49 protein-coding genes and 5 tRNA genes (2 of these 54 only partly in view) are annotated in these 57671 nt (G+C 63.2%); 43 read left to right on the forward strand and 11 right to left on the reverse strand.

Annotated features, from left to right (window positions below):
• The 13 genes from AWB68_RS02155 to nagZ all read left to right on the forward strand — a co-directional run.
• On the forward strand, window positions 1-440 hold the 3' portion of the coding sequence (locus AWB68_RS02155; RefSeq protein ID WP_374729548.1) for a sigma-E factor negative regulatory protein. It extends 190 nt beyond the left edge of the window; the window shows 440 of its 630 coding nt (coding positions 191-630); the start codon falls outside the window, past its left edge; its stop codon occupies window positions 438-440.
• Between the two features lie 4 nt (window positions 441-444).
• A complete protein-coding gene (locus AWB68_RS02160) occupies window positions 445-1488 on the forward strand; it encodes a MucB/RseB family sigma factor regulatory protein (protein ID WP_087642721.1) in 1044 nt (347 codons plus the stop codon).
• A 16-nt stretch (window positions 1489-1504) separates the two neighbouring features.
• The gene (locus AWB68_RS02165) at window positions 1505-3052 is read left to right on the forward strand and encodes a DegQ family serine endoprotease (RefSeq protein ID WP_087642722.1); all 1548 of its coding nucleotides are present in this window, start codon (window positions 1505-1507) and stop codon (window positions 3050-3052) included.
• A 9-nt stretch (window positions 3053-3061) separates the two neighbouring features.
• Entirely contained in the window at window positions 3062-3313 is a 252-nt protein-coding gene (locus tag AWB68_RS02170; protein ID WP_087642723.1) for a glutaredoxin family protein, read from the forward strand.
• Between the two features lie 1098 nt (window positions 3314-4411).
• Window positions 4412-6112 carry a group II intron reverse transcriptase/maturase gene (gene ltrA / locus AWB68_RS02175; protein WP_087642724.1) on the forward strand — a complete coding sequence of 567 codons (1701 nt, stop codon included), beginning with the start codon at window positions 4412-4414 and terminating at the stop codon, window positions 6110-6112.
• Window positions 6113-6275: 163 nt separating this feature from the next.
• The gene (lepA, locus tag AWB68_RS02180; protein WP_087642725.1) at window positions 6276-8066 is read left to right on the forward strand and encodes a translation elongation factor 4; all 1791 of its coding nucleotides are present in this window, start codon (window positions 6276-6278) and stop codon (window positions 8064-8066) included.
• A gap of 78 nt (window positions 8067-8144) precedes the next feature.
• Window positions 8145-9038, forward strand: a complete 894-nt coding sequence (lepB, locus tag AWB68_RS02185; RefSeq protein WP_087642726.1) for a signal peptidase I — start codon at window positions 8145-8147, stop codon at window positions 9036-9038.
• Window positions 9039-9215: 177 nt separating this feature from the next.
• A complete protein-coding gene (gene rnc, locus AWB68_RS02190) occupies window positions 9216-10286 on the forward strand; it encodes a ribonuclease III (RefSeq protein ID WP_087642727.1) in 1071 nt (356 codons plus the stop codon).
• A 57-nt stretch (window positions 10287-10343) separates the two neighbouring features.
• On the forward strand, window positions 10344-11243 hold the full coding sequence (gene era / locus AWB68_RS02195) for a GTPase Era (RefSeq protein ID WP_087642728.1): 900 nt from the start codon (window positions 10344-10346) through the stop codon (window positions 11241-11243).
• Window positions 11230-12108 (forward strand): DNA repair protein RecO, encoded by an 879-nt coding sequence (gene recO / locus AWB68_RS02200; RefSeq protein ID WP_087642729.1) that lies wholly within the window; start codon window positions 11230-11232, stop codon window positions 12106-12108. The genes era and recO overlap by 14 nt, the downstream gene beginning before the upstream one ends.
• Window positions 12105-12872, forward strand: coding sequence for a pyridoxine 5'-phosphate synthase (gene pdxJ / locus AWB68_RS02205; protein ID WP_087642730.1), 768 nt, complete (start codon window positions 12105-12107; stop codon window positions 12870-12872). The genes recO and pdxJ overlap by 4 nt, the downstream gene beginning before the upstream one ends.
• A gap of 12 nt (window positions 12873-12884) precedes the next feature.
• A complete protein-coding gene (acpS, locus tag AWB68_RS02210; protein ID WP_087642731.1) occupies window positions 12885-13289 on the forward strand; it encodes a holo-ACP synthase in 405 nt (134 codons plus the stop codon).
• A gap of 19 nt (window positions 13290-13308) precedes the next feature.
• On the forward strand, window positions 13309-14337 hold the full coding sequence (gene nagZ, locus AWB68_RS02215) for a beta-N-acetylhexosaminidase (protein ID WP_087642803.1): 1029 nt from the start codon (window positions 13309-13311) through the stop codon (window positions 14335-14337).
• Between the two features lie 79 nt (window positions 14338-14416).
• Here nagZ and AWB68_RS02220 read toward each other — a convergent pair whose 3' ends face one another.
• The 4 genes from AWB68_RS02220 to earP all read right to left on the reverse strand — a co-directional run bounded on the left by AWB68_RS02220 (window position 14417) and on the right by earP (window position 18475).
• Window positions 14417-15805 (reverse strand): sigma-54-dependent transcriptional regulator, encoded by a 1389-nt coding sequence (locus AWB68_RS02220; protein WP_087642732.1) that lies wholly within the window; start codon window positions 15803-15805, stop codon window positions 14417-14419.
• Between the two features lie 173 nt (window positions 15806-15978).
• Window positions 15979-16314, reverse strand: coding sequence for a BON domain-containing protein (locus AWB68_RS02225; protein WP_087642733.1), 336 nt, complete (start codon window positions 16312-16314; stop codon window positions 15979-15981).
• Window positions 16315-16579: 265 nt separating this feature from the next.
• Window positions 16580-17137, reverse strand: coding sequence for an elongation factor P (efp, locus tag AWB68_RS02230; RefSeq protein WP_087642734.1), 558 nt, complete (start codon window positions 17135-17137; stop codon window positions 16580-16582).
• 159 nt (window positions 17138-17296) lie between these two features.
• Window positions 17297-18475, reverse strand: coding sequence for an elongation factor P maturation arginine rhamnosyltransferase EarP (earP, locus tag AWB68_RS02235; protein ID WP_087642735.1), 1179 nt, complete (start codon window positions 18473-18475; stop codon window positions 17297-17299).
• Between the two features lie 137 nt (window positions 18476-18612).
• On the opposite strand from earP, the gene uvrC reads away from it, so the two are divergent.
• The 9 genes from uvrC to otsA all read left to right on the forward strand — a co-directional run bounded on the left by uvrC (window position 18613) and on the right by otsA (window position 24970).
• Window positions 18613-20757, forward strand: a complete 2145-nt coding sequence (uvrC, locus tag AWB68_RS02240) for an excinuclease ABC subunit UvrC (protein WP_087642736.1) — start codon at window positions 18613-18615, stop codon at window positions 20755-20757.
• Between the two features lie 96 nt (window positions 20758-20853).
• Complete coding sequence (gene pgsA, locus AWB68_RS02245) at window positions 20854-21450, forward strand: CDP-diacylglycerol--glycerol-3-phosphate 3-phosphatidyltransferase (protein WP_087642737.1); 597 nt, start codon at window positions 20854-20856, stop codon at window positions 21448-21450.
• A 150-nt stretch (window positions 21451-21600) separates the two neighbouring features.
• A tRNA-Gly gene (locus AWB68_RS02250) sits at window positions 21601-21676 on the forward strand.
• A 59-nt stretch (window positions 21677-21735) separates the two neighbouring features.
• Window positions 21736-21811: transfer RNA gene (locus AWB68_RS02255), tRNA-Gly, on the forward strand.
• Between the two features lie 59 nt (window positions 21812-21870).
• Window positions 21871-21946, forward strand: a tRNA-Gly gene (locus AWB68_RS02260).
• A gap of 85 nt (window positions 21947-22031) precedes the next feature.
• A tRNA-Cys gene (locus tag AWB68_RS02265) sits at window positions 22032-22105 on the forward strand.
• A gap of 156 nt (window positions 22106-22261) precedes the next feature.
• A complete protein-coding gene (locus AWB68_RS02270) occupies window positions 22262-22744 on the forward strand; it encodes a GNAT family N-acetyltransferase (protein ID WP_087642738.1) in 483 nt (160 codons plus the stop codon).
• 97 nt (window positions 22745-22841) lie between these two features.
• Entirely contained in the window at window positions 22842-23594 is a 753-nt protein-coding gene (gene otsB / locus AWB68_RS02275) for a trehalose-phosphatase (protein ID WP_087642739.1), read from the forward strand.
• Window positions 23591-24970, forward strand: coding sequence for an alpha,alpha-trehalose-phosphate synthase (UDP-forming) (gene otsA / locus AWB68_RS02280; protein ID WP_087642740.1), 1380 nt, complete (start codon window positions 23591-23593; stop codon window positions 24968-24970). The genes otsB and otsA overlap by 4 nt, the downstream gene beginning before the upstream one ends.
• Before the next feature lie 37 nt (window positions 24971-25007).
• Here the strand turns inward: otsA and AWB68_RS02285 are convergent, their stop codons facing one another.
• Window positions 25008-26828: an ABC transporter ATP-binding protein gene (locus AWB68_RS02285; RefSeq protein ID WP_087642741.1), complete on the reverse strand. Its 1821-nt coding sequence runs from the start codon at window positions 26826-26828 to the stop codon at window positions 25008-25010.
• Window positions 26829-27650: 822 nt separating this feature from the next.
• Here AWB68_RS02285 and AWB68_RS02290 point away from each other — a divergent pair.
• The 3 genes from AWB68_RS02290 to AWB68_RS02300 all read left to right on the forward strand — a co-directional run bounded on the left by AWB68_RS02290 (window position 27651) and on the right by AWB68_RS02300 (window position 30332).
• Complete coding sequence (locus AWB68_RS02290) at window positions 27651-28715, forward strand: glycosyltransferase family 4 protein (protein ID WP_087642742.1); 1065 nt, start codon at window positions 27651-27653, stop codon at window positions 28713-28715.
• 219 nt (window positions 28716-28934) lie between these two features.
• Window positions 28935-29750 carry a hypothetical protein gene (locus tag AWB68_RS02295; RefSeq protein WP_087642743.1) on the forward strand — a complete coding sequence of 272 codons (816 nt, stop codon included), beginning with the start codon at window positions 28935-28937 and terminating at the stop codon, window positions 29748-29750.
• A 108-nt stretch (window positions 29751-29858) separates the two neighbouring features.
• A complete protein-coding gene (locus AWB68_RS02300) occupies window positions 29859-30332 on the forward strand; it encodes a DUF2214 family protein (protein ID WP_200828608.1) in 474 nt (157 codons plus the stop codon).
• Window positions 30333-30449: 117 nt separating this feature from the next.
• On the opposite strand, the gene AWB68_RS02305 is transcribed toward AWB68_RS02300, so the two are convergent.
• The 4 genes from AWB68_RS02305 to AWB68_RS02320 all read right to left on the reverse strand — a co-directional run bounded on the left by AWB68_RS02305 (window position 30450) and on the right by AWB68_RS02320 (window position 32647).
• A tRNA-Val gene (locus AWB68_RS02305) sits at window positions 30450-30524 on the reverse strand.
• Between the two features lie 66 nt (window positions 30525-30590).
• A complete protein-coding gene (dnaQ, locus tag AWB68_RS02310) occupies window positions 30591-31328 on the reverse strand; it encodes a DNA polymerase III subunit epsilon (protein ID WP_087642744.1) in 738 nt (245 codons plus the stop codon).
• A gap of 24 nt (window positions 31329-31352) precedes the next feature.
• A complete protein-coding gene (gene rnhA, locus AWB68_RS02315; RefSeq protein ID WP_087642745.1) occupies window positions 31353-31811 on the reverse strand; it encodes a ribonuclease HI in 459 nt (152 codons plus the stop codon).
• Window positions 31811-32647 carry a class I SAM-dependent methyltransferase gene (locus AWB68_RS02320; protein WP_087642805.1) on the reverse strand — a complete coding sequence of 279 codons (837 nt, stop codon included), beginning with the start codon at window positions 32645-32647 and terminating at the stop codon, window positions 31811-31813. The genes rnhA and AWB68_RS02320 overlap by 1 nt, the downstream gene beginning before the upstream one ends.
• Before the next feature lie 30 nt (window positions 32648-32677).
• On the opposite strand from AWB68_RS02320, the gene gloB reads away from it, so the two are divergent.
• From gloB to AWB68_RS02355, 7 genes are all read left to right on the forward strand, one after another.
• Window positions 32678-33490 carry a hydroxyacylglutathione hydrolase gene (gene gloB, locus AWB68_RS02325; RefSeq protein WP_087642746.1) on the forward strand — a complete coding sequence of 271 codons (813 nt, stop codon included), beginning with the start codon at window positions 32678-32680 and terminating at the stop codon, window positions 33488-33490.
• 158 nt (window positions 33491-33648) lie between these two features.
• Window positions 33649-35283, forward strand: coding sequence for a transglycosylase SLT domain-containing protein (locus tag AWB68_RS02330; protein ID WP_087642747.1), 1635 nt, complete (start codon window positions 33649-33651; stop codon window positions 35281-35283).
• A 102-nt stretch (window positions 35284-35385) separates the two neighbouring features.
• Window positions 35386-36618 (forward strand): MFS transporter, encoded by a 1233-nt coding sequence (locus AWB68_RS02335; RefSeq protein WP_087642748.1) that lies wholly within the window; start codon window positions 35386-35388, stop codon window positions 36616-36618.
• 374 nt (window positions 36619-36992) lie between these two features.
• The gene (gene carA / locus AWB68_RS02340) at window positions 36993-38132 is read left to right on the forward strand and encodes a glutamine-hydrolyzing carbamoyl-phosphate synthase small subunit (RefSeq protein WP_087642749.1); all 1140 of its coding nucleotides are present in this window, start codon (window positions 36993-36995) and stop codon (window positions 38130-38132) included.
• Window positions 38133-38181: 49 nt separating this feature from the next.
• On the forward strand, window positions 38182-41436 hold the full coding sequence (carB, locus tag AWB68_RS02345) for a carbamoyl-phosphate synthase large subunit (RefSeq protein ID WP_087642750.1): 3255 nt from the start codon (window positions 38182-38184) through the stop codon (window positions 41434-41436).
• 120 nt (window positions 41437-41556) lie between these two features.
• A complete protein-coding gene (gene greA / locus AWB68_RS02350) occupies window positions 41557-42033 on the forward strand; it encodes a transcription elongation factor GreA (RefSeq protein WP_087642751.1) in 477 nt (158 codons plus the stop codon).
• A gap of 1 nt (window position 42034) precedes the next feature.
• Window positions 42035-42553, forward strand: coding sequence for a DUF4149 domain-containing protein (locus AWB68_RS02355; protein ID WP_087642752.1), 519 nt, complete (start codon window positions 42035-42037; stop codon window positions 42551-42553).
• A gap of 66 nt (window positions 42554-42619) precedes the next feature.
• Here the strand turns inward: AWB68_RS02355 and AWB68_RS02360 are convergent, their stop codons facing one another.
• On the reverse strand, window positions 42620-43153 hold the full coding sequence (locus AWB68_RS02360) for a YhbY family RNA-binding protein (protein ID WP_087642753.1): 534 nt from the start codon (window positions 43151-43153) through the stop codon (window positions 42620-42622).
• Window positions 43154-43539: 386 nt separating this feature from the next.
• On the opposite strand from AWB68_RS02360, the gene AWB68_RS02365 reads away from it, so the two are divergent.
• The 11 genes from AWB68_RS02365 to phoR all read left to right on the forward strand — a co-directional run bounded on the left by AWB68_RS02365 (window position 43540) and on the right by phoR (window position 55703).
• Window positions 43540-44202 (forward strand): RlmE family RNA methyltransferase, encoded by a 663-nt coding sequence (locus AWB68_RS02365; RefSeq protein WP_087642754.1) that lies wholly within the window; start codon window positions 43540-43542, stop codon window positions 44200-44202.
• Window positions 44203-44386: 184 nt separating this feature from the next.
• A complete protein-coding gene (ftsH, locus tag AWB68_RS02370) occupies window positions 44387-46273 on the forward strand; it encodes an ATP-dependent zinc metalloprotease FtsH (protein ID WP_087642755.1) in 1887 nt (628 codons plus the stop codon).
• A 117-nt stretch (window positions 46274-46390) separates the two neighbouring features.
• Window positions 46391-47275, forward strand: coding sequence for a dihydropteroate synthase (folP, locus tag AWB68_RS02375; RefSeq protein ID WP_235028167.1), 885 nt, complete (start codon window positions 46391-46393; stop codon window positions 47273-47275).
• 113 nt (window positions 47276-47388) lie between these two features.
• On the forward strand, window positions 47389-48747 hold the full coding sequence (gene glmM / locus AWB68_RS02380) for a phosphoglucosamine mutase (RefSeq protein ID WP_087642756.1): 1359 nt from the start codon (window positions 47389-47391) through the stop codon (window positions 48745-48747).
• Window positions 48748-48953: 206 nt separating this feature from the next.
• Complete coding sequence (gene pstS / locus AWB68_RS02385) at window positions 48954-49985, forward strand: phosphate ABC transporter substrate-binding protein PstS (RefSeq protein WP_087642757.1); 1032 nt, start codon at window positions 48954-48956, stop codon at window positions 49983-49985.
• A gap of 122 nt (window positions 49986-50107) precedes the next feature.
• Window positions 50108-51091, forward strand: a complete 984-nt coding sequence (gene pstC / locus AWB68_RS02390) for a phosphate ABC transporter permease PstC (protein WP_087642758.1) — start codon at window positions 50108-50110, stop codon at window positions 51089-51091.
• Complete coding sequence (gene pstA / locus AWB68_RS02395; protein WP_087642759.1) at window positions 51088-51969, forward strand: phosphate ABC transporter permease PstA; 882 nt, start codon at window positions 51088-51090, stop codon at window positions 51967-51969. The genes pstC and pstA overlap by 4 nt, the downstream gene beginning before the upstream one ends.
• Window positions 51970-52121: 152 nt before the next feature.
• Window positions 52122-52877 (forward strand): phosphate ABC transporter ATP-binding protein PstB, encoded by a 756-nt coding sequence (gene pstB, locus AWB68_RS02400; protein ID WP_200828614.1) that lies wholly within the window; start codon window positions 52122-52124, stop codon window positions 52875-52877.
• A gap of 36 nt (window positions 52878-52913) precedes the next feature.
• Window positions 52914-53618 (forward strand): phosphate signaling complex protein PhoU, encoded by a 705-nt coding sequence (gene phoU / locus AWB68_RS02405; RefSeq protein WP_087642760.1) that lies wholly within the window; start codon window positions 52914-52916, stop codon window positions 53616-53618.
• A gap of 34 nt (window positions 53619-53652) precedes the next feature.
• Window positions 53653-54354, forward strand: coding sequence for a phosphate regulon transcriptional regulator PhoB (phoB, locus tag AWB68_RS02410; RefSeq protein WP_087642761.1), 702 nt, complete (start codon window positions 53653-53655; stop codon window positions 54352-54354).
• A 35-nt stretch (window positions 54355-54389) separates the two neighbouring features.
• Window positions 54390-55703, forward strand: coding sequence for a phosphate regulon sensor histidine kinase PhoR (gene phoR, locus AWB68_RS02415; protein ID WP_087642762.1), 1314 nt, complete (start codon window positions 54390-54392; stop codon window positions 55701-55703).
• A 781-nt stretch (window positions 55704-56484) separates the two neighbouring features.
• On the opposite strand, the gene ppk1 is transcribed toward phoR, so the two are convergent.
• Window positions 56485-57671 carry the 3' portion of a polyphosphate kinase 1 gene (gene ppk1 / locus AWB68_RS02425; protein WP_200828609.1) on the reverse strand. 877 nt of this gene lie beyond the right edge of the window, so only the last 1187 of its 2064 coding nucleotides appear in the window; its start codon lies beyond the right edge, outside the window — the gene reads right to left on this strand; its stop codon occupies window positions 56485-56487.

Below are 57671 nucleotides of genomic sequence, written 5' to 3' on the forward strand. Positions count from 1 at the left end.
TCAGTCCCGCAACCAGTAGTGCGTTCATGGCGGCGTTCTCGCAGCGCTTCGAAGCAGAGGCGCACGTGTTCGCGCCCGCCGCGCTTCCGGCGCTGGCTCAAAAAGCGCGCTCCGGCATGCTGCGCCGGCGCGTCATGCCGGCATTCGCCGTTGCCGCGGCGGCCGCCACGCTGACGTGGATCGTCGTGCCGCAACTGCAGGGCGTCGATAGCCGTCTGGGGGGCGCGCAGGTGGCGAGCATTGCGCCGGCGGATTCCATGCAGCGTGTGGCGATGGCGTCGCTCCCGGCTGTCACGGCGCGTCCCGCCGTGGTCGAGGCGAACATCATCCGCGATGCCAGTCTCGACCAGTATCTCGAAGCGCATCAGCAGTTCTCGCAACAGCCGGTGCCCGGCGCGATGCCCCTGATTCGCGCAGCCGTCACCACGCAAGGCCAATAAACTGATGCAAGGATTGCGGTTGAACAAAACGACATATTGGGGGCGGCTGCTGGCATTGATGTTCTGTGCAGCCGCATTGTTTGCCGCAGCATCAGGTGCTTTCGCGCAAGGCGACGATCCCGCCGCCACGCGCCGTGCCGCCGCCGAATTGCTCAACCGGATTCACGAGGCGGCTCAGCAGCAGAATTACGAAGGCACGTTCGTCTACCAGCGCGGGGCGTTGGTTCAATCGTCGCGGATCACACACGCGGCCGCGCGCGGCGACGGCGAGTACGAATCGCTCGAAAGCCTCGATGGCAAGCCGCGCAAGATGCTTCGCCACGACGACGACATGTTCACCTTCGTGCCCGAACGCCATTTATGCGTGGTCGAGAAACGGCAGAACAAGGATTCGTTCCCCGCGCTGCTCGCAACGAGCGGCGATCAGGTGCTCTCGGTGTACGACCCGAAAATGCTCGGCACCGACCGCGTGGCGGGCGTCGACAGCCAGGTCATCGAACTCGATCCCAAAGATTCCTATCGTTTCGCCTACAAGCTCTGGGCCGATGCCAGGACGGGGCTGTTGCTGCGTGCGCAGACGCTCGACCCGGACGGCCAGGTGCTGGAGCAGCTTTCGTTTTCGCAAGTGCGCATCGGCGGTCCGGTCGACAAGGCGGCGATTGCGAATGGCATCCGCAATACGGCGGGCTGGACGATCGTGCGTCCGCCGGTGGAACCGGTCGACATGGAAGCGCAAGGCTGGCAATTGACGCCGAATGTCGCCGGCTTCCGCAAGATTCGCGAACTGCGCCGTCCGATGGCGTCGCGTGAGGAAGGCCAGCCGCCGATCCCGGTCGATCAGGCCGTGTTCTCGGACGGCCTTGCCGCGATCTCGATTTTCGTCGAGCCGGTGGAAAAGAATTCCCGCAAGGAAGGTGCGGGAAATACCGGCGCGACGCACGTGCTCGTCAAGCGCCGCGGGGATTTCTGGATTACTTTACTTGGGGAAGTGCCGCAGGCCACGTTGCAGCAATTTGCTTCTACCATAGAATACAAGCCTTCCAAGTAATCCCTCGGCCCTCGATATGAGCATCTCCTCGCTGCGCAAGTTTTTCGCGGCCGCGGCGCTTGCCGTGTGCCTGCCGTTTGTTTCGTGCGCGGCAGCCTCGGCAACCCCGACAGTGACCTTGCCCGATTTCACGACCCTCGTCGACAAGGTGGGGCCGTCGGTCGTCAATATCCGGACGACTTCGCGCGTCGGGACGAGTAGCGATCTGCGCGGACTTCCTCCGGGCATGGACGAAGGCGACATGTCCGACTTCTTCCGGCGCTTCTTCGGCATTCCGATGCCCGGGCAACCGGGCGCGCCGCGCGGCGGCGGTGGGGGAGGCGGCGGTGGCGGTGGTGGAAGCGACGGCGGCAAAGGCGGCGGCGGCCGGGGCGCGCTCCCCGACGACAGCCAGGACAACTCCGAGCAAAGCAGCGGCGTCGGCTCCGGTTTCATCCTCTCGACGGACGGCTACGTGATGACAAACGCCCACGTTGTGGACGACGCCGACACCATCTACGTCACGCTCACCGACAAACGCGAGTTCAAGGCGCGTCTCGTCGGCGTCGACGAACGCACGGACGTCGCAGTCGTGAAGATCAGCGCCACGAACCTGCCGGCGATCACCATCGGCGACTCGAACAAGGTGAGGGTCGGCGAATGGGTGCTCGCGATCGGCTCGCCGTTCGGTCTCGACAACACGGTGACGGCCGGCATCGTCAGCGCGAAGGGGCGCGACACGGGCGACTACCTGCCGTTCATCCAGACCGACGTCGCGGTGAATCCGGGCAACTCGGGCGGCCCGCTCATCAACATGGCGGGCGAGGTGATCGGCATCAATTCGCAGATCTACAGCCGGACCGGCGGCTTCATGGGCATCTCGTTCGCGATTCCGATCGACGAAGCGATGCGCGTCGCGGATCAACTGAAGACGGTCGGCAAGGTCGTGCGCGGCCGGATCGCGGTGGCGATCGGCGAGGTGACGAAGGACGTCGCCGATTCGCTCGGGTTGCCGAAGGCGCAGGGCGCGCTCGTCTCCAGCGTCGAGGCGGGCGGTCCGGCCGACAAGGCGGGCATCCAGCCGGGCGACATCATCCTGAAATACAACGGCCACAACGTCGAGACGGCGACGGACCTGCCGCGCATGGTCGGCGACACCAAGCCGGGCTCGAAGGCGACCATCACCGTGTGGCGGAAAGGCCAGACGCGCGACCTGCCGATCACCATTGCCGAAATGCAGCCGGACAAGGTAGCGAAGGCCGAGCAGAAGAAAACGCCGGTGCCGAAGGAGCGCGCGAGCAATTCGCTCGGCATGGCCGTCAGCGACATTCCCGCCGACCAGAAGAAGGCGTTGCAACTGACGAACGGTGTGCTGGTCGATGCGGTGGAAGGGCCGGCCGCGCGCGCGGGCTTCCAGAAGGGCGACATCATCCTGCGCATCGGCGATACGGACATCACGAGCGCGAAGCAGTTCGAAGCCGTCGCGCAAAACGTCGATCCGGGCAAGATGGTCGCCGTCCTCGTGCGTCGCGGCGACAATACGCAGTTCGTGCCGTTGCGCCCACGCGCGCAGGCGCAGAAATAAGCGGCGGCGATGGCATCATTCACGCTCTACGGGCGCGCATGGTGCCATCTGTGCGATGATCTGCGCGCCGGACTCGAACCGATAGCGTCGGAGTTCGGCGTAGGCATCGAGTGGATCGACATCGACACCGATCCCGCGCTCGAAGCGCGTTATGACGAACGCGTTCCCGTGCTGGTCCTGGATGGCGTCGAATTGTGCCACTACCATCTCGACGCATCACGCGTGCGCGCGGCGCTCGAAGCACGCGGCGCGTCATCCTGAAAAGCTTGTCCGCACTGGCCCCAGCCGCAAAAAACGCCGGCCGAACCCCGTTTCGGCTAAAATGCTGGGGTTTGTGCGACACGCACGCTCGTGTCCGTCAGCCCTCGTTACGGGCATCGACCTCGTCGGCGAAAGCTGACCATTGGTTGGCACCTTGTGGCCAACAACTTGTAGAGAAGCGAAACCCGGTTGGGCATATTGGGTTTCGCCACAGGCGAAACTTCGGTATGTCGTTCAGTGCCGAGAATCGCATTGTAATTACCTGATTACCGTCAGGTACCGCCCAGTCAGCGGCTTCATCCCCGCCGACTAGGCGGATTGATGTTTGCAAGTCCCGCGCGTCATGCAACGGATTCGCTACGCGATACGAGCGAAAGCTCGGTGTGTCATTGTTCGACCCGCTCCTGCTGTCTGGGCGCGGATAGTGAACCTGCTATGCGACTAGCAGTAGCCTAGGAGGACATGCGTCACTGGTAACGGTGGGGTGTGAAGCTCTTCTGACAATGTAGCCCCCGGAAGGTCGGGTGGACGAGAATCGTGAGGTTTTCGTCCAGCGGTCCCTAGTAGCGTGGGACCTAGGCGCTAGGCTGGCTGATATGGTTAATGTAAGTGAACTGCTGATAAACATCGTTAGCATTGTAGTGCCAAAGCTACTGGGCACTGACCAAAATGGTAAGCGGCCGGTTCTCCCGTTGGACCCTCGGGACACGTCGTCGAAGCGCCGCCGGTGAAAAGGCAGAACCTAAGTCAGTCATGTGACATGCTGGGAACGTGGTAAGCCCGTATTTTCGCCGGTGCTGATTGGCTGGCAGGCGGACCGTAAGGAACGCTGTTGATTGTGCGGGTATGGGACGACGGAAAAAGCGAACGCCGGGCGTTAATGGTCCGGATAGGGGTTGGGACATCACCCCACGCGAAAGCGGGCAGACTTCCGTCTGGTCTACCGTCGCAAGATGGCTGACTGACCCTTGGTAACTTGGTGAGGTACGGATGCATGCGTCCGTACTGAGTGCAATTGTTGTTCCCCAGCGGGGCGTATCTGCCCCGCTGGGGGAGATGCGTCTTCTGCTTGGGGACTTTTCCAAGTAGGAGAGCAGCATGAAAGTATCTGGTCGAAAGACTGGATCTGCGCTTTCCCACGCGCCGGAAAACTGGTACGCCGTCGATTGGCGTCGGGTTGAACGGAACGTGAGGGGAATGCAGATTCGAATTGCGAAGGCGACGCGAGAAGGCAAATGGCGCAGGGTGAAAGCCCTGCAACGGATGTTGACTCGCACGTTGTCCGCCAAGCTGTACGCGGTACGACGTGTTACACAGAACCAGGGTGCGCGAACGGCGGGAGTCGATCGCGAGCTATGGGATTCGCCTGAGAGCCGACGGCTTGCCGTCGGCAGGTTGAAGCGGCGCGGATACAAGCCTTTGCCTTTACGGAGGGTTTTTATCCCCAAGGCCAATGGAAAGGAACGCCCGCTGGGCATTCCGACCATGTTGGACAGGGCGATGCAAGCTCTGTACTTGCTGGCCTTGGAGCCCGTGGCAGAGTCGGCGAGCGATCCGAACTCCTATGGATTCAGACAAAACCGCTCGACGGCCGATGCCATGGCCCAGATACGCGTTTGCATGTCCCAAAAGGATTCGTCCCAATGGGTGCTGGAAGCGGATATCAAAGGCTGCTTCGATTACCTCAGCCACACTTGGATGGAACGCAATGTCCCGATGGACACGGTGATCCTCCGGAAATGGCTAAAAGCTGGCCTGATTTACAAAGGCGAGCTGCAGGCGACCGAGGCCGGAGCGCCGCAAGGGGGCATCATTTCCCCGACGCTGGCAAATGTGACGCTGAACGGGCTGGAACGAGAACTGGAGAAGCACCTCGGTGCCAAATTCGGGATCGTGAAGGCCAAGAAGTTGAAAGTCAATGTGGTGCGATACGCGGACGACTTTGTGATCACGGGCGTCTCGAAAGAGGTCCTAGAGAACGAGGTCCGACCTTGGGTTGAAGCATTCCTTGCAGTCCGGGGATTGCAGCTATCGGAGGAGAAAACGCACATAACCCACATTGACCAAGGCTTTGACTTCCTTGGGTGGAATTTCCGGAAGTACTCGGGAAAGATGCTCATGAAACCGAGCAAGAAGAGCGTGAAAACGTTCTATCGCAAGGTGGCGGAAGCGATTAGCGGGAACAAGACGGTGAAGCAGGAGGACCTGATCCGTCTGCTGAATCCGATGTTACGTGGGTGGGCGGAGTATCATCACCGCGTATCTGCCAAGCGGACGTTCAGCCGATTGGAGCATCTAGTTCATCAGAGGCTCTGGCGGTGGGCCAAGCGCCGGCACCCGCAGAAGGGCGCGGACTGGGTTCGAAAGAAGTATTTTCACTCGGTTGGCGAACGGAATTGGGTGTTCGGTGTTCCCGTAGTCAACGAAGATGGCAGTCGGCGGCTGCTTGAGCTGTACTCGCTCAGCGGGACGGCAATCAAGTATCCGACGAAGATTAAAGGGGAATACAACCCCTTTGACCCGCAGTGGGAGCAGTATGGTGAACAATTGCGACAGAAGCGCATGTGGGAACGCGTGCGCCATCGGAAGCAGTTGGGCAAGTTGTTCATGTCGCAGAGCGGACTTTGTGCCTTTTGCGGCTGCGCTCTGACCTTGGAAACAGGTTGGCACGACCACCATCTGGTGTACCGGATGCATGGCGGTACCGACGCGCTGTCCAACAGAGTGTTGCTCCATCCGTACTGTCACCAGCAAGTGCACGCTGGGAATCTGGTGGTAACTAAGCCGGTCCCCGGGTAGGCGGGGCTTAGATGTAGGCTTGAGCTGTATGCGGGGAAACTCGCACGTACAGTTCTTAGGGGGCCCTTCTTCCGCAAGGAAGAGGGGCTACCCTACTCCCCCTATTTTCAAGGCGTGCTCCGCGTTTAGTCAGGGCGCGCCTTTTTCGCTTGATCGGCACTGAATGAATCATATTCGCAACTTTTCGATCATTGCGCACATCGACCACGGCAAATCGACGCTGGCCGACCGCATCATCCAGTTGTGCGGCGGCTTGTCCGACCGTGAAATGGAAGCGCAGGTTCTCGACTCGATGGATCTGGAGCGCGAGCGCGGCATCACGATCAAGGCGCAGACCGCTGCGCTCACCTACAAGGCCCGCGACGGCCAGATCTACAACCTCAATCTCATCGATACCCCGGGCCACGTCGACTTTTCCTACGAAGTCAGCCGCTCGCTGTCGGCGTGCGAAGGCGCGCTGCTCGTCGTCGATGCCAGCCAGGGTGTCGAGGCGCAGACCGTCGCCAACTGCTATACCGCGATCGAACTTGGCGTGGAAGTCGTGCCGGTGCTGAACAAGATCGACCTGCCGGCGGCGAACCCCGAAAACGCGATCGAGGAAATCGAGGACGTGATCGGCATCCATGCCAGCGATGCCGTGCATTGCAGCGCCAAGACGGGCCTCGGCGTCGAAGACGTGCTCGAAGCGCTGATCGCCAAGGTGCCGCCGCCGAAGGGCGACCCGGAAGCGCCCCTGCAGGCGCTCATCATCGATTCGTGGTTCGACAACTACGTCGGCGTCGTGATGCTCGTGCGCATCAAGAACGGCACGCTGCGCCCGAAGGACAAGATCAAGATGATGGCGACCGGCGCGCAATATCCGGTCGAAAGCTTGGGCGTGTTCGCGCCGAAGGCGACCAACCTCGCGTCGCTGTCGGCGGGGCAGGTGGGCTTCATCATCGCGGGCATCAAGGAACTGACGGCGGCGAAGGTCGGCGATACGGTCACGCTCACCGCGCGGCCCGCGTCGGAACCGCTGCCGGGCTTCAAGGAAGTGAAGCCGCAGGTGTTCGCGGGGCTCTATCCGATCGAAGCGAATCAGTACGACGCGCTGCGCGAATCGCTCGAAAAGCTGAAGCTGAACGACTCGTCGCTGCAGTACGAGCCGGAAGTGTCGCAGGCGCTCGGCTTCGGCTTCCGTTGCGGCTTCCTCGGGCTCTTGCATATGGAAATCGTGCAGGAGCGGCTGGAACGCGAATTCGACATGGACCTCATCACGACCGCGCCGACCGTGGTCTACGAGGTCGTGCAGCGCGACGGCACGGTGATCCAGGTCGAAAACCCGGCGAAGATGCCGGAGCCGCCGAAGATCGAGGAAGTGCGCGAGCCGATCGTCACCGTGAACCTGTACATGCCGCAAGAGTATGTCGGCTCGGTCATCACGCTGTGCACGAACAAGCGCGGCCAGCAGATCAACATGCAGTATCACGGGCGCCAGGTGCAACTCACCTACGAAATCCCGATGGCGGAAATCGTGCTCGACTTCTTCGACCGCCTGAAGTCCACGTCGCGCGGCTATGCGTCGATGGACTACGAGTTCAAGGAATACCGCGCCGCCGACGTCGTCAAGGTCGACATGCTGATCAACGGCGACAAGGTCGATGCGCTGTCGGTGATCGTGCACCGCTCGCAGAGCCAGCATCGCGGACGCGAAGTGGCGTCGAAGATGCGCGAGCTGATTCCGCGCCAGATGTACGACGTCGCGATCCAGGCGACCATCGGCGCGAACATCATCGCGCGCGAGAACATCAAGGCGCTGCGCAAGAACGTGCTCGCCAAGTGCTACGGCGGCGACATCACGCGCAAGAAGAAGCTGCTCGAGAAGCAGAAGGCGGGCAAGAAGCGGATGAAGCAGGTCGGCTCGGTCGAGATTCCGCAGGAGGCGTTCCTTGCCATTCTGCGCGTCGATGACTGACGGCACGCCAGACACTGCCGTCAGCCAGACAAAGAGAACAACCGCGATAACAATCGCGATAACAACTGGAAACGATTGATGAATTTTGCGTTGATTCTTTTGATCCTCGTCATCTTGACGGGTATTGCATGGGTGCTGGACAAGCTGGTGTTTCAGCCACAACGGCGGCGCGCCGCGGATGCCGCGGTCGCCGAATTCGACCGGCAGCAGGAGCGCATCGGCGAGCGTTTCGCCGATGAAAACGCGGCGCAAACGCGCGCGCGCCTGCGTGACGACAAGCTGCGCCAGCCGTGGTGGCTCGAATACACGGCGAGCTTCTTCCCGGTCATTCTCGTGGTCTTCGTCGTGCGCTCGTTCGTGGTCGAGCCGTTCAAGATTCCGTCCGGGTCGATGGTGCCCACGTTGCTCGTCGGCGACTTCATCCTCGTCAACAAATACGAATACGGGCTTCGCCTGCCGATCAGCAACACCAAGCTGACCGACGGCAAACCGCTCTCGCGCGGCGACGTGGTCGTGTTCCGCTATCCGAAGGACGAGTCGGTCGACTACATCAAGCGCGTGATCGGCCTGCCGGGCGACACGGTCGCCTATGAGAACAAGCAACTGACGATCAACGGCAAGCCCGTGCCCGAGACGCCGCAGCCCGATTACTTCGACGACGAACGCATCGGCTATGCGAAGCAGTTCATCGAAGACCTCGACGGCCGCAAGAACGCGATCCTGAACAATCCGCAAGTGCCGCCGTTCGTCATCGGCGCCGACGACTTCCCGTTCCGCGACAATTGCGTCTACAACGCGCAGGGCGTGACGTGCAAGGTGCCGTCGGGCCATTACTTCATGATGGGCGACAACCGCGACAACAGCGCCGACAGCCGCTACTGGGGCTTCGTGCCGGACAACAACATCGTCGGTCGCGCGTTCTTCATCTGGATGAACTTCAGCAGCCTGAAGCGCATCGGTTCGTTCCATTGATGCGCACGGTCCTCCTCTGATTCGCGCGGACACGTCGCGCAACTCGCGGCGTGTCCGTTCGAATGTCTCCTTGCTTCGAAACGGCGTGAAGAAGCGCGGCTAACGCCGCTTCACCACGCGTTTTCCTGGTTTCCCGGCCGGATTCGCCCCTCCCGGCGCCCGCGTTATACTCTGTCCATGCCCTCAACTCCGTTGGAAAGCCGGCTGCGGTATGAATTTCGCAATGCGGAATTGCTGCGCCAGGCAATGACCCACCGCAGTCACAGTGCCACGCACAACGAACGGCTCGAATTTCTTGGCGATTCCGTTCTAAATTGCGTGGTGGCTGCGCTTTTGTTCCAACGATTCGGAAAACTCGACGAAGGCGATCTTTCCCGCGTTCGCGCCAATCTCGTCAAACAGCAGTCGCTGTACGAGATCGCCCAGGCCCTGAACGTGTCGGAAGCGCTCCGGCTGGGCGAAGGCGAACTGCGCAGCGGAGGTTTTCGCCGTCCATCGATACTCGCAGACACGCTCGAAGCCATCCTTGGCGCGGTCTTTCTCGACGGCGGCTTCGATGCGGCGCACACGGTCATCAAGCGTCTCTATACGCCGATCCTCGACCACATCGATCCGCGCACCATCGGCAAGGACGCGAAGACGCTGCTCCAGGAATACCTGCAAGGCCACAAGATCGCGCTGCCGACTTATACGGTCGTCGCCACGCATGGCGCCGCGCACAATCAGCAATTCGAAGTGGAATGCACGGTGCCCAAGCTCGACGTGAAGGTGTCCGGCTCCGGCGCGAGCCGGCGCGCGGCCGAGCAGGCGGCGGCGAAGAAGGCGCTCGACGATGTGATGGCTGCCGCGCCCGCGCTGGCCGTGAAGCCGAAGCGCAAGGGCGCGCGCTCGACGAAGCATGCCGAGCCGGAAGTCGTGCCCGGTGTGACCGGCGTGCAGACGGCGCTCGATTTGCGCTCGCCCGACAAGAAGGAGCGCGAGCGGCTGCGTGCCGCCGACGCGGCGCCGGTCGCCGTGATTCGCGCGGCGCATGTCGAGCCTTCGGCGGGATCGTTCGCAGGGGCTGAGAAGCCCGAGCGACATGTGATGCATCGGTCGGAGAAGGGCGCTGACGCACCCGCTTCACCGCCGAATGCGGAAAAACTCGCGCCCGATGCCGCCGAAGCACAGCCGAGCGACGAGAATCAAGAAAGCCACCAGAGCCACGAGTTGCAGCAGGTCGCGCGCGCCGCCGATGCCGGCCGCTGACGCGCCATCCCAAGTCCCGGCGCCCGAGCGCGCCTCACGAATTTGCCGCACACACTTATGAACGCTTCCACTCCCACTGGTTTTCGCTGCGGCATGGTCGCGATCGTCGGCAGGCCGAATGTCGGCAAGTCGACGCTGATGAACGCGCTCGTCGGCCAGAAGGTCAGCATCACGTCGCGCAAGGCGCAGACCACGCGCCATCGCATTACCGGCATTCATACGCTCGAGGACGCGCAGTACATCTTCGTCGATACGCCCGGCTTCCAGACCAAGCACAGCGGCGCGCTGAACCGGTCGTTGAACCGCGCGGTGACGTCCACGCTGAGTTCGGTCGACGCGATCCTGTTCGTGATCGAAGCCGGCCGCTTCGGCCCCGACGACCAGAAGGTGCTCGATCTCGTTCCAAAAGGCACGCCGACACTCCTGATCGCGAACAAGCTCGACCACGTCAAGGACAAGGACACACTGTTCCCCTTCATGCAGAAGATGAGCGCGCTGCATGAGTTCCGCGAGATCGTGCCGATGTCGGCGAAAAATCCCGACGACATCAAGCGCCTGATGGACGTCGTGAAGCCGTACCTGCCGGAAGGCGCGCCGATCTACGGTGAGGACGACCTGACCGATCGCAGTGAACGCTTTCTCGCCGCCGAAATCCTGCGCGAGAAGGTGTTCCGCTGGACCGGCGATGAACTGCCGTACACGAGCACGGTGCTCATCGACAAGTTCGAGACCGAAGGCCGTCTGCGCCGCATTTTCGCGACGATCCTCGTCGAACGCGATACCCACAAGGCGATGATCATCGGCCAGAAGGGCGCGAAGCTGAAGCAGATCAGCACCGAAGCACGGCTCGACATGGAGCGGCTCTTCGACGGCCCCATCTATCTGGAGACCTTCATCAAGGTGAAGAGCGGCTGGGCGGACAACGAGGCAGGACTGCGCGCCTATGGGTACGAATGACGCGTGGATGACCCGCAACCCGCAAGCCGATTCCGACGAATCCTTCGACGCCGAGCCCGGCCCCGCTCCCGCTCCGAAGAAGCGCCGTGCGTCGTCGACAGCGGGTGAGATGGCGCCTGCCGTCAAGCGATCGCGCGCCGCGCCGCGCTCCGATTTCCGCATCGCCGAGCAGCCCGGCTTCGTGCTTCACAGCTATCCGTATCGCGAGACGAGTCTCGTCATCGACGTGTTTTCGCGTGACTACGGCCGCGTGGCGCTGGTGGCGAAGGGCGCGAAGCGTCCGCATTCCGCGCTGCGCGGCGTGCTGCAGACGTTCCAGCCGCTCGGGCTTTCGTGGTCCGGCAGGGGCGAAGTCCGCACCCTGACCACAGCCGAATGGGTCGGCGGCATGTTGCCGCTCGGTGGCGATGCGCTCCTCTGCGGGTTCTACGTCAACGAACTGCTGGTCAAGTTCTGTGCGCGTGAAGATGCGCATCCCGCGCTCTTCAACCACTACGTGCTGACGCTGTCGCGCCTCGCCCACGACGAACCGCCCGTGCAGGTGTTGCGTTCGTTCGAGCGCGTGCTGCTGCGCGAAACCGGCTACGCGATGGCGTTGAACCGCACCATCACGCGCCAGCCGGTCGTCGCCGACCGGAAGTACGTCTTCGATCCCGAGCGCGGCGTGCGCGAGGCGTCGGATGAACTGCCGTCGCAATGGCCGGTGGTTTCCGGCCAGACGCTCCTCGACATGGAGCAGGACGACTACAGCCGCCCGCAAACGGCGGCGCAAAGCAAGACGCTGATGCGCTTTTTGCTCAACGTCTACCTGGGCGGTACGCCGCTCGCCACTCGCCAGATCCTGATCGACCTGCAAAACCTATGAGCTTCTTTCTGTCGTCCTCGTCGAATGTGATCGACCTCGGCGTGAATATCGATCACGTCGCCACGCTGCGCAATGCGCGCGGCACGCAGTATCCCGACCCGATCCGCGCAGCGCTTCTCGCCGAGGAAGCCGGTGCCGACGTCATCACGCTGCATTTGCGCGAGGACCGCCGCCATATCGTCGATGCGGACGTGCGCACGCTGCGGCCGCTCCTCAAAACGCGCATGAACCTGGAGTGCGCGGTCACGAAGGAAATGCTCGACATCGCATGCGAGATCAAGCCGCACGACGTCTGCCTTGTGCCCGAAAAGCGCCAGGAGCTGACGACCGAAGGCGGGCTCGACGTCGCCGGCCAGTTCGAAGCGGTGAAGGCGGCCTGCCGGCAACTCGCCGATGCGGGCGCGCGGGTGTCGCTGTTCATCGACGCCGACGAAACGCAGATCCGTGCCGCACACGAAGCGGGCGCGCCGGTCATCGAGCTGCACACCGGACGCTATGCCGAAGCGCACGACCAAGCCGAACAGCAGCGCGAACTCGAGCGCGTGACGAAGGGCGTCGATTTCGGCAACTCGCTCGGTCTCAAGGTCAACGCCGGCCACGGCCTGCACTACACGAACGTGCAGCCGATCGCGGCGCTCGAGGGCATCGTCGAACTGAACATCGGCCATGCGATCGTTGCGCACGCCATCTTCGCCGGCTGGGAAAATGCCGTGCGCGAGATGAAGGCGATCATGGTCGCCTCGCGTCTCGCCGCCGCACGCTGACCGGACGACGCCATGGCGATCTATGGAATCGGCACGGACCTCGTGCAAGTGAGCCGCGTCGCGGCCGTCATGGAGCGCACGAAAGGGCGCTTCGCCGAAAAAGTGCTCGGCGCCGACGAACTGCGCATCTATCACGCGCGCCGCGCGCGCTCGGAAGTGCGCGGCCTCGCGTTCCTCGCGACGCGTTTCTCCGCGAAGGAAGCGTTCTCGAAAGCGATCGGACTCGGCATGCGCTGGCCGATGACCTGGCGCGCGCTGCAGACGCTCAACGAGCCGAGCGGCAAGCCGATGGTCGTCGCATCGGGCGAACTGGCCGCATGGCTCGACGCGCGCGGCATCACGGCGAAAGTCACCGTCACCGACGAGCGCGACTACGCGGTGTCGTTCGTGATCGCGGAAATCCCCGACCCCTCTTGAAACCCTGCCTGTGAACTCACTGAAACGCACTCCCGGACCCGTCATGCTCGACGTGGTCGGCACGACGCTGACCGACGCGGACATTCGCCGCATCGCCCATCCGATGACGGGCGGCATCATCCTGTTCGCGCGCCACTTCACGGACCGCGCGCAGCTTGTCGCGCTGACTGACGCGATCCGCGACGTTCGCGACGACATCCTGATTGCCGTCGATCATGAAGGCGGACGCGTGCAACGCTTTCGTACCGACGGCTTCACCGTGCTGCCCGCGCCGGGCAAGCTCGGCGAACTGTGGGACAGCGACGTGCTGCTCGCGACGAAAACTGCCACCGCCTTCGGCTACGTGCTCGCCGCCGAACTGCGCGCGTGCGGCATCGACATGAGTTTCACGCCGGTGCTGGACCTGAACTACGGCCAGTCGAAGGTGATCGGCGACCGCGCGTTGCACAGCGATCCGCGCGTCGTCGCGATGCTGGCGAAGAGCCTGAATCACGGGCTGCTGCTCGCCGGCATGGCGAATTGCGGCAAGCACTTCCCGGGGCACGGCTTTGCGTCGGCGGATTCGCACGTGTCGCTGCCGACCGACGACCGTCCGCTCGAAGACATCCTCGCCGCCGATGTGAAGCCTTACGACTGGCTCGGGATGTCGCTGGCGTCGGTCATTCCGGCGCATGTGATCTACACGCAGGTCGACGAGAAGCCCGCCGGGTTCTCGCGCGTGTGGCTGCAGGAGATTCTGCGCGGCAGGCTGGGCTTCAACGGCGCGATCTTCAGTGACGATCTCTCGATGGAAGCAGCGCGCGCAGGCGGTACGCTGACAGAAGCCGCGCTGGCCGCGCTGACGGCGGGCTGCGATATGGTGCTGATCTGCAATCAGCCCGAGGAAGCGGAAAAAGTGCTGGAGCAACTGCGCTTCACGCCGTCGAAGGGTTCGCTTCAGCGTCTGAAGCAGATGCGCCCGCGCGGCAAGGCGTTGCATTGGGCCAAGCTCCAGTCGCACGTGGACTATCAGCAGGCGAAGTCGCTGCTCAAAAGCGCGCTCGGCTGAGCCGGGCGATCTCCGAAGCAAAAACGCCACGGCAGCGATGCCGTGGCGTTTTTGCTTTGAGACCTGTGACGCTGAAGCGTTACGGCTCCAGCTTCATCCGCTGCAACTTGTTGTAGAGCGTCTTCGGGCTGATGCCGAGCAGCGTCGCCGCCCGGTGCCGCGTGCCGCCGACCGCGTCGAGCGTCGCGCGGATCAGCATGTCCTCGACGTCCGCGAGCGCCGTGCCGACCGTCACCTGCACGCTGCTGCCGTTCAGTCCGCGTCCGCCCGAGCCGCCTTGCTCGTCGGCGCGCAGCGTCTCGATGACATCGCCCGACGCGTGATACGCGCGCCGCACGCGCTCGCGCAATTCCCGCACGTTGCCCGGCCATTCGTTCGCGAGACACTCGCGGATGAACGCCGGACTGATGCGCTTCGGCGACCCGCTCGTCAGCCCGGCAACGTGGTTCTCGCGATTGAGTTCGTCGACGAAATGTTCGGCGAAGAGCGCGATGTCGTCGTCGCGGTCGCGCAGCGGGGGCAGCGCGATCGACGACGCGTTCAGCCGCAGGTACAGGTCCTCGCGCAGCGCGCCATCGGTGACGGCTTCTCTCACGGGCGTGCGGGTGGCGGCGATCAGCCGGAAGTCGGTCATGATCCGGTTGCTGCCGCCGACGCGCATGAAGGTCTGCGAGTCGAGCGCGCGCAAGAGCGCTTCCTGCTGTGCGTTGGGCAGCGCGTCGATCTGCTCGAGGAAGAGCGTTCCGCCGCCCGCCTGTTCGAGCAGGCCGGGTTCGCGGTTCTCCGCCCCCGCGAACGCACCGCGCTCGTGGCCGAACATCAGGCTGTCCATCGAACGGTGGCTGGGTTCTTTTCCGGCGGCGGCGCAATCGAACGCCACGAACGGACCCTTGCGACGCCGGCTCAGTTCGTGAAGCGTGTGCGCGGCAATCTTCTTGCCCGTGCCCGGTGCCCCGCAGATCAGCACGGCGGCTTCGGTCGGCGCGGTTTGCTCGATCAGGTCGTAGACATGCTGGATCGTGCCGCTCCTGCCAAGCATCGCGCCGAAATGGCCGAGGTCACGCAGCGTGGCGCGCAGCGCCTGCACTTCCTCGGTCAGTTCATAAGGCCGAGGAATGCGGGCGAGCAGGCTGCGCAGACGCGGAATGTTGACGGGTTTCAGCAAATAATCCCAGATGCCGTGCCGCAATCCTTCGATCGCGCTTTCGACCGTTGCGTTGCCCGTCATCACGATCACCGGCAACGCGCCGTCGGGCGGTTGCGCGGGCAGGCTCGGCAGCAGGTCGAGCCCGCTGCCATCGGGCAGGTTCAGGTCGATCAGCACGACATCGGGAATGAAACGGGTGAGCGCCGCGCGGGCTTCGGCGAGCGTCGTCGCGGTGTCGACGGAAAAGCCGTCCGCCGACAGGATCGCGGACAGGCCGGACAGGCTATTGGGATCGTCTTCGACAATCAGGGCGTGTGGCATGGCGGACACAACGGTTGAAAATGGTCTGTAATTCGCTCGAGGCCGGGCGTCCGCATAACGGGCGAGCTGGCTGCCTGCGTGCCGTGGCCGGATGGTACTGCGCCAGTCCGGCTGCGGGCGCGCGGCGCCGCTTCGGTCTTCTGCGTCCTGCGCTTCTCCTTCCGTTCGAACCGTTACTGCGGTTTTACGTGCAGGTCGTTGTTCACCGATTGCACGCCCGAGACGCTTCGAGTAACGGCGACTGCCTTCTGAATCTGTACATCCGAGTTCACGAATCCCGACAACAGCACGGCTCCCCGATAGGTCTCGACGCTGACCGACAGCGACTTGAGTCCCGGATCGGCAAGCAAGGCGGCCTTCACGCGTGCGGTGATCGCGGAATCGGAGGTGTACTCGCCGGCGGATTCACTCGTCGGCGTCGATGAGCACCCGGCGGTGAACGCGAGCGCGGGCGCGGCAAGCGCGGCGGCGATCAGGAGCCGGACGGTAATCGTATTGTGAAGTGGCATGGTTCATTGTCGAGTGATGACCCACTCGTACAGCAGTAATCATGCCAACGCGAGCTTCCTTTAGACAGGACGCGCTGCGCGTTGAAAGCAGGAAGACTCAAGCGACCTATTTCGAGACAGGCCGGTAAAGTTTGCCTGAAGACGGCAAAAATTTCACGCAAAAGAAAAGCGCCCCTCGGGGCGCTTTTCTTTTGGATGCGTCGGAACGGTGTCCGCGACGCCCCGGCGGCACGAACCTCGCGCCTGCCCGGAAGACTTGCTGCGCTTACGCGCGACTGCGGTACTCGTTGGTACGCGTATCGATTTCGATCTTGTCGCCGATATTGCAGAAGAGCGGCACCTGCAATTCGAGGCCGGTGTTGATCTTGGCGGTCTTGAGAACCTTGCCCGAAGACGTGTCGCCCTTCACCGCCGGTTCCGTATAGATGATTTCGCGCACGAGCGTGGTCGGCATCTCGACCGAAATGGCCTTGTCGTTGTAGAACACGACTTCGCACGGCATGCCGTCTTCGAGGTAGTGCAACGCGTCGCCCATCATTTCAGCTTCGACTTCGTACTGGTTGTAGTCGGCGTCCATGAACACGTACATCGGGTCGGCGAAGTACGAGTAGCTCACTTCCTTGCGGTCGAGCATGACGACGTCGAACTTGTCATCGGCCTTGTACACCGATTCCATGTTCGCGGCCGACAGCAGGTTGCGGAACTTCATCTTCACGACGGCCGAGTTGCGGCCCGATTTGTTGTATTCGGCCTTCTGCACGACCATGGCATCGCTGCCGATCATCACGACGTTGCCAACGCGGAGTTCTTGTGCGGTCTTCATGTCTAAAACTGTCCTGTACGTTTCAATCCTGCGAACACCCGCGGAAGTGGCGGGAGCAGAAAAATCTGGAGGTCACGAACGGCGTTGTCTGGCATCGTCGGGTCTGGCACCTTGATGATCGTGCCGGAATTCGGAAGCTGCGAGCCGTTGCATAACCGCTTATTTTAACTGAGTTTTTAGGATTTCGGCTACATGGCGAACCAGATTTCCGGCCAGGTCGCCGACGGAGGCGAGCTCCGTCGCCCAGTCGGCGGCGCGCTGGTTCAAGAGCGGCCGATGGCGCCAGAAATCCGCCCAGTCGGGCGTTCCGGCCCCGTTCCAGGCGTGCCAGAAGCGCGCGACGGAGTCGCGCGCTGCGTCGGGAAGACCGTTCGCGTAGTGCGCGAGGGCGGCGTCGAGCTTGGGCAGGTGCGCGTCGTCGGATTGCGGATAGATGTGCCAGACGAACGGTTTTTGCGCCCACTGCGCGCGCACGAATGAATCCTCGCCGCGCACGAAGTTGACGTCGGAGGCCCAGAGCAGCGCGTCGAAACGCGGCTGCTCGACGAAGCCGAGCGCGTGTGCGCGCAACGATCCACGCGACCCCGATGCGCCGGCCGAAAAGGCCGGCACGCCGAGGAAGCGGGCGACCGCGCCGGAAATGCGGCCCTCCGGCACCAGCAGCACGATCGGCGACGACGCGTCTCGCCATTGCGCGAGCAGACCGTCGATGGCCGGATTCTCGTAGGCGAAAAGCGAAACGACGGTGCTTTCCGCCGCTGGCGCCGCGACGCCGACGTGTTCGCGCCACCAGCCGTCACGATCGAAGGCGAGGCGCTCGGCATCGAGTGCGCGCTCTTTCAGCACGCCGCCGGTTCCCGGACCGAGTCCGGGGAAAAAGAACGTCTTCACGAGCGGATAGCGCGGATGCGGCGACGGCCGCAGATGAAAATCCGCGACCCAGTCCTCCGCGCTCAGATATTCGAGGTTGAGCCACACCGGCCTGCGCTCGCGCTCCGCCATCGCCGCGACGTAGACGGACGGCAACTCGCAGCCGAACGCCTCGACCACGACATCGGCGATCTGCAGCGTGACGGAGTCACCTCGGCCAGCGCGCGACGGTTCGTGCCAATGCTCGATGACGACGCCCGCCGCTTCCTGCCGCGCGAGCGCCGGATCGACGTCGCGGCAGAGCGCGTGGAAGGCCTTGAGATCGTCGACGAAAAGCCGCACTTCCCAGCCGTGCTCGGCCGCGAGCTGGCGCGCGAGCCGCCAGCAGACACCGATGTCGCCGAAGTTGTCGATGACCTCGCAGAAAATGTCGCAGGCGATTTCCGAGGGCGGGCTGGGCGTGGTCATGGACGCGTCTCGCGCGGCGAAACAGCCGCGTAATGATCTAAACTGGCGATTTTAAGACAGCGCCGATGGCTTGACAGCATGCATCATCCACGCGCCGTGCGGCATTTTCCGCGCCTTTCTCAGCATTGCTCCGCTGCATGACAGACACCGACGTTTTCGACCCCAAGAAGATTCTCGCGCAGTTGCCGCATCTGCCCGGCGTCTACCGCTACTACGACGCCGAGGGCGCCGTACTGTACGTCGGCAAGGCGCGCAACCTGAAGAAGCGCGTATCGAGCTATTTCACGAAGACGGTGCATTCGCCGCGCATCGCGATGATGGTCACGCGGATCCGCAAGATCGAGACGACCGTCACGCGCTCGGAAGCTGAAGCGCTTTTGCTAGAGAACAATCTCATCAAGGCGCTGACCCCTCGCTACAACATCCTCTTTCGCGACGACAAGTCCTATCCCTATCTCAAGCTGACCGGCCATCAGTTTCCGCGCATGGCTTATTACCGCGGCGCCGTCGACAAGAAGAACCAGTACTTCGGGCCGTTCCCGAGCGCGTGGGCCGTGCGCGAGAGCATCCAGATCCTGCAGCGCGTCTTTCAACTGCGCACCTGCGAGGACTCGGTGTTCACGAACCGCACGCGGCCGTGCCTGCTGCATCAGATCGGGCGCTGCACCGGGCCGTGCGTCGGTTTGATCAGCGACGAGGATTACGCGCGCGACGTGGCGAACGCATCGCGTTTCCTGCTCGGCCGGCAGGGCGAAGTGATGAAGGAACTCGAGCAGAAGATGCATGGCTTCGCCGCCGAGCTGAAATTCGAGCAGGCCGCGGCGGTGCGCAACCAGATGAGCTCGCTTTCGACCGTGCTGCATCAGCAGGCGATCGAAGTCGGCGGCGATAACGACGTCGATATTCTCGCGGTCGTCGCGCTGGGCGGGAAGGTGTGCGTGAATCTCGCGATGGTGCGCGGCGGCCGCCATCTCGGCGACAAGGCGTATTTCCCGACGCACGTCGAAGCGGCGCTGGGGATCGGCGAGGGCATCGACGAGGACGAGGACGGCGAGCTGATCGAAGGCGTGGCGCAGATCGTCGTCGAGGAAGTGGGCGCGGAGCAGGCCGCGGCACAGGCCGACGCGGTGCTTTCCGCCGCGGAGGATCACCCGGCGGCGCAGGAAGCGGCCGTGCCGGACACAACCCGGGACGAGCCCGAGCCCGAGCCCGAATTCGTCGCTGTTCGGGAAGGTGCGCTCGAATCGGAAGTGCTGGAAGCGTTCATCGCGCAGCATTACCTCGGCAATCGAGTGCCACCGGTGCTGGTCGTGAGCCACGCGCCGGCGAGCCGCGAACTCGTCGATCTGCTGATCGAGCAAGCCGGGCACAAGGTGACGCTGCTGCGCCAGCCGCAAGGGCAAAAGCGCGTCTGGCTCTCGATGGCCGAACAGAACGCGAAGCTCGCGCTCGCGCGCCTGCTCTCCGAACAAGGCTCGCAGCAGGCGCGCACGCGCACGCTCGCCGAAACGCTCAGCCTGGAGATGGACGACCTCGCGAAACTGCGCATCGAGTGCTTCGACATCAGCCACACGATGGGCGAGGCGACGCAGGCGTCGTGCGTGGTCTATCACCATCACAAGATGCAGTCGGGCGAATACCGCCGCTACAACATCGCCGGCATCACGCCCGGCGACGACTACGCCGCGATGCGCCAGGTCCTCACGCGCCGCTACGAGAAGATGCTCGCGCAAGCGGCCGCCAACGCCGCCGACGAGGCCACGACGCTGCAACCCGAAGACGCCGCCGATCCCAACGTCACGCCCGACGCGGCGGAACCGGTCGCGGCGGGCGGCCTGCTGCCGAACATCGTGCTGATCGACGGCGGCAAGGGCCAGGTCGAAATCGCGCGGCAGGTATTCGCGGAACTCGGACTCGATCACGGCATGCTGGTCGGCGTCGCGAAGGGCGAGGGGCGCAAGGTCGGCCTGGAGACGCTGATTTTCGCCGATGGCCGCGCGCCGCTCGAACTCGGCAAGGAAAGCGCCGCGCTGATGCTGGTCGCGCAGATCCGCGACGAAGCGCACCGCTTCGCGATCACCGGCATGCGGGCGAAGCGCGCGAAGACGCGGCAGACCTCGCGGCTGGAGGAACTCGAAGGGGTCGGCGCGAAGCGGCGGCAGCGCTTGCTGTCGCGTTTCGGGGGCTTGCGCGGCGTGCAGGCGGCGAGCGTCGAGGACCTCGCGAGCGTCGAAGGGATATCGCTCGCGCTTGCCGAGCAGATCTACCGGCAACTGCACTGAGCGAGGCCGCTGCCGCTTGCCCTGCCGCTTGCCTTGTGGCATCAGGGTTCAAGCGGCACAATGGCACCTCCCTTACACGTTGCCTCGCCTCAGCCGATGCCGTTCAACCTACCGATTTTCCTGACATGGCTGCGAATCGTGCTGATTCCGCTCGTCGTGGGCGTCTTCTACCTGCCCGACGTGATGATGAGCCTGGAGCATCGCAACTTGCTCGCGATGGTCATCTTCGTGCTCGCCGCGCTCACCGACTGGTTCGACGGTTTCCTTGCGCGCAAGCTCAACCAGACGTCATCGTTCGGCGCGTTTCTCGATCCCGTCGCCGACAAGCTGATGGTGACCGCCGCGCTGCTCGTCCTCGTGCAGTTGATGCGTTTGAATGCCGTGATCGCGCTGGTGATCGTCGGTCGCGAGATCACGATTTCGGCGCTGCGTGAATGGATGGCGCAGATCGGGGCATCGAAGAGCGTGGCGGTGAACTCGCTCGGCAAGTTCAAGACCGTCTGCCAGATGGTCGCCATTCCGATGCTGCTTTTCTACGGACCGCTGAAAATCTCCGGCACGCAGTTCGTCATCGATACGCGCGTCTGGGGCTTATGGCTGATCTACGTCGCGGCGTTCCTGACCGTCTGGTCGATGCTCTACTACATGAAGCTCGCGTGGCCGCAAATCCGCGAACGCGGCGGGATGCTATAAATTGCGTCGAAGAGTGAAAGGGCGCATACAAATCTATTGACACCGCTTCGAGGCTTCTACATAATCTCGTTTCTGTCGAGCGAGCGCTGAAACGCAGCAGAAAATGAGCAGCAAATGCGCAGCGAACGCAAGGGCAGAATGAAGTGAAATGCGGGAGTAGCTCAGTTGGTAGAGCGCAACCTTGCCAAGGTTGAGGTCGCGAGTTCGAGACTCGTCTCCCGCTCCAGGTTTTGAAGTCTTCGATGTCTGGCGCATCGAGGATCAGGCAGAAAAGTGCAGCACAATGCGGGAGTAGCTCAGTTGGTAGAGCGCAACCTTGCCAAGGTTGAGGTCGCGAGTTCGAGACTCGTCTCCCGCTCCAGGTTTTGAAGTCTTCGATGTCTGGCGCATCGAGGATCAGGCAGAAAAGTGCAGCACAATGCGGGAGTAGCTCAGTTGGTAGAGCGCAACCTTGCCAAGGTTGAGGTCGCGAGTTCGAGACTCGTCTCCCGCTCCAATCAAAGGGGAAGCCGAGCTTCCCTTTTTGTTTGGTGGCCCGGCTGACTGCTTTTGAAATGCAGCCGACACCCGACACCGCTTACGGCGCGATAGCAAAGCGGTTATGCAGCGGCCTGCAAAGCCGTTTAGACCGGTTCGACTCCGGTTCGCGCCTCCAGTAAGAGAAAAAGCCCTGACTTGTCAGGGCTTTTTCTTTTTGTGCTTCGTGCTTCGACATCGCCTCCACGATTCCCCGCCGCAATCATCGCGCGGCATAATTGCGAGACTTCCCACCGGCCGGGCGCTCGATTCAGCCCGGCCCGCGACCGAACTCATGACCGACCACCTTTCCCGATTCGACTGGCGCTGGAAGCCCTTCGCCGAGCTTTCGACCACCGAGGTCTACGACATGCTCGCCGCACGCAGCGCGGTCTTCATCGTCGAGCAGAACTGCGTGTATGGCGACGTCGACGGGCTCGACGTCGATGCGTGGCATCTGTTCGCGTATGGCGAAGGCGAGCAGCGTCCGGCGCTCGCGGGCTACTTGCGCGTGCTCTTGCCCGGTCGGCCGGATGCATCGGAGACCGACGTCCGCATCGGTCGCGTGCTGACGACCGCCGGGTTTCGCGGCCTGAAGCTGGGCAACGCGATGCTCGAACGCGCGCTCGAACACATACTGAAGCAGTGGCCGCAGCAGCCGATCCGCCTGCACGCGCAAGCGCATTTGCAGAAGTTCTATGGCGCGTTCGGCTTCGAACCGGTCTCCGACATCCACGACGAAGACGATATTCCGCACGTCTGGATGCGTCGCCGTTGAGCCGGCAGGCCGCCGCCTTGCTTGCTCGACAACGGCGTCGCTCGCGGTAATATGCGCAGACTTTTCCGGTCGTTTCCGGTTGAAAGGCAAATCACCGATGCAAGCTCTTCCCAGCACCCTGTCTCTCGCCGATACGGCTTTCTTCTTCGACTTCGACGGCACGCTCGTCGAACTCGCCCCGACGCCCGATGGCATCGTCGTGCCGCGTCTCGTGCCCGATCTCCTCGATACGCTGCGGCGCGCGACCAATGGCGCGGTCGCGGTGGTGTCGGGACGCGGCATCGACAGCATCGATTCGTATCTCGCGATGCCCGATCTGCCGATCGCCGGTCTGCACGGCGCGGAGCGGCGCGATTCGAACGGCGACGTGCAGCGCGTCGGCTTCAACGACGAGCGGCTCCTGCGCATGGAGCATGTGCTCGAAGGCGTGGTCAGCCGCAACGCCGGCATGCTGCTCGAAATCAAGGGCGCGGCGCTCGCGCTGCACTATCGCAATGCGCCGGATCGCGAACCGGCCGCGCGCGCCGCGACCGAGCGACTGGTGCAGGAATACGCCGACGCCTACGTGCTCCAGCCCGGCAAGATGGTCTACGAGATCAAGCCGAAGGACGTCGACAAGGGGCGCGCCGTGCGCGCGTTCATGAGCGAGCCGCCGTTCACGGGCCGCAAGCCCGTGTTCGTCGGCGATGACCTGACCGACGAGAAAGGCTTCGCCGTCGTCAACGAATTCGGCGGGCTGTCGATCAAGGTCGGCGCGGGCGATACGCTCGCGCATGCGCGCATCGAGTCGGTCGGCGCGTTCCTCGACTGGCTGCACGACATCGCCGGCATGGCGGGGACGCGCGCGTGAGCCGTCTGATCATTGTTTCGAACCGCGTCGCGCCGATTTCCGAAGGCGGACCGGCGGCGGGTGGCCTCGCGGTCGGCGTCTACGATGCGTTGAAGGAAACGGGCGGCATGTGGTTCGGCTGGAGCGGCGACGTGCTGTCCGCGCCGCCCGCCGGAATCCAACTCGAAGAGCGCGGGCCGGTGACCTTCGCGACCATCGGTCTCGTGCGCCGCGACTACGACCAGTACTACCGCGGTTTTTCGAACGCGACGCTGTGGCCTGCGTTCCACTATCGTCCAGACCTGATCCAGTTCGACCGCCACGAGTACGACGGCTATTGCCGCGTGAACCGCTGGCTCGCCGGGAAGCTTGCGCCGCTCCTGAAGCCCGACGACGTCATCTGGGTCCACGACTATCACCTGATTCCGTTCGCGCAGGCGCTGCGCGAGATCGGCGTGGCGAACCGGGTCGGATTTTTCCTGCACATTCCGTTTCCCGCTGCGCAGATCCTGCTGAGTGTGCCGCGCCATCGCGAACTCGCCGACGCGCTCTGTTCCTTCGATCTGCTCGGCTTCCAGACGGCGCCCGACCTGCGCGCGTTTTGCGATTACATCGAGACGGAAGGCGGCGGATCGATCCTGCGCCATGCCGGAAAGCCGTATGAAATCAGCGCGTTCGGCAAGACGTTGAAGGCGGCGGCCTACCCGATCGGCGTCTATCCGGACGAGATCGCGGCGCTCGCGAAGGACGGCGAAAGCGGCCGCGACGTGCAGATCGTCAAGGCGACGCTGCACGAGCGCAAGCTCGTGATGAGCGTCGACCGGCTCGATTATTCGAAGGGGCTGGTCGAGCGTTTCCGCGCGTTCGAGCGGCTGATCGAACATCAGCCGCAGCAGCGTAACAACGTCTCGTTCCTGCAGATCGCGCCGCCGACGCGCGCCGACATGGACGCATACCGCGATATCCGTTCCCAGCTGGAAGCCGAATCGGGGCGCATCAATGGGCGCTACGCGGAACTCGACTGGACGCCGATCCGGTATATCCACCGGCAATATGAGCGCTCGGTGCTCGCCGCGCTGTTTCGCGAGTCGCACGTCGGTTTCGTCACGCCGTTGCGCGACGGGATGAATCTCGTCGCGAAGGAATATGTGTCGGCGCAGGATCCCGACGATCCCGGCGTGCTAGTGCTGTCGCAGTTCGCGGGCGCGGCGCGGGAGTTGAACGGAGCGCTGATCGTGAATCCGCTCGACATCGACGACATGGCCGATGCGCTCGCCACCGCGCTCGCGATGCCGCTCGGCGAGCGGCAGGCGCGGTATCAGGAGATGTTTGCTTCGCTGCGGGAGAACAACGTGTCCGTGTGGCGGGACAACTTCATGCGGGACCTGCGGGACTGAGGCTTCATCGCGGGGCCTTCGAAGACCCCGCTCGAGGTCATGCAGGCTGCTGCGTCGGCACCGGGATCGCCGGCAGTTTCCCGTGCTGCTTCGAAAGCAGTTCGCGATACAGGCCCGGGCGGTCGCGCAACTCCTGCGGCGAGCCGTCGTCGATGACCTTGCCGGAACTCATCACGATGATCCGGTCGAAATTCTGCAGCGTCGACAAGCGGTGCGCGATCGCGACCACCGTGCGGCCGACCATCAGCCGGTCGAGCGCGTGCTGGATCGCTTCTTCCGACGAACTGTCGAGCGCCGACGTCGCCTCGTCGAGCAGCAGGATCGGCGCGTTCTTCAGGATCGCGCGCGCGATCGCGATCCGCTGGCGCTGTCCGCCCGAGAGCTTCACGCCCCGGTCGCCGACGATCGTATCGAACCCTTCCGGCATCGCCTCGATGAAATCCGTGCAGCGCGCCTCGCGGGCGGCCGCGAGCACTTCCTCGCGGCTCGCGTCCGGCCGGCCGTACGCGATGTTCTCGTACACCGTGCGGTGGAACAGGGAAATGTCCTGCGGCACGAGCGCGATCGACTGGCGCAGGCTGTCCTGCGTAATCGACCCGATATCCTGCCCGTCGACCTTGATGCTGCCGCCTTGCGGCTCGTAGAAGCGCTGCAGCAGTGCGAGCACGGTCGATTTGCCCGCGCCCGACTTGCCGATCAGCCCGACGCGCTGTCCCGGCTCGATGTGCAGGTGGAAGTTGTCGAGAATCGGCCGGCGGCGCGGATACGCGAACGTCACGCTCTCGAAATCAACGCGCCCGCCCTGCGGCACGAGTTCGGTCGCGTCCGAGCGGTCCGGCATGCCGTGCGGCTCGAGCAGCGTCTGCACGGCTTCGGCAAGACGCGCGACGTGCTGCGTCACATCGACGAGCGCCACCGCCAGGTCGCGCGTGCCGTGCAGGATCGTGAAACCGAGCGAGCTGACGAGCACGATGTCGCCCGAAGTAGCGCGACCATTCGACCAAAGCCACAGCGCCCAGCCGAGCAGCCCGGCTGACAGGATCGCCGTCACGACGGCGTGAAAGAGCCGCAGCTTCTCCAGATACAGCAGGCTCTGCTGGCGCGCGACCATCTCGGCCTTGACCGTCGAACCGAAGCGCTTCTGCTCGCGGAATGTCATGCCGAAAGCGCGCACGAGCGCCATGTTGCCGATCACGTCGACGAGTTCGCCATCGACCGACGCCGCCTTCGACGCGAAATTGTGGTGCCGCGCCGAGCCGCGCTTGGCGAGCCGGTAAAGGATGAGCGAAAGGATCGCGGACGCCAGCATCAGGCCGCCCGCCATCAGCGGATTGACGGTCACGATCATCACGATCGCGCCGAGCACCGCGATGCACGGCGGCAGGACGTTCCACGCTATCACGTTCTCGGAGGTGTAGATCGCGTTCGACGTCGCGGTGATCCGGCTCGCGAGCATCCCCGGCTGTTTCTCGGAGAAGTAGGTCGGCGAGTGGCCGCTCAGGTACTGGAACAGGTCGCGCCGCAAGTCGCCCGTCACGGTGACGAACGCATGCGCCCCGACCCAGCCGCCCACGCGCCAGAGCATGTTGTCGGCGGCGATCAGTCCGACCAGGATCATGAACGCGCCCCAAAGGGCGCCCGGATGTCCGCGGCCCTGGCCGAGCACGTCGATCAGGTGCTTGATCGCGTACTGCGAGGCGAGGGCGCATCCGACGGCGGCGAACACGCTGATGAGAACGGTGGCGTGGGCGATCGGGTGACGGCGGATGTAACGAAGCAGGAACGCGAGCGGGCGATGCGCGTAGCTCGCTAGCCTGGCGTTGTGCGCGTTACGCTGGGAGACGGTGAGTTGGTCCAATTGGTCGTTTTTTGGTCGTAGATCGGTTGAGCTCGTATTGGCCTGAGTACGGAACCGCCGTTGTATGGAAAAACGGGAGGCGGCGCCGGCGTGCGATCCCCTGGCTGAATTGTAGCCAGTTATGCGTTGGGTCAAGGAAGCCAAATTCGACTGCGAGGCGCGGCGAACGTCTCTGAAACGCGCCTCACGCGCCCCGCACGACACTCGGGCGCGGCGCATTGTATGCAATGCGCGCCGGGCGGCGGATGTTCCCGCTTTGCCGCGTCGCTTCGCTGCGAGGACTTTCGACGGCCGTTCAGCTCATCGATTGCATGGCGAAGCACGACGCGGGCCCGCTGACCCGGCATCGGAAGCCCACGCGTCGAGAGAAGGGAAGGACGGCGAGCCAATGGCCCACGCCCGCGCGAACAGACGTCTTCCAATGTAGAACAGCCTTAATAAACAGGGGTTTGCAAAGTGTTTCCCCTTTGTAACAAGGTAAATAAGTTGAAATGACTACGCGGGTTCCGTGTAAAAACCACCATAATTCGCTGCGGGTTTCCACCTAGGATTTTTGACAGGTTTCTGTAGGTTCCCGTCAACCCAGTCGCAACTTGCGCGTTTATTGCAGGTGCGCGGTGGTTTTAGAGATGGAATCGAAATTGCTCTAGTCAGCCATCCGCGCGAAAACCTGGTGATCAGCGACCCCGCTTTTTCACTCGTGCATCAGTCTCTAGCCGCTGGATTTCCAGCGGGAACTTCCGCCCGAGCCGAGCGATTCGCTTCCGATACTTCGACACGACACGCCGTACTTAGCCTGAATTTTTATTAGGAGTTTCCGACATGCGAATCGCTCAAATCGCGCCCCTCCACGAAGCCGTTCCGCCGAAACTGTATGGCGGCACGGAGCGCGTGGTGTCCAACCTGACCGAAGCGCTGGTCGAAGCGGGGCACGACGTCACGCTGTTCGCGAGCGGTGATTCGCAAACGTCGGCCAAGCTCGAAGCGTTCTGGCCGCAGGCGCTGCGCCTCGACCCGACCATCCGCGACACGATGGCGCCGCACATGCTGCTGCTCGAAGAAGTCCGCCGCCGCGCCGACGAATTCGACGTGCTGCATTTCCACATCGACTACTACCCGTTCTCGCTGTTCGCGCGCCAGCCGGTGCCGTTCCTGACGACGCTCCACGGCCGTCTCGACCTGCCGGAACTGCAGCCGATCTTCAACACGTTCAGCGACGTGCCGGTCGTCTCGATCTCCGACAACCAGCGCCAGCCGCTGCCGCAGGCGAACTGGCTGTCGACGGTCTATCACGGCCTTCCGGAAAACGTGCTCAAGCCGATTCCGAACGTCAAGCCGGGCTATCTCGCGTTCCTCGGCCGCATCTCCCCGGAAAAGCGCGTCGACCGGGCGATCCGCATCGCCGAGGCCGCGGGCATGAAGATCAAGATCGCGGCTAAGCTCGACAAGGCCGACCGCGCCTATTATGAAGAGCACATCAAGCCGCTGTTCGCGCTGCCGCACGTCGAGTACATCGGCGAGATCAACGAGCAGCAGAAGTCGGAATTCCTCGGCAACGCGCACGCGCTGCTGTTCCCGATCGACTGGCCGGAGCCGTTCGGCCTGGTGATGATCGAGGCGATGGCTTGCGGCACGCCGGTGATCGCGTTCAACCGCGGTTCGGTGCCGGAAGTGATCGAAAACGGCGTGTCGGGTTTCGTCGTCGAAGACGAACTCAGCGCGATCGCCGCTGTGAAGCGCCTCGATACGCTGCCGCGCGCGAAGGTGCGTCAGGCGTTCGAAACGCGTTTCTCGTCGAAGGTCATGGCCCAGCGCTATGTCCAGACGTATGAGGAACTGCTGCGCCAGAAGCGCCGTACCGTGCTGCGCGAAGTCAACGCCAAGTAGGACGCAGGTCGTTTCCCGGAGCAACGCCCCGTGCGCCGCAAGGCGCACGGGGCGTTGTCACAATCGGACGCTTTTTTGCCTCGAAGGCGGGCGGCGGCCATGAAATCGATGGCGAGCGCGGCAATCTCCCTATAATGTCCGGGCCTCGCGCCAAGCGCGGCAGACCGTCGTCTTCGGCGGCCCGCATCAACGCGTTAACCGTGGACAGGAGCGAATGTTTTGGCGAGAACGAAGCAACCCAGCGCGCACCCGGCACCGGGCGCCGGCACCGTCTTCACGCTGCGCGCGATCGGGCTCGTGCTCGTCGCGCGATGGGTGTTGTCGATGTCGCAGATGGGTTATATGTCGTCACTGCACGCGATGTTTTCGTCGCCCTGGGCCTGCGTCAATCTCGTCCTGCTGTTCCTGCTGATCTTTCTTCCCGGCGCACGGGCGCGGGCCGAACGGCCGCTGCATCCATTGCCGCAGTGGCTGCGCCAGGCGCTGCGCCTGCTCGCCCTGCTGACGTTCGGGTTCGCGGTGTTTTCCGTCGGCGTCTTCACGTGGCAGGCGGGCTGGCGGCGCGCGGTGCATGCGCTCGCCGAATCGAACGGGTGGCTTCTGGTTGCGCCGGCGTTGTATGCCGTCGTCGTGTGGATATGCCGGCCGCGCGCGTTGTGGCGCACGAACATCGCCGCGCGGCGCTTCGCCATCGGCCGCTATGCGATTTCGCTCGATCCGATCACGCGCACGGCCGTCGTTTGGGCCGAAAGCCGCAAGCTCGGGCAATACGACGCGCGGGAATTGTCGGTGAAATGGCCGCAAGCCGCCGATTCGGTCGCTGCCGTGCCCGCTCCGTCGCTCGCGTCCGCGTCCGCGTCCGCGACGCGCCGTGGCTGGCTGGGCGTCTTCGCGAATCGTCCGAAGATGGAGTTGCTGTGGGATTCGCCCGCGGCGGCCGGCCACAACCGGACGACGGTGTTCCGCACGCCGCTGTCGAACGAAGGCGACCGCAGCGCCGCTCGTGCGTTGGATAGCACGTTGCGGCAGGTCTGACGCGGGCGCCCTCGGCGATCGCCATCGCTGCTGACTTCGTTGCATGCCGGTCGATTTCCGTAGCACATGCCAGTTCACGTCTTTCTTGTCGAGCGCGCGGAGGAGAGCATGCTGATCCGTTGGTTGCTGGCGGCGATACATCTGCTCGCGTTCGGCTTCGCACTGGCTGCCGTGCTCGCGCGAGCCCGCGCATTGCGCCGGCTCGATTCCTCGAATCCTCTCCAAGCGAACGCGGTAGGTCTGCGCGATGTCTTTCGCGCCGACACCATGTGGGGTCTCGCCGCGCTTGCCCTGCTGATCACCGGCGTGATGCGCGCATTCGGCGGGTTCGAGAAAGGCGGCGCGTACTATCTGTACGAGCCGCTATTCCATCTGAAGATGACGGCGCTAGTACTGATCCTGTTCATCGAAATCTCTCCGATGATGGCGGTGATTCGCTGGCGCGTGGCTGCCACCCACGGCGGCGCGATCGATCTCGGACGCGCGCGGCGCTTTGCGTCGATGAGCGATGTGGAAGCGGGACTGGTGATCGTGATGGTGATCGCGGCGAGCGGGATGGCGCGGGGCGTGTGGGCGGGGTAGGGCGCGCTGACTCGCACTAAATCACACTGAACGGAGCTGCAAGTAAAAAACCCCGGCGCTTTTCAGCGCCGGGGTTTTCTGGCAGACGTTCCGAACTGAAAACGCTTGCCTCTATCGTGGTGGGTAGTACTGGGATCGAACCAGTGACCCCTGCCGTGTGAAGGCAGTGCTCTACCGCTGAGCTAACCACCCGAAGAAGCGAAAGTATGTCAGAGTTATCCGCATTCGTAAAGCAGTTCTTTAAAGCAATGCACGCATTTATGCCGCTGCCTCGGCATTTTCCACCACGACCGCTTCTGTACGCCACACGCTCGTTCCCTTGACCGCCTTGTCGAGCTCATTGAGCACGCTCTCGTGGGCCGTCAACTCGTCGGGGCTCGCGGTGATCACCAGAAGATCGAGATCGTCCAGCGCGATGCGAGGAGACAGCGTCGCGCCCGCCGACGGCACGTCGCCCAGCATGTCGATGACAAGGCTTTCCTGGCCGCGTGTCATCGCCAGATAGACTTCCGCGAGCAGCTCCGAGTCGAGCAGCGCGCCGTGCAGCGTGCGGTGCGCGTTGCTGATGTCGAATCGGTCGCACAACGCATCCAGCGAATTCCGCTTGCCCGGGAACATCTGCTTCGCCTGCACGAGCGTGTCGATCACGCCGCCGCAGCATTCCGCAACGCGCGGCAGTCCGAGCAGCGCGAATTCGGCATCGAGAAAGCCGATGTCGAATGGCGCGTTATGGATGACCAGCTCCGCATCCGCGATGAACGCGCGCAACTCGGCCGCGACTTCCGCGAACTTCGGCTTGTCGCTGAGAAATTCGGTCGTCAGGCCGTGCACCGCGAGCGCGCCGGGGTCGCTGTCGCGTTCCGGGTTGACGTAGAAGTGCAGGTTGTTGCCGGTGAGCCGTCGATTGATCAGCTCGACGCAGCCGATTTCGATGATACGGTCGCCCGTGCGGGCATTCAGGCCGGTGGTTTCGGTGTCGAGTACGAGTTGGCGCATTGGCTTGATTTTGAGATTCGGCGATTAGCTGTCGGCGAGCGATGTCACGCCGCGGTTGGCGAGCGCATCGGCGCGTTCGTTTTCAGGATGGCCCGCGTGGCCCTTGACCCAGCGCCATTCGATCTGATGCTGGCCGACGAGCGAGTCGAGCCGTTTCCAGAGGTCGGCGTTCTTGACGGGCGTCTTCGCGGCCGTCATCCAGTTTTTCTTCTTCCAGCCGTGAATCCACTCGCTGATGCCTTTCTGCACATATTGCGAATCGGTGTGGACGACGGCATGGCACGGCCGCTTGAGCGCTTCGAGCGCGGCAATCACGGCCATCAGTTCCATGCGGTTGTTGGTGGTGGCGGCCTCGCCGCCGAACAGTTCCTTTTCCTGCGAGCCGAAGCGCAGGAGGGCGCCCCAGCCACCGGGGCCGGGGTTGCCCTTGCAGGCGCCGTCGGTGTAGATGTCGATTACCTTCTGTGCGGAGTCTGAAGTCATCAATGCTCGTTGCGAGTGTGCGGAGCCGCAACCGGGGCGAGCCCCGGCGCGAGTGCGGGTTTTTTCTGCTTGCGCGGGCCGATCAGGCGCATGCCCGGCACGCGCTTGATCGCCGTGATCATGTAGGCGGCGCCGAAGATCGGCCACCAGCGGTCGCCGGCCGCTTCCATGAACTGATAGCGCTGCAGCCATTTTTCAGCGACGAGCGGCGGACGATAGCAGCCGAAGCGCCCGCGTTCAAGGTCGAATCCGAGCAGCTTGATCCAGTCCTTGATTCGCGTGAACGCGATCATGTCGTGCGCGTCCGGCACGAACGGCCGTCCGGCCACCTTCCCGAGCGATTGCCGCGCGCCCCAGAGACTCAGCGAATTGAAGCCGAGGATGATCAACTGGCCTTCGGGCATCAGCACGCGTTCGGCTTCGCGCAGCAGGCGGTGCGGGTCACTGGTGAATTCGAGCGTGTGCGGCATCACGAGCAGATCCACGCTCTGTGCTTCGAACGGCAGGTCGAGCAGGTCGCACCAGACAGTGCTGCGGCCCTCGGGCGCGTGCAACCCGCGATTCGCCGACGGCAGCGACGCGACACCCGGCCGGGGATTGGCCGGCGGATACGTATAGGGCGCGCTCGCGCCGCTCGCGGCATCGAGCACGAGCGCGCGACCCGTCATGCGGTTCTCCCGCAATGCGTCGAGTTGCGGCATGCCGAGTTGCAGCGCGTGGTAGCCGAAGATGTCGGACACCACGCGATCGAGCTGCGCCTGCTCCCAGTCGAGCACGTAACGTCCAGGCGCTGAGCCAGTCCAGGCGGGCCAGTCTATAATCGATCGGTCAGACATGTTCGGCATTGCCGCCTTGAAGAGCTCGCTATGAAAACGCTTGAATATGTGCCGGTGCCGGCATTCGAAGACAACTACATCTGGCTCGTGTCCGACGGCAGCGACGCCGTCGTGGTCGATCCCGGCGACGCCGCGCCGGTGGAAGCCTGTCTCGCGAAACGCGGCTGGCGGCTGACCGCTATTTTACTCACGCACCATCATCACGACCACGTCGGCGGCGTCGAAGACTTGCTCGCTAGCCGTTCGGACGATGGCACGGGCGGCGCGATCCCCGTCTATGGCCCGGCTGGCGAGCGAATCGAGCATCTGACGCAGCGCCTGAAAGACGGCGACCGCGTGAGCATCGCGAGCCCGGCGCTCGGCGTCTCGGTGATCGACGTTCCCGGGCACACCGCCGGCCACATCGCCTACTTCCAGCACGCCGACCCGACCGGCACGCCGCATCTCTTTTGCGGCGACACGCTCTTTGCGAGCGGTTGCGGGCGGCTCTTCGAAGGCACGCCACAACAGATGCTCGCGTCGCTCGACGCGCTCGCCGCGCTGCCCGAGAACACGCAGGTTCATTGCGCCCACGAATATACGCTCTCGAACATCCGTTTCGCGCGCGCCTGCGAACCCGCGAACGACGCGCTCGCGCGCTGGCAGGAGGACGCGCAGGCCATGCGCGCGGCCGACCAGCCGACCTTGCCGACCACGATCGGCCATGAAAAGGCAGTGAACCCGTTTTTGCGCGTCGATGAAGTGGACGTCCAGGCGGCGCTCGCTGCCCACTACAACCACGCGATCCCGGATCGCCTCGAAGCGTTTCGATTGCTGCGCAGCTGGAAAGACAAGTTTCGCTAATGCGCACGAAGTGGCGACGAACTTCATCCGAAACGTAGGAAACGTCGCCAGATATCGGATTTTGCTCGCATTTCCGTCTTTTATATTGACGTCCGCAGTGCGGTTCCGTACTATCGGCTCCAAATTTCCAAGCATATTTTTTGGAATCCGAGACGTTCATGCGACAGATTCTTAGCGCGCTACTCGTCCTCACGCTGGCAGCTTGTGCCAGCCAGGGACCGACAGCGCCCAATTCCCTTTCCTCACTCCCTTCTGCGTCCAGACAGCAAGCCGTAGCCGACACGATCCGCCGAACCGCCGCCGCCAAGGAAACGATCAACGTCGACAAGACGTCGGTCGATTCGCTTGCGAGCGGCGACGCCGATCTGTGGGGCCGGATTCGCCGCGGTTTCCAGATCCCCGATTTGCAGAGCGACCTCGTCGACATGCAGGCGAGCTGGTATGCGCAGCGTCCCGACTACGTCGAACGCATGACGGGGCGCTCGCAGAAGTATCTGTATCACATCGTCGAGGAGCTGGAGCAGCGGCACATGCCGACCGAGCTCGCGCTGCTGCCGTTCATCGAATCGGCTTATAACCCGCAGGCGCTTTCCGTGGCGAAGGCCGCCGGAATGTGGCAGTTCGTGCCGGGCACTGGCCGCGACTACAACCTGAAGCAGAACATGTGGCAGGACGAGCGGCGCGATGTGCTCGCCTCGACCAGCGCGGCGCTCGATTACCTCTCGCGTCTGCATGACATGTTCGGCGACTGGCATCTCGCGCTCGCCGCGTACAACTGGGGCGAGGGCAACGTGCAGCGCGCGATCGCGCGCAACGAGGCGGCTGGCCTGCCGACCGACTACGAAAGCCTGCGCATGCCCAGCGAGACGCGCAATTACGTGCCGAAGCTGCAGGCGGTCAAGAATATCGTCACGAACCCGCAGATGTACGGCCTCTCGCTGCCTGACATTCCGAATCACCCGTATTTCGTTACTGTGACCACCGCGCGTGATATCGACGTGACGATGGCCGCGAAGCTCGCCGGCATGCCGGTGGAGGAGTTTCGCTCGCTGAATCCGTCGTTTGCGAAGCCGGTGATTCTCGGCGCAACGAATCCGCAGATCCTGCTTCCGTTCGACAACGCCACCGCCTTCCAGCGCAACCTGAAGTCGTATTCGGGCGCGCTTTCGTCGTGGACCACCTACACCGTCACCGAGCGCTCGCGGCCGGCCGCGATCGCCGAAAAGATTGGCGTCGACGCCGATACGCTGATGTCGGTGAACCGCATTCCGGCGGGCATGCGCCTGAAGCCGGGCTCGACGATCGTCGTGCCGCGCAACGACGATGACGACGAGGACATCAGCGCCGACGTCGCCGAGAGCGCCGTGCTGGCCGTCGAGCCGGACGTGCCCGACACGCGCAAGATGGTGATTCGCGTGCGCCGCCAGCAGTCGATCGCGACCTTCGCCGATCGCTACAACGTCTCGGTCGCACAGGTCAGGGCGTGGAACCGTACCCGCCGCGATTCGATCATGCCGGGGCAGGTGATCGTACTGCACGTGCCGTACGGCCGTGCGGTGCCGGCGGAACCCGGGCCGGTGCGCGTGGAGACCGTGGCGGCGTCGAGCCGGTCCGGCGGCGGCGTGACGAAGATCGGCACGCACGTGCCGGCGCCCAGCGCGTCGCGCGGAACGAAATCTACGGGACATTCGGCCGGCAAGATCACGAAGGTGTCGGAGAAGAGCGAACCCAAGACGGTCAAGCCTGCGGCCACGCCGACCAAGACCTCGAGCACGAAGAGCAAAAAGAAGTAACTTGCTCGATATTTGATCCCACGCCGTCACCAAGGTGACGGCGTTTTCATTTGGGCGCCGCGGTTAAACTCCTGCTTTAAAAACCAAAAGCGCCTGCATCGAATGAAGTCCTCCGTTCGTCTGCGTGTCTTCTTCCTGTTCGCCGCCGGTTACTTCGTCTCGTACGTATTCCGGGGCGTCAATCTCGGTTTCGCGCCGCTCATCACGCACGATCTCGGCTTGTCCGCCGCTGACCTCGGTTTGCTGACGTCGCTTTACTTCATCGGCTTCGCGGCCGCGCAGATTCCCGTCGGGGTGCTGCTCGATCACTTCGGGCCGCGCCGGGTCACGGCCGGCATGCTGCTGTTCGCGGCGCTTGGCATCTGGGTGTTCGGTATGGCGCATGGGCTCGCCGGCATGATGGCGGGGCGGTTGCTGATCGGCGCCGGCGTGTCGGTGTGCCTGAGCGCGGCGTTCAAGGCTTCCGCGCAGTATTTCCCGGTCGCGCGGCTCCCGCTCATCAATGGCTTGACGATGGCGATGGGCGGGCTGGGCGGCGTGGTCGTCGGATCGCCGCTGGCAGCGCTGCTCTCGTTCGCGACCTGGCGCAGCGTGTGCGCCGGGCTCGGCGTGTTCACGGTTCTCGTTGCTGCCGCGATCGTGATTTTCGCACCGGAAAAGCGCGACGCCCATCATCAAGCGGACATCGTCACGCAGTTCAAAGGCACCTGGCACATTCTCAAGAGCGCGGCGTTCTGGAAGATCGCATCGTTTTCCGTCGTGACGCAGGGTGTGTTCTACGCGATGCAGTCGCTCTGGATCCGGCCGTACCTGCTCGATGTGATGGGCCTCACCGCGAGCCACACGGCGGCGCTGGTTTCGGTCCTCGGATTCGCGATGATGGCCGGCTGCATCGGTTTCGGCGCGGCGGCGCGCAGCCTGGAACGCCGCGGTGTATCGGTGTATGCGTTCTGTGGCATCGGCATGGCGCTTTACGTGCTCGTGCAAGTGTTGATGCTGTTTCGCGCGCCGCTGCCGCCCGCCATCCTGCTCGCCGCCTACGGCATCTTCGGCGGCACGGGCATCCTGAGCTACGCGGTGCTGGCCGAGTACTTCCCCTCGCACATGATCGGGCGCACGAACACGACGCTGACGCTCGTCATCTTCGTGTTGATCTTCGGGTTTCAGGTTGGGATCGGCGGCGTGCTTTCGCTCTGGCCGATCGAGGATGGACATTACCCCGCGGCCGCGCACCTGACCGCCTGGGGCGTGCTGGTCGCGCTGCAGGTCGCAAGCGCGATCTGGTATGTCCTGCCGAGCCGCGTGCTGCACAAGACCGAGCGCGCCGTCTCGTAATCGAACCGATGTGCTGCCTGGACGCTTTGGCGGGCGCTCCTGGAACGTCCTGTGCGTCTCGCAAGTCTCAAAATTTGGCGTCGAAGGCCGATCCCAGCTATAATTCGAAGGTTTGAGCACATCAACCCGCACCCTGGCGCCTACCTCCCACACACCGTTCATCCGCCGCGCCTTGTAGCACGCGCCGCATGCCGCCGACCGCCTGAGCCAACCGTCCCGCACCCTGCGGAAAACAGTCGGGGCCAGCGACCGCCGCGATCCATGCGCCCGTCTCCACTCACGCGATGCGGTCTGCGCGCGCCAGAACCGGCTGCGCGCAACCCCGGCAACCGGATAGACAGGTCGGCAACAGGGTGTTCCCCAAGGAGCCTCCCGTGTTGCCGTCATTTTCCCCCGCAATTCTCGCACTCGCCGACGGCACGGTCTTTCGTGGTCATTCGATCGGCGCCTCCGGTTCGACGATCGGCGAAGTGGTGTTCAACACCGCGATCACCGGCTATCAAGAGATCCTCACCGATCCGAGCTACGCCCGCCAGATCGTTACGCTGACCTACCCGCATATCGGCAACGTCGGCGTGAATGCCGAAGATGTCGAAGCCACCAAAGTCCATGCCGCCGGACTGATCATCCGTGACCTGCCGGTGCTCGCTTCCAACTTCCGCTCGGAGCAGTCGCTTGCGGATTACCTCAAGGCGCAAGGCGTCGTCGCGATCGCGGGCATCGACACGCGCAAGCTCACGCGCATCCTGCGCGACAAGGGCGCGCAGAACGGCTGCATCCTCGCCGGCACCGATGAAGCGAAGGCGCTTGAACTCGCGCGCTCTTTCCCGGGTCTCGCAGGCATGGACCTCGCGAAAGTCGTGTCGACGAAGGAAACCTACGACTGGACGCAGACTGAATGGCGTCTCGAGTCCGGCTATGGCAAGCAGGAAGCGCCGAAGCATCGCGTGGTCGCGTTCGACTACGGCGTGAAGTACAACATCCTGCGCATGCTCGCCGAGCGCGGCTGCCACGTCACCGTGCTGCCGGCACAAGCCACGGCCGCCGACGCGCTCGCGCTCAACCCGGACGGCATCTTCCTGTCGAACGGTCCCGGCGACCCGGAACCGTGCGACTACGCGATTGCCGCCACGCGCGAATTCATCGAGCGCGGCATTCCGACCTTCGGCATCTGCCTTGGCCATCAGATCATGGGCCTCGCCGTCGGCGCGAAAACGCTGAAGATGAAGACGGGCCACCACGGCGCGAACCATCCGGTCAAGGACATGGAAGACGGACGCGTCGTGATCACGTCGCAGAACCACGGTTTCGCGGTCGATGCGTCGACGCTTCCCGCGAACGCGAAGGTCACGCACGTCTCCCTCTTCGACGGCACGCTGCAAGGCTTCGCGCTCACCGACAAGCCGGCGTTCTGCTTCCAGGGTCACCCGGAAGCGTCGCCGGGACCGAACGACATCGCCTATCTGTTCGACCGCTTCGTCAAGCTGATGGAATCGTCGAAGGTCGCAGCATAAGCGCGTAGAAGAAAGCACAGAACACAGCACTACATTACCGAGAGCAGTTATGCCGAAGCGGACAGACATCAAAAGCATCCTCATCATCGGCGCGGGACCGATCATCATCGGCCAGGCGTGCGAGTTCGACTATTCGGGCGCGCAGGCGTGCAAGGCGCTGCGCGAAGAGGGCTACAAGGTCATTCTCGTCAACAGCAATCCCGCGACGATCATGACCGACCCGAACACGGCCGACGTCACCTACATCGAACCGATTTCGTGGGAAGTGGTCGAGCGCATCATCGCGAAGGAACGCCCGGACGCGATCCTGCCGACGATGGGCGGCCAGACCGCGCTCAATTGCGCGCTCGATCTTTTCCATCACGGCGTGCTGGAAAAATACAAGGTGGAACTGATCGGCGCATCGCCGGAAGCGATCGACAAGGCCGAAGACCGCCAGAAGTTCAAGGAAGCGATGACGAAGATCGGTCTCGGTTCGGCCAAGTCCGGCATCGCACATTCGATGGAAGAAGCGCTGCAGGTGCAGGCCGAGATCGCCGCGCAAACCGGCAGCGGCGGCTATCCGACCGTGATCCGTCCGTCGTTCACGCTGGGCGGCTCGGGCGGCGGCATCGCGTACAACAAGGAAGAGTTCGAGGAAATCTGCCGTCGCGGGCTCGATCTTTCGCCGACGCGCGAATTGCTGATCGAAGAGTCGCTGCTCGGCTGGAAAGAGTACGAGATGGAAGTGGTCCGCGACACGAAGGACAACTGCATCATCGTCTGCTCGATCGAAAACCTCGACCCGATGGGCGTGCATACCGGCGACTCGATCACCGTCGCCCCGGCGCAGACGCTCACCGACAAGGAATACCAGATCCTGCGCAACGCATCGCTTGCGGTGCTGCGCGAGATCGGTGTCGATACGGGCGGCTCGAACGTGCAGTTCGCGATCAACCCGAAGGACGGCCGCATGGTCGTGATCGAGATGAACCCGCGCGTGTCGCGCTCGTCGGCGCTGGCATCGAAGGCAACCGGCTTCCCGATTGCGAAGGTCGCGGCGAAGCTGGCCGTCGGCTATACGCTCGATGAACTTCGGAACGAAATCACCGGCGGCCAGACGCCGGCCTCGTTCGAGCCGACGATCGACTACGTTGTCACGAAGATTCCGCGCTTCGCGTTCGAGAAGTTCCGCGAAGCCGATTCACGCCTGACCACGCAGATGAAGTCGGTCGGCGAAGTGATGGCGATCGGCCGCACGTTCCAGGAATCGTTCCAGAAGGCGCTGCGCGGATTGGAAGTCGGTGTCGACGGGCTCGACGAAAAAACCACGAGCCGCGACGAAGCGATTCGCGAGATCGGCGAACCTGGCCCGGACCGCATCTGGTTCCTCGGCGACGCATTCCGCCTCGGTCTGACGCCGCAGGAAATTTTCGAGGAAACCTCGATCGATCCGTGGTTCCTCGCGCAGATCGAACAGATCGTCCTGAAGGAAAAGGCACTTGCCGGCCGCACGCTTGAAAGCCTGTCGCGCGAAGAGTTGCTGTATCTGAAGCAGAGCGGATTCTCGGACCGGCGTCTCGCGAAGCTCACCGGCTCCGATCAAACCGCCGTGCGCCGCCGTCGCCACGAACTGAAGGTGCGCCCGGTCTACAAGCGCGTGGACACGTGCGCGGCCGAATTCGCGACGAAAACCGCCTACATGTACTCGACCTACGAGGAAGAGTGCGAAGCGAACCCCACGGACAAGAAGAAGATCATGGTGCTCGGCGGCGGCCCGAACCGGATCGGGCAGGGCATCGAGTTCGACTACTGCTGCGTGCACGCGGCGCTCGCGATGCGCGAGGACGGCTATGAAACCATCATGGTCAACTGCAACCCCGAAACGGTTTCGACCGACTACGACACGTCCGACCGTCTCTACTTCGAATCGCTGACGCTCGAAGACGTGCTCGAAATCGTCGATTTGGAGAAGCCGGTCGGCGTGATCGTGCAGTACGGCGGCCAGACGCCGCTCAAGCTTGCGCTCGATCTCGAAGCGAACGGCGTGCCGATCATCGGCACGTCGCCGGACATGATCGACGCCGCCGAAGACCGCGAGCGTTTCCAGAAGCTCTTGCAGGACCTGAATCTGCGCCAGCCGCCGAACCGCACGGCGCGCGCCGAAGGCGAAGCGCTCAAGCTTGCCGAGGAAATCGGCTATCCGCTCGTCGTGCGTCCGTCGTACGTGCTGGGCGGGCGGGCGATGGAAATCGTCCACGAGCCGCGCGACCTGGAGCGCTACATGCGCGAGGCCGTGAAGGTGTCGAACGATTCGCCGGTGCTGCTCGACCGCTTCCTGAACGACGCGATCGAATGCGACGTCGACTGCATCTCCGACGGCGACGCCGTGTTCATCGGCGGCGTGATGGAGCACATCGAGCAGGCGGGCGTGCACTCAGGCGATTCGGCCTGCTCGCTGCCGCCGTACTCGCTGTCGCAAGAAACCGTCGACGAGTTGAAGCGCCAGACCGGCGCAATGGCGCGCGCCTTGAACGTGATCGGACTGATGAACGTGCAGTTCGCGATCCAGCAAGTTCCGCAGGACGACGGCTCGAAGAAGGACGTCATCTACGTGCTGGAAGTGAATCCGCGTGCGTCGCGTACGGTGCCTTACGTCTCGAAGGCGACGGGCCTGCCGCTCGCCAAGATCGCCGCGCGCGCGATGGTCGGCCAGAAGCTCGTGGACCAGGGCGTGACGAAAGAAGTGATTCCGCCGTACTTCAGCGTGAAGGAAGCCGTGTTCCCGTTCGTGAAGTTCCCGGCGGTCGATCCGGTGCTCGGACCCGAAATGCGCTCGACGGGCGAAGTGATGGGCGTCGGCCGCACGTTCGGCGAAGCGCTCTTCAAGTCGCAACTGGCGGCGGGCTCGCGTCTGCCGGAGTCGGGCACGGTGCTCCTGACCGTGATGGACGCCGACAAGCCGAAGGCGGTCGAAGTCGCGGGCATGCTGCACGAACTCGGCTACCCGATCGCCGCGACCAAGGGCACGGCGGCGGCCATCCAAGCGGCCGGCATCCCGGTGAAGGTGGTCAACAAGGTGAAGGACGGCCGTCCGCACATCGTCGACATGATCAAGAACGGCGAAATCGCGCTCGTCTTCACGACGGTCGACGAAACGCGTGCCGCGATCGCCGATTCGCGCTCGATCCGCATGAGCGCGCAGGCCAACAAGGTCACGTACTACACGACCATGTCGGGCGCGCGCGCGGCGGTCGAGGGACTGCGGTACCTCAAGGACCTGGAAGTCTATGATTTACAAGGTCTGCATGCTCGCCTAAACTAAGGCCTCGATTATCGGTTTTGGCTTCAAGGGCCGCGGTTAAGCGGCGTCTCCCTTCTTACCGGGAGATGCACTTAACCGCGGTAATTTTTTTACGGCTGTTTTTTGTTCTCCGAGTTGTTTATGAGCACAGTTCCATTGACGAAGCGCGGCGCAGAACTCCTGCGCGCGGAATTACAACGCCTGAAGTCGGTCGAGCGCCCGGCGGTCGTTAATTCGATTGCGGAAGCGCGGGCTCAGGGCGACCTGTCGGAAAACGCCGAGTACGACGCCGCCAAGGAAAAGCAGGGCTTCATCGAGGGCCGCATCGCCGAGCTCGAATCGAAGCTGGCCGCCGCGCAAGTCATCGATCCGACCACCGTCGAGGCGGATGGCCGCGTCGTGTTCGGCGCGACGGTCGAACTGGAGGACCTGGATTCGGGCAAGCCGGTGAAGTACCAGATCGTCGGTGACGACGAAGCCGACATCGATCACGGCCTCGTCTCGATCAGTTCGCCGATCGCGCGGGCGCTGATCGGCAAGTCGGAAGGCGATGTCGCGTCGGTGCAGGCGCCGAGCGGCGCGCGCGAATACGAAATCATCTCCGTTCGATACGTCTGAGATGGCACATCGACTCTTCCGGATCGTGGCGATGGCGTGGGTCGGCAGCCTGCTGACCCTCGGCTATATCGCCGCGCCGGTTATCTTTTCGATGCTCGAGCGCACGTCGGCGGGATCGGTGGCGGCGCAGTTGTTCCGCATCGAAGGGATGCTGGGCGTGGTTTGCGCGCTGCTTCTGCTGTTGATCGGCAACCGGCTGGTGCGGAGCGGTTTCGCCGATTACAAGCGCGTCCGCTGGATCGTCGCGGTGATGCTGCTGTGCGTGCTGATCGGCTATTTCGGGCTGCAGCCGTTCATGAATTCGCTGCGCGTCGCCGCGCAGGAAGCGGGAACCGATCTCGCGCATTCGGCCTACGCGAAGCAGTTCGGCATGCTGCATGGCGTGTCGAGCGCGTTTTATGTCGTCGAAAGCCTGCTGGGCGTTTTGCTGGTCTGGCGCCTGCCCGGACGTTTCTCGTCGGGGCCGGTCGTGGCGCGGGGTCAGTCCGCTGCGGTGGCGGCGCGCCGCGTGCGGAGATGATGTCGCGGCGCTCGGGCATCCCGGGCGCCATGTCGTTTTGGGCGGCGCCCGAACTCGCCCTTCGCTTTATTTCGAGGTTTGGTGCTGGCGCTTCGCGCTCGTCTGACGCTTCTTCGCGCGCTTGACGTTGCCGCCCGCCGTGACGCGTTCGTTGCCGCGCACCAGCAGCTTCTCTTTCTTGGGTTTGCGCGAGACGGGCGCGTCGCGAGTGATTTTCACCGCCTTGACGATGCGCGGCGCGCGGCCCTTGGCCGGCGGTTCGGCGGCGGCTTCGCGAGCGCTCGGCATGGTGGAGCGTCGGCCCGAAGCTTTCACCGGCGCCGTGTTTTCCGGCCTCCAGATCACCAGCAGCTTGCCGATATGTTGAACAGGACCGGCATTCAGGCGATCGCAGATTTCTTCGTACATCGCGACGCGCGCTTCGCGCTCGTCGCCGAACACGCGGATCTTGATGAGCTGATGGGCGTCGAGGTGGACTTCGATTTCGGCCAGCACGGCTTCGGTCAGCCCTTCAGCGCCGACGAGAACGACGGGCTTGAGCGCGTGGGCCTGCGAGCGCAGGTCGGCACGTTGGGCGGGAGAGAGTTTGATGGCGGGCATGAGAAGTAACGGACTCGACTAAAATGAGGGATGCTGAAGCGCAAAAAAGGGCGAAGGCGAAATGTCCGGGCGCGACGCAATGCAGGACGCGACAGAGCACAATCGGGTGCCGCAGGCTAGAAAAGCCATTCACAGCAAGAGCACTCAGGGCTTGACGCCGGAAATGCCGAACGGCGCAAACCATCTACGACGGGGCCAACGGCGCAACGAACAGCGGGCGAGCCACGAGCAATCTGCAGCAACTCGCGAGCAAAAATGGCCCGAATCACTGGCTTCACCCACACCGGCCACGGCGCGCAAAGCGCCGACCGGCCGAATAAGACGCGTATTATCCGCTAAAAGCATTGCTTAATGCAGCAAGATTACGCAGCACGGGTTCATTCTTAATGGCAAAAAACCGCTTCAATCATTCGTGGTTGCACGACCACATCAACGATCCTTACGTGAAACTCGCGCAGCGCGAGGGCTATCGCGCGCGCGCCGCCTACAAGCTGAAGGAAATCGACGAGCAGGACAAGCTGATCCGCCCGGGGCAGGTGATCGTCGATCTTGGATCGACGCCCGGCAGCTGGAGCCAGTACGCGCGCAACAAGCTCGCGCAGGGCGCGAAGCGCGACGCAGAGCGCGCAGGCGGCATCGACGGCACGATCATCGCGCTCGACCTTCTGCCGATGGAGCCAATCGCGGACGTCACGTTCATCCAGGGCGATTTCCGCGAAGATACGGTGCTGGGACAACTCAACGAAATGGTCGGCGAGCGACAAGTCGACCTTGTAATCTCGGACATGGCCCCCAACCTGTCTGGCGTGGCGAGTGCCGACGCCGCGCGGATGGAGCATTTATGCGATCTCGCGCTGGAATTCTCACAAAACCACCTGAAACCGGATGGCGCCTTGCTGGTGAAGTGCTTTCACGGCAGCGGCTACAGCCAGATTGTCGAGAAATTCAAGCAACAGTTCAAAATCGTCGCGCCCCGCAAGCCGAAGGCGTCGCGCGACAAATCGTCTGAAACGTTTATTTTGGGCAGGCAGTTGAAGCGTCCCGCTTGAGCTACGCGTACAACGGAATTGGCAAAAAACCGCCGAATTCCGTCGAATGTGCCGGAAAAAGGGCCTCCATCGCTATTTGCGCGGTAGAGAATGCTTATGGCAGGGGCTAGCGGACTGGATTAGAATGCTTTTGTGGTGCCGCAAGGTGTATGTAGGCACCCGTCTATGAGTGAGGAGTGGTGCTTTGAACAACAATATGTTCTCTAAGGCAGCAGTGTGGCTAGTGATCGCACTGGTGCTGTTCACGGTGTTCAAGCAGTTCGATAAGCCCCGCGTCCAGGAAGGTGTCTCGTATTCGCAGTTCATGGATGACGCGAAGAACGGCAAGGTCAAGACCGTGACCGTTCAGGGCCGGAACTTGACGGTCACTCCGGCAGATGGTCAGAAGTACCAGATCGTGTCCCCGGGGGACATCTGGATGGTCGGCGATCTGATGAAGTATGGCGTCCAGGTCAGCGGCAAGGCCGATGACGAACCCAATGCGCTCGTGTCGGCGCTGTATTACCTCGGACCGACGATCCTGATCATCGGCTTCTGGTTCTACATGATGCGGCAGATGCAGGGGGGTGGCAAAGGCGGGGCGTTTTCGTTTGGCAAGTCGCGAGCGCGGCTGATCGACGAGAACAATAACGCGATCAATTTCACCGATGTCGCGGGCTGTGACGAAGCGAAAGAGGAAGTGTCCGAACTCGTCGACTTCCTGCGCGATCCGCAGAAGTTCCAGAAGCTTGGCGGGCGCATCCCGCGGGGCGTGCTGCTGGTCGGCCCTCCGGGTACCGGCAAGACGCTGCTTGCGCGTGCGATCGCCGGTGAAGCGAAGGTCCCGTTTTTCAGCATCTCGGGTTCTGACTTCGTCGAAATGTTTGTCGGCGTGGGCGCGGCTCGCGTGCGCGACATGTTCGAACAGGCGAAGAAGCATGCGCCGTGTATCGTCTTCATCGACGAAATCGACGCGGTGGGTCGTCATCGCGGCGCCGGTATGGGCGGCGGCAACGACGAACGCGAACAGACGCTGAACCAGATGCTCGTCGAAATGGACGGCTTCGAGGCGAATTCCGGCGTGATCGTGATCGCCGCGACGAACCGTTCCGACGTGCTCGACAAGGCGCTGCTGCGTCCGGGCCGTTTCGACCGTCAGGTGTATGTCGGTCTGCCAGACATCCGTGGCCGCGAGCACATCATGAAGGTGCACCTGCGCAAGGTGCCGATCTCGAACGACGTCGACGCTTCGGTGATTGCGCGTGGCACGCCGGGCTTTTCGGGCGCCGACCTGGCCAATCTCGTGAACGAGGCGGCGCTTTTCGCGGCGCGTCGTGGCAAGCGCATCGTCGAAATGCAGGACTTCGAGGACGCGAAGGACAAGATCTTCATGGGTCCGGAGCGCAAGTCGGCCGTAATGCGCGAGGAAGAGCGCCGCAATACGGCGTTTCACGAGTCGGGTCACGCGGTGGTGGCGAAGTTGCTGCCGCACGCCGATCCGGTTCACAAGGTGACGATCATGCCGCGTGGCTGGGCGCTGGGCGTGACCTGGCAGTTGCCGGAGCATGATCGCGTGAACCTGTATCGCGACAAGATGCTCGAGGAAATCGCGATCCTGTTTGGCGGCCGTGCGTCGGAAGAAGTGTTCCTGAATTCGATGTCGACGGGTGCGTCGAACGACTTCGAGCGCGCAACCAAGATGGCGCGCGACATGGTCACTCGCTACGGCATGTCGGACGTGCTCGGCACGATGGTGTACGTCGATACGGAGCAGGACGGCATGTTCGGCAAGCTGGCCTCGAAGACGGTCTCGGAAGCGACGCAGCAGAAGGTCGATGCCGAAATCCGCCGGATTCTCGACGAGCAGTATGGGCTGGCCCGCAAGCTGCTCGAAGACAATCGCGACAAGGTCGAAGCCATGACGAAGGCGTTGCTCGAATGGGAAACCATCGACGCCGACCAGATCAGCGACATCATGGCAGGCCGTCCGCCGCGGCCGCCGAAGAATTTGCCGCCGCCGTCGGGCGATACGCCGAGCAGCGGGAACAGCGGCACGGAAGTCAAACCGGGCAGCGCCACCGCGCCGGCCTGAGTTTCACTCGATCCGCATAAGGGCTGGTGTGTTCGACACACCGGCCCTTTTTCATTGATTGCCGGCCATCGCGGTTTCGGCCGTCGAACTTCTCAATTCATTCTCCAGTCGAATCGTTTGACACCTTCCAATTTGCAATCTTCGGCGCCGCAGCCGCTTCAGTGCGGGCGTTTCAAACTGAACTTCGAGCGTCCGCTCGTGATGGGCATCCTGAACGTCACGCCGGATTCATTTTCCGATGGCGGCCGCTTCCTGTCGCGCGGCGACGCTTTGGCACGCGCCGAACAAATGCTGGCCGACGGTGCCGACATGATCGACATCGGCGGCGAATCGACGCGGCCGGGGTCGCAGCCGGTGTCTCTCGACGAGGAACTGGAACGGGTGATTCCGATCGTCGAGGCGCTGCGGTCGATGAACGTGCCGCTATCGGTCGATACCTACAAGCCCGCCGTGATGCGCGCGGCGCTCGACGCCGGCGCCGACATGATCAACGACGTCTGGGGCCTGCGTCGCGAAGGCGCGATCGAGGCCGTTGCGGACAGCCAGTGCGGTTTGTGCGTGATGCACATGCTGGGCGAGCCGCAGACGATGCAGGCTCGCGAGCCGGTTTATCGGGACGTCGTGGGAGACGTGCGCGAGTTTTTTGAAGAGCGCGTCGATGCGCTGACGAAGGCCGGGATTTCGTCCGACCGGATCTGCCTCGATCCCGGGTATGGATTCGGCAAGACCGAGCAACACAACTACGCATTGCTCGCTTGTCTCGCGGAAACGCAGCCTGCCGGAACGCGCTTTCCGTTGCTGGTCGGGATGTCGCGCAAGTCGATGCTCGGTGCCGTCACCGGACGCAAGACGGGCGAGCGCGTCGCCGCGGGCGTCGCGGCGGCGGTATGCGCGGCACAGCGGGGCGCGGTGATCATCCGGGTCCACGATGTCGCGCCAATCCTTGATGGTCTGAAAGTATGGAAGGCCACCGAGGACGCGGGCCGCATCAGGCATCATTGACCAGACAGATCGCCGGATCGCGGCAGGGATCTGCGCGAGAGATCGTTTTCACAAGTACACAACGGACGTGCGACAAACGCATCCGCGTCCGAAAGAGGGAGGATTACCCAACAATGGCACGTCGATATTTTGGAACCGATGGTATTCGCGGCAAGGTCGGCGAGGCGCCGATCACGCCGGATTTCGTGTTGCGGCTCGGCTACGCGGCGGGCAAGGTGCTCGCCGGCGCGGACCGCTGGCAAAAAAAGGGCAGCCGTCCGACGGTGCTGATCGGCAAGGACACGCGGGTGTCGGGCTACATGCTCGAAGCCGCGCTGGAATCGGGATTTTCGGCGGCGGGCGTCGACGTGATGCTGGCCGGCCCGATGCCGACGCCCGGCATCGCTTATCTGACGCGCGCGCTGCGGCTCGCTGCTGGCGTCGTGATCAGCGCCTCGCACAATCCGTACTACGACAACGGCATCAAGTTCTTCTCCGCCGACGGCAACAAGCTGCCCGACGACGTGGAGCTCCAGATCGAGGCGCAGCTCGAACAGCCGCTCGCCTGTGCGCCGTCGGAGCTGCTCGGAAAGGCGCGGCGTCTCGATGACGCTGGCGGCCGCTACATCGAGTTCTGCAAGAGCACGTTCCCGGCGAGCTTCGACTTGCGTGGCCTGAAAATCGTTCTCGATTGCGCGCATGGTGCCGCGTACGACGTCGCGCCGAGCGTGTTCCACGAACTCGGCGCCGAGGTGATCTCGATCGGCATCTCGCCGAACGGCTTCAATATCAACGATGGCGTCGGCGCAACCGCGCCCGATGCGCTCGTGCGCGCCGTGCTCGAGCATCAGGCGGACCTGGGTATCGCGCTCGATGGCGACGCCGACCGTCTGCAGATCGTCGATGCGGCGGGACGCCTCTACAACGGCGACGAACTGCTCTACGTGCTGGTCAAGGATCGCATCGCGACCGATGGCAAGGTGGCGGGCGCGGTCGGCACGCTGATGACGAACATGGCCGTCGAAGTGGCCTTGCAGGACGTCGGCGTGCAATTCGTCCGCGCGAACGTCGGCGACCGCTACGTGCTGGAAAAGCTGCGCGAGAACGGCTGGCAACTCGGTGCGGAAGGCTCTGGCCACATTCTGTCGCTGGATCGCCATTCGACCGGCGACGGCATCGTCTCCGCGCTGCTCGTGCTGGCCGCGATCCAGCGCAGCGGCAAGACGCTCGCCGAGCAACTCGAAGGCGTAACGCTGTTTCCGCAGAAACTGATCAATGTCCGCATGAGCGCGGGCGCCGACTGGAAAAGCAGCGATTTGATCAGGAAGGCGATCGCGACCGCCGAGCGTTCACTCGAATCGCACGGACGCGTCCTGATCCGTGCTTCCGGGACAGAACCGGTGCTGCGCGTGATGGTGGAAGCCGCGGTAGAGAAGGACGCGGTTCGTCACGCGGAAACGATTGCGCAGGTCGTAAAGCAAGCAACTTCCTGAGCCACTGACGTAAGCGCAAAAAAGCCGCTGCGGAGCGATCCGCAGCGGCTTTTTTGCGTTACGGCGAGACGCTTCCAAAGCCGAACCATCGGCTTTCATTGACGTAAGCGCACTGTCACGTTTGCTTCACGGAGAGTCACATTACTGTCACAGATACTGCCTATCCTTCGCGTTGTCACGTCATCCGCTTACAACCTGGAGGTCTCATGAAATTGATGCAAACCGCGCTGGCTGGCGTAATCGGCGCACTCGTCGCCGTCTCCGCGCAAGCAGCCGATATTACCGGCGCGGGCAGCACCTTCGCAGCACCGATCTATACGAAGTGGGCCGACGCCTACCAGAAGACGGGTGGCGGCAAGGTCAACTATCAGGGCATCGGCTCATCGGGCGGCATCAAGCAGATCATCGCGAAGACGGTGGATTTCGCAGGTTCGGACGCGCCGCTGAAGGACGACGAACTCGCGAAGCAGGGGCTTTTCCAGTTCCCGACGGTGGTCGGCGGCGTCGTGCCGGTGATCAACGTGCCGGGTGTGAAGGCAGGCGACGTGACGCTGTCGGGCCAGCTGCTCGGCGACATCTATCTCGGCAAGATCAAGAAGTGGAATGATCCGGCGATCGTTGCGCTCAATCCGAAGGTCAAGCTGCCGGATACCGACATCGCCGTGGTGCGCCGCGCCGATGGTTCGGGCACGAGCTTCATCTGGACGAACTACCTGTCGAAGGTGAACCCGGAGTGGAAGTCGAAGGTCGGTGAAGGTTCGACCGTCAACTGGCCGACGGGCACGGGCGGCAAGGGCAACGACGGCGTCGCTGCGTTCGTGCAGCGTCTGCCGGGCGCGATCGGCTATGTGGAGTGGGCGTACGCGAAGCAGAACAAGATGACTTACGTCGACCTGAAAAATGCGGCCGGCACGGTCGTCGAGCCGAAGACGGAGACGTTCAAGGCCGCGGCTGCCGGCGCCGACTGGTCGAAGTCGTTCTACCAGATCCTGACGAACGAGCCGGGCAAGGACGCATGGCCGGTCGTCGGCGCGACCTTCGTGGTGCTGCACGCGACGCAAGACAAGGCCCCGCAAGGCGCCGAAACCCTGAAGTTCTTCGACTGGGCGTTCAAGAACGGCAACCAGGCGGCTACCGACCTCGACTACATCTCGCTGCCGGATTCGGTTGTCGCGGAAATCCGCACGCAATGGAAGGCGAAGGTGAAGGACGCGTCGGGCAAGGCAATCGCCCAGTAAGCGAAACAAGGCGCAGTAAGGTGCAGTAACGCAGGTCCGAAACTGTCCTAAGCTGGTGAGGCAGGACAGTAGCGGAAGTTTCGCCGCGCGGCAGGTGCCGCGCGGCTTGACCCAAGGTTCCCATGTCGGACATCAATCTCGCGTCGGCACCGCCCGCAAGCCGCACACAACGTGCCCCGGGCCGTCTTGGCGACATCATTTTCGGCGGCGTGACGCGGCTCGCCGCCGTCGTCACGCTGCTGCTGCTTGGCGGCATCATCGTTTCGCTGCTCGTCGCATCGCTGCCGACGCTCCAGAAATTCGGCTTCAGCTTCCTTTGGCGCAGCGAGTGGGATCCGCCCAGCGATACCTTCGGCGCCCTCGTGCCGATCTACGGCACGATTGCCACGTCGCTGATCGCGTTGATCATCGCCGTGCCGGTCAGCTTCGGCATCGCGCTCTTTCTCACCGAGCTTTCTCCGGCGTGGCTGCGCCGGCCGCTCGGCGTCGCCATCGAACTGCTGGCGGCGATTCCGTCGATCGTCTACGGCATGTGGGGTCTGCTCGTGTTCGCGCCGATCTTCGCGACGTACTTCGAAAAGCCGCTTGGGCATCTGCTCGGCGATGTCTGGCTGATCGGCCGCTTCTTCCAGGGCCCGCCGATCGGCATCGGCATCCTGTGCGCCGGCGTCATTCTCGCGATCATGATCATCCCGTACATCGCGGCCGTGATGCGCGATGTGTTCGAAGTCACGCCGGTGCTGCTGAAGGAATCGGCGTATGGCATCGGCTGCACGACCTGGGAAGTGATGTGGAAGATCGTGCTGCCGTTCACGCGCACCGGCGTGATCGGCGGCGTGATGCTCGGCCTCGGCCGCGCGCTCGGCGAGACGATGGCGGTGACCTTCGTGATCGGCAACACGAACCTGCTCGACAACGTGTCGCTTTTTTCGCCGGGCAACAGCATTACCTCCGCGCTCGCCAACGAATTCGCTGAAGCGAGCCCCGGACTTCACACATCGGCATTGATGGAACTCGGCCTGATCCTCTTCGTGATCACCTTCTTCGTGCTGGCGCTCTCGAAGCTGATGCTGCTGCGCCTCGAAAAAGGAGAGGGCGCGAAATGAGCCAGCCTACTTTCATCGAAAACGACGCGACCGAAGCCACGCGCATCATGTTGCAACGCCGCCGGCGCGGCAAGAACGCACTCGCGCTTGCCATGTCGCTCGCGGCGATGGCCTTCGGCCTGCTGTGGCTCGTGTGGATTCTCTTCACGACGCTGAAGCTCGGCATCGGCGGACTGTCGATCGAACTCTTCACGCAGTCGACGCCGCCGCCCAACACCGACGGCGGCGGTCTCGCGAACGCGATCGTCGGCAGCCTGATGCTGGTGATCCTCGCGACGTTCATCGGCACCCCGCTCGGCATTCTCGCGGGCGTGTATCTCGCGGAATACGGCCAGAAGCGCTGGCTCGCAAGCGTCACGCGCTTCATCAACGACATCCTGCTGTCCGCGCCGTCGATCGTGATCGGCCTGTTCGTCTACGCGCTCGTCGTGGCGAAGGTCGGGCGCTTTTCCGGGTGGGCCGGGGTGATCGCACTCGCGCTGCTGCAGATCCCGATCGTGATCCGCACGACCGAGAACATGTTGAAGCTCGTGCCGAACGCGCTGCGCGAGGCGGCCTTCGCGCTTGGCACGCCGAAGTGGAAGATGGTGCTGTCGATCACGCTGAAGGCGTCGGTCGGCGGGATCGTGACGGGCGTGCTGCTCGCAGTGGCGCGCATCGCCGGCGAGACCGCACCGCTCCTCTTCACGGCGCTGTCGAACCAGTTCTTCTCCTGGGACATGAGCCAGCCGGTTGCGAACCTGCCGGTCACGATCTACAAGTTCGCGATGAGCCCGTTCCCGCAGTGGCAATCACTCGCGTGGGCCGGCGTGTTCCTGATTACGCTCGGCGTGCTGGGTCTGAATATCCTCGCACGCGCGATCCTCTCGAAAAAATAAGGTGGAGTGATTCCATGAATACGGTCGCAAGTGGTGTCAGCCACCTGAATGCAAACGCAAGCGCGGTCGAGCCCAAGCACGATGCTCCGGTCGAACGCGGCCCGGTGCCCGGCAGCTTCAAGCCGACGCATGGCGCTGCGCCCGCTGACTCGATGAAGCCGAAGATCGAAGTCAACGATCTCAACTTCTTCTACGGCAAGTATCACGCGCTGAAGAACATCAACCTGCGCATTCCCGAGAAAAAAGTGACGGCGTTCATCGGCCCGTCGGGATGCGGCAAGTCCACGCTCCTGCGCACGTTCAACAAGATGTACGCGCTCTATCCGGAGCAGCGCGCCGAAGGCGAAATCATGATGGACGGCGAGAACCTGCTCGACACGCGCCGCGACATCTCGCTGTTGCGTGCACGCGTTGGCATGGTGTTCCAGAAGCCGACGCCGTTCCCGATGTCGATCTACGACAACATCGCGTTCGGCGTGAAGATGTTCGAGCAACTGTCGCGTTCGGAGATGGACGATCGCGTCGAATGGGCGCTCACCAAGGCCGCGCTCTGGAATGAAGTGAAGGACAAGCTGCAGCAGAGCGGCTATGGGTTGTCCGGCGGACAGCAGCAGCGTCTGTGCATCGCGCGCGGCATCGCGATCCGGCCCGAAGTGCTGCTGCTCGACGAACCGTGCTCGGCGCTCGATCCGATTTCCACTGGCCGGATCGAAGAACTCATCGCCGAATTGAAGAACGACTATACGGTCGTGATCGTCACGCACAACATGCAGCAGGCGGCGCGTTGTTCGGACTACACTGCCTATATGTACCTCGGCGAGCTGATCGAATTCGGCGATACCGAAAAGATCTTCATCAAGCCCGCCCGCAAGGAAACGGAAGACTACATCACCGGTCGGTTCGGCTAAGCCTCCGGTGGGAGAAAGGGACTCAAGGAGCAATACATGTCCGATAAACATCTGTCGAGCCAGTTCGACGCCGATCTCAACGCGGTGTCGTCGAAAGTGCTGGAAATGGGCGGGCTCGTCGAGTCGCAGATCATCAACGCGATGCAGGCGCTCAACACGTTCGACATCGCCATCGCCGACCAGGTGATCGCGGCCGAAACGCGTTTGAACACGATGGAAGTCGAGATCGACGAGGAGTGCAGCAACATCATCGCGCGCCGCCAGCCGGCCGCGCGCGACCTGCGCCTCCTGATGGCGATCTCGAAGACGATCACGAACCTCGAACGTGCCGGCGACGAAGCCGAGAAGATCGCAAAGCGCGTGAAGCGCATCAACGAAGATGGCGCGGGTCGCACGGTGAACATCGCCGAGATCAAGGTCTCGGGCGAGATGGCGGTAACGATCCTGCGCCGTGCGCTCGATGCGTTCGCGCGCCTCGACACGGTCGCGGCCGCGCAGATCGTGCGCGACGACAAGGCCATCGACGAGGAATTCCGCGCGTTCGTGAGGAAGCTCATCACGTACATGATGGAAGACCCGCGCACGATCACGGCGGGTCTCGACTATCTGTTCATCGCTAAGGCGGTCGAGCGGATCGGCGACCATGCGAAGAACATCGCCGAGTTCATCATCTACATCGTCAAGGGCACGGATGTGCGGCACGTACCGCGCGACCAGCTCGAACGCGAAGCGCTCAGTTAATCTTACTTCTCGCAAAAAGGTCACAGAGGTGCCGATGCCCAGCAGTATTCTCGTCATCGAGGACGAACCCGCGATTTCCGAGCTGATCTCGGTGAATCTGCAACACGCGGGACACTGCCCGATCCGCGCATACAACGCGGAGCAGGCGCAGAACCTGATCAGCGACGTCCTGCCCGATCTCGTGCTGCTCGACTGGATGCTGCCGGGCAAGTCCGGCATCACGTTTGCGCGTGAACTGCGCAACAACGAACGCACGAAGCACATTCCGATCATCATGCTGACCGCGCGCGGCGACGAGCAGGACAAGGTGCTCGGCCTCGAGATCGGCGCCGACGACTACGTCACCAAGCCGTTCTCGCCGAAGGAGCTGATGGCGCGCATCAAGGCGGTACTGCGCCGGCGCGCGCCGCAGTTGACCGAGGACGTGGTCGCGATCAACGGCCTGAGACTCGATCCGGCGACGCATCGCGTGGCCGCGAGCCACTCGGGCAACGACATCAAACTCGACCTCGGCCCGACCGAGTTCCGGCTGCTGCACTTTTTCATGACGCATCCGGAGCGCGTGCACAGCCGCACGCAATTGCTCGACCAGGTGTGGGGCGATCATGTGTTCGTGGAAGAGCGGACCGTCGACGTGCATATCAAGCGCCTGCGTGCCGCACTCAAGCCAGCGGGGTGCGATGCTATGATCGAAACGGTGCGCGGCAGCGGCTACCGGCTTGCCCGAAGCGCCTGAACCACAGACGTCCCCACTCTTCGAGCCGTCGGCAAATGAACATCATCTGGACGCGGTCGCTCGTGTCCCTCGCGCTGCTTGCAGCGCTGAGCGCGCTGGTTGGCGCGTTCTTCGGCGTGCGCGTGGCGCTTGCGTTCGCGGTGGTGATGCTCGTCGTGCAGAACTTCTTCAGTATCTTTCACACGCAGCGCCTGTGGCGTCTGCTCGATGCGCCCGTCTACGGCGAAGTCCCGAGCGCGCTCGGCGTCTGGGGCGAAATCTATTACCGGCTGCATAAGCTCGCGAAGCGCTGGCACGCCCAGGTGCGTCAGGTCGAGCAGCAGCATTCGCGCTTCATCCAGGCGATCCAGGCGTCGCCGAACGGCGTCGCGATGCTCGACGACCGCGATCAGATCGAATGGTGCAACGCGATCGCCGAGACGCATTTCGGGCTTGATGCGAAACGTGATTTGCGCCAACACGTCACGCATCTCGTGCGTCAGCCGGAGTTCGTACGCTACCTGAACTCGCACCATTACGAAGAGATGCTGGTGATGCGCGCGATGGGCGCGAACCGGCGGCATACGTTGTCGGTGCAGGTGTTTCCTTACGGCGAGAACCGCAAGCTGATCCTCACGCAGGACATCACCGAGCTCGAACGTACCGATTCGATGCGACGCGATTTCGTCGCCAACGTGTCGCACGAACTGAAGACGCCGCTCACGGTGCTCTCGGGTTTCCTCGAAACGATGCGCGAGTTGCCGCTCGACGAGGCCGACCGCGCGCGCTATCTGGAGATGATGGAGCAGCAGGCATCGCGGATGCAGAACATCGTGCGCGACCTGCTGGTGCTGGCGAATCTCGAAGGCGACATGCGTCCGCCGGGCGACGACCTGCTCGACATGCGCGCGGTCCTGCGTCATCTCGAGGACGATGCCGCGAGCATTTCGGGCGGCCGGCACCGGATCACGTTTCATACCGACGAAGCGTTGACGGTGGCGGGCGCGGAGACGGAGATCGTGAGCGCGCTTGGCAACCTGGTGATGAACGCGATCCGCTACACGCCGGATGGCGGCATGATCGAGGTCACTTGGCAGCGCGTGCAGGATCGCGCGGTGTTTTCGGTGCGTGACAGCGGGTTGGGTATTCCGGCGGAACAGATTCCGCGCTTGACGGAGCGTTTCTATCGCGTGGATCGCAGCCGTTCGCGGGATACGGGTGGAACGGGCCTGGGGCTCGCCATCGTGAAGCATGTACTGCAACGGCATCACGCGGAGCTCGATGTGAAGAGCGAAGAGGGGCGCGGGAGTACGTTTAGCGTAAAGTTCCCGGTGACGCGGACGGCGTTGAGGAAATCGGTTCTGGTTTGATTTCGCTGGCGCTTGGGGTGGGGGTGGGGTTGGGTTACACCGTTTGATGCGCTTGGGCTTCGATGGAACTTGTATTGTTTTTGGTTTATTTGCTCTGCCCCTGTCCGGGGCGGGACTCACTTTCTTTGCTGCTGCAAAGAAAGTAAGCAAAGAAAGCAGCTTCCCACCGCCAATGCTTGCCATGTGCCTCCAGACCGCTCCCTCGAAGTGGTCCAACCGGGGGAGTGTCGTTAGCGGGGTTTTGGCGTTGTTGGCATGTAGAAGAGGTACGGGCATCGCACCGCTATACGAAGTGGAACAGCAGTCATTCATCCGTCCTGGCACTTCGTGCCCGACGAAAGGTCTGCCAAGGGGGGCGAACTAGGGCATGCAGCAAGCAGAAGCGTAGCGAGTGAGAGTGAATGGAGATTGGTTTTCGGCTTTGCCTGACGGGTGAGCGCGTAGCGCGAGGCCGGATGTATGACTGCTGGTCCACTCCGTATAGCGGTGCGATGCTCGTGCCTCTTCTACATGCCAACAACGCTAAAACCCCGCTAACGACACTCCCCCGGTTGGACCACTCCGAGGCAGCGGTCTGGCGGCGCCTGGCAAGGATTGGCGGTGGAAAGCTGCTTTCTTTGCTTACTTTCTTTGCAGCAGCAAAGAAAGTGAGTCCCGCCCCGGACAGGGGCAGAGCAAATAAACCACAAACAAAACAAGTTCCATAGAAGCACAAGCGCATCAAACGGTGTAACCCAACCCCAAAACCAACCCCACCCCAAGCGCCAGCGACCCCCACCCCCTATGAGCAAAACTTCGCCAGCAACCCCAACTGCGCATTGCGCATCGACTTCCCCGGCCGACGCCGCCGGTAGTGCCCATCACTCTGCATGAGCCACGCCGCCTGGTTGTCGCCAAGAAACACCGACAAACCCTCCGCGATCACGCGCCGCTTCAACCGCCGGTCGCGAATCGGAAACGCCACCTCGACACGGCGGAAGAAGTTGCGGTCCATCCAGTCGGCGCTGGACAAATAAACGTTCTCCTGTCCATTCGCATAAAAATAGAAGATGCGATGATGTTCGAGAAAACGCCCGACGATCGATCGCACCGTAATGTTCTCCGACAAATCCTCGACCCCCGGCTTCAGCGAACAGACGCCCCGCACGAGCAGATCGATCTTCACACCGGCCTGCGATGCCTCATAAAGCGCGGCAATCACCGAAGGCTCCAGAAGCGCGTTCATCTTCGCGACGATGCGCGCGCGCCTCCCGGCGCGCGCGTGATCGGCTTCGGTGCGGATCGCGTCGAGCAGCTTCGCGTGCAGCGTGAACGGCGACTGCCAGATCTGATGCAGAGGAATCTCGCCGCCGATCCCCGTCAGTTGCTGGAACACGTGGTGCACGTCTTCGCAAAGCTCCTGGTCGGAGGTCATCATGCCGAAATCGGTATAAAGACGCGCCGTCCGCGGATGGTAGTTGCCCGTGCCGAGATGCACGTAGCGCTTGAGCATCATCTTGCCGCCCTGCGATACGCGCCGCACGATCAACATCATCTTCGCGTGGCACTTGTGGCCGACCACGCCGTATACGACATGCGCGCCCACCGCTTCGAGCTGCGAGGCCCAGTTGATGTTCGTCTCCTCGTCGAAGCGCGCGAGCAGTTCCACGACCACCGTCACTTCCTTGCCGTTGCGCGCGGCCTGCATCAGCGCGTCCATCAGCGGCGAATCGGTGCCGGTGCGATAGATGGTCTGCTTGATCGCGACGACCTGCGGGTCCTTCGCGGCCTGCAGGAGCAGTTCGAGCACCGGCTGGAAGCTCTCGTACGGATGATGCAGCAGGATGTCGCCCTGATCGATGGCATCGAAGAGATTCGCCGCATTCGCGATGCTCTTCGGCACCGACGGAATGTGCGGCACGAACTTGAGATCCGGCCGGTCGACCATCTCGGGCAACTGCATCAGCCGCACGAGATTGACCGGCCCGT

It is taken from the genome of Caballeronia choica, from assembly GCF_001544535.1.
GTDB classification, from domain to species: Bacteria; Pseudomonadota; Gammaproteobacteria; order Burkholderiales; family Burkholderiaceae; genus Caballeronia; species Caballeronia choica.

Coding starts and splice junctions, on each gene's coding strand:
- AWB68_RS02360 (WP_087642753.1), bottom strand. CDS start 43,153: ATGCCCGCCATCAAACTCTCTCCCGCCCAACGTGCCGACCTGCGCTCG.
- AWB68_RS02165 (WP_087642722.1), top strand. CDS start 1,505: ATGAGCATCTCCTCGCTGCGCAAGTTTTTCGCGGCCGCGGCGCTTGCC.
- pstB (WP_200828614.1), top strand. CDS start 52,122: ATGAAGCCGAAGATCGAAGTCAACGATCTCAACTTCTTCTACGGCAAG.
- rnhA (WP_087642745.1), bottom strand. CDS start 31,811: ATGACTTCAGACTCCGCACAGAAGGTAATCGACATCTACACCGACGGC.
- AWB68_RS02330 (WP_087642747.1), top strand. CDS start 33,649: ATGCGACAGATTCTTAGCGCGCTACTCGTCCTCACGCTGGCAGCTTGT.
- pstS (WP_087642757.1), top strand. CDS start 48,954: ATGAAATTGATGCAAACCGCGCTGGCTGGCGTAATCGGCGCACTCGTC.
- AWB68_RS02270 (WP_087642738.1), top strand. CDS start 22,262: ATGACCGACCACCTTTCCCGATTCGACTGGCGCTGGAAGCCCTTCGCC.
- otsB (WP_087642739.1), top strand. CDS start 22,842: ATGCAAGCTCTTCCCAGCACCCTGTCTCTCGCCGATACGGCTTTCTTC.
- dnaQ (WP_087642744.1), bottom strand. CDS start 31,328: ATGCGCCAACTCGTACTCGACACCGAAACCACCGGCCTGAATGCCCGC.
- uvrC (WP_087642736.1), top strand. CDS start 18,613: ATGACAGACACCGACGTTTTCGACCCCAAGAAGATTCTCGCGCAGTTG.
- lepA (WP_087642725.1), top strand. CDS start 6,276: ATGAATCATATTCGCAACTTTTCGATCATTGCGCACATCGACCACGGC.
- pstC (WP_087642758.1), top strand. CDS start 50,108: ATGTCGGACATCAATCTCGCGTCGGCACCGCCCGCAAGCCGCACACAA.
- AWB68_RS02300 (WP_200828608.1), top strand. CDS start 29,859: ATGCTGATCCGTTGGTTGCTGGCGGCGATACATCTGCTCGCGTTCGGC.
- phoR (WP_087642762.1), top strand. CDS start 54,390: ATGAACATCATCTGGACGCGGTCGCTCGTGTCCCTCGCGCTGCTTGCA.
- carB (WP_087642750.1), top strand. CDS start 38,182: ATGCCGAAGCGGACAGACATCAAAAGCATCCTCATCATCGGCGCGGGA.
- rnc (WP_087642727.1), top strand. CDS start 9,216: ATGCCCTCAACTCCGTTGGAAAGCCGGCTGCGGTATGAATTTCGCAAT.
- efp (WP_087642734.1), bottom strand. CDS start 17,137: ATGAAGACCGCACAAGAACTCCGCGTTGGCAACGTCGTGATGATCGGC.
- era (WP_087642728.1), top strand. CDS start 10,344: ATGAACGCTTCCACTCCCACTGGTTTTCGCTGCGGCATGGTCGCGATC.
- earP (WP_087642735.1), bottom strand. CDS start 18,475: ATGACCACGCCCAGCCCGCCCTCGGAAATCGCCTGCGACATTTTCTGC.
- AWB68_RS02290 (WP_087642742.1), top strand. CDS start 27,651: ATGCGAATCGCTCAAATCGCGCCCCTCCACGAAGCCGTTCCGCCGAAA.
- lepB (WP_087642726.1), top strand. CDS start 8,145: ATGAATTTTGCGTTGATTCTTTTGATCCTCGTCATCTTGACGGGTATT.
- gloB (WP_087642746.1), top strand. CDS start 32,678: ATGAAAACGCTTGAATATGTGCCGGTGCCGGCATTCGAAGACAACTAC.
- AWB68_RS02225 (WP_087642733.1), bottom strand. CDS start 16,314: ATGCCACTTCACAATACGATTACCGTCCGGCTCCTGATCGCCGCCGCG.
- AWB68_RS02320 (WP_087642805.1), bottom strand. CDS start 32,647: ATGTCTGACCGATCGATTATAGACTGGCCCGCCTGGACTGGCTCAGCG.
- AWB68_RS02355 (WP_087642752.1), top strand. CDS start 42,035: ATGGCACATCGACTCTTCCGGATCGTGGCGATGGCGTGGGTCGGCAGC.
- AWB68_RS02160 (WP_087642721.1), top strand. CDS start 445: ATGCAAGGATTGCGGTTGAACAAAACGACATATTGGGGGCGGCTGCTG.
- AWB68_RS02170 (WP_087642723.1), top strand. CDS start 3,062: ATGGCATCATTCACGCTCTACGGGCGCGCATGGTGCCATCTGTGCGAT.
- acpS (WP_087642731.1), top strand. CDS start 12,885: ATGGCGATCTATGGAATCGGCACGGACCTCGTGCAAGTGAGCCGCGTC.
- pdxJ (WP_087642730.1), top strand. CDS start 12,105: ATGAGCTTCTTTCTGTCGTCCTCGTCGAATGTGATCGACCTCGGCGTG.
- phoU (WP_087642760.1), top strand. CDS start 52,914: ATGTCCGATAAACATCTGTCGAGCCAGTTCGACGCCGATCTCAACGCG.
- ltrA (WP_087642724.1), top strand. CDS start 4,412: ATGAAAGTATCTGGTCGAAAGACTGGATCTGCGCTTTCCCACGCGCCG.
- pgsA (WP_087642737.1), top strand. CDS start 20,854: ATGCCGTTCAACCTACCGATTTTCCTGACATGGCTGCGAATCGTGCTG.
- AWB68_RS02365 (WP_087642754.1), top strand. CDS start 43,540: ATGGCAAAAAACCGCTTCAATCATTCGTGGTTGCACGACCACATCAAC.
- recO (WP_087642729.1), top strand. CDS start 11,230: ATGGGTACGAATGACGCGTGGATGACCCGCAACCCGCAAGCCGATTCC.
- AWB68_RS02220 (WP_087642732.1), bottom strand. CDS start 15,805: ATGCCACACGCCCTGATTGTCGAAGACGATCCCAATAGCCTGTCCGGC.
- greA (WP_087642751.1), top strand. CDS start 41,557: ATGAGCACAGTTCCATTGACGAAGCGCGGCGCAGAACTCCTGCGCGCG.
- AWB68_RS02335 (WP_087642748.1), top strand. CDS start 35,386: ATGAAGTCCTCCGTTCGTCTGCGTGTCTTCTTCCTGTTCGCCGCCGGT.
- glmM (WP_087642756.1), top strand. CDS start 47,389: ATGGCACGTCGATATTTTGGAACCGATGGTATTCGCGGCAAGGTCGGC.
- pstA (WP_087642759.1), top strand. CDS start 51,088: ATGAGCCAGCCTACTTTCATCGAAAACGACGCGACCGAAGCCACGCGC.
- phoB (WP_087642761.1), top strand. CDS start 53,653: ATGCCCAGCAGTATTCTCGTCATCGAGGACGAACCCGCGATTTCCGAG.